A 56,073-nucleotide genomic window follows, 5' to 3' on the forward strand; every position below is an offset into this window, starting at 1 on the left:
ACAATCATTGATGGAGAAATTGTTGATATTGGGACAGCGAATTTTGATAATAGAAGTTTTTATTTAAATTGTGAGTCTAACTGTATCATATATGATAAAACAGTTGTTGATGAAGTATGGAGTCGATTAAAGGTAGACTTTCATAAATCAAAACGATTTTCTGAAGAAGATTTTGAGAAAATTAGTAGATGGGATTGGTTTTTAGCAAGAATAGCAAATGTTTTAGCATCATATTTATAACATATAGACCCTAGAGAAGGGAGGCACTTTCATGGATTGTATGAAAGAGTTAATGAGATATAGTTATATGCTAATATACAAGGTTGGAGAGTATGCTGGAAAGGTCAGAGACGAAGAATTAAAAAATCTATTACAGCACCATTTACCATATATGTTACAAGCATATAATGAACAAGTAAATTTTCAAGAAGGAGAGAATGTGCAACATATAACCTGTGAAACAACGGAGTTTGGTTTGCATGAAATGGAAAAGGAAACAGTTAGTAAATATACAGGGGATATTCATATTGCAACATGTTATATTGCGCACTTAAAACGATTAGCTCTAAAGTTTGCTCAAGTTGCAGTGGAAGTTGCTAATCCGGAGTTCCGCTCATTTTTGGAAAATTGTTTCCTGAAAATGAACCGTTACGCTTATAGTGTGTGGCAATATGTTATGAAGAAGGAATATAAGATTACACATCTATATGAAAATGAAAAGTTTGCATGAGAAACTAAGGCGGAATGGTATGCGCCTTAGTTTTTTTATGTCCATTTAGAGAAAAAATTAGTTTTATTGTGTATCGATTGGAAATGAAATATGTAAATTTAAATTAGTTTTTGTTATCAGAAGATTTACAAAAATTTACCGTATATTTACTGTTTTTCAATCTCTCCTTTAAAAATAGAGAGTAATATGAGGTTGTACATATTCTATCACAGGGAGGAAACGCAAATGAACAAATGGGTTAAATCATTAACTGCTATGGCACTTGCAAGTTCTTTATTAATGGTAGGTTGTAGTAAAGGTGAAGACAAGAAGAAAGAAGACGACACAACAACACAACAAGAGGATAAAAAGGATAAAGAAACAAGCGGAACCGAGAAGTCTACTGATTCTAAAGAGAAAAAATAAAGTAATAATAAAGCTTCCTCTCATATATGAGGAAGCTTTTTTGTTGTAAATTGATTGATATTATTGAAAAATAGAAAGAGAATGAAAGAGGGGGAAAACAAATGAAAGTATGTATATTGGGAGCAACAGGACGAGTAGGTTCAAACATAATTAATTTAGCATTAAAGGATTCAGCTGAAGTGACTGCATTAGCGCGTGATTTTAATAGAATAGAAATACAACATGAAAGGTTACGAGTGATAGAAGGTAATGTATTGAACGAAAATGATATAAAAAAAGCGATAGAAGGAAGCGATATAGTAATTAGTGCACTTGGAACGGATCAAAATGGAACATTAGCGAAGAGTATGCCGCAAATTATTAAGCAAATGGAAGAAGAAGGGGTTCATAAGATCATAACAATAGGAACGGCTGGTATTTTACAAGCAAGAACGGATCTAAATTTATATCGTTTTCAATCAACGGAATCAAAAAGGAAAACGACAACAGCAGCAGAAGATCATTTGGCTGCATATAAGGTACTAAGTAATAGTAATAATTTATGTTGGACAGTTGTTTGTCCGACACATTTAATAGACGGTGAGGCGACAGAGGTATATCGAACTGAAAAAGATATATTGCCAGAAGGTGGATCAAAAATTACAGTGGGTGATACAGCACACTTTGCATGGGATCTATGTAAGAAAAACATATATGAAAATAGTCGAGTAGGTATTGCATATTAAAAAACCATCCCGAAGTCGGGATGGTTAAAATATGATATAACACAAGAAGATGACAATCATAATGATTTGGAGAATTGCTTTCGCTACTGTACTGCTTAAAAAACCAACTACAGTAGCGACTCCAACTAGAAAGGCATCTTTTGGCGCTTTTTTATGCACTAGTTCTGTTATAAATACTGATAAAAACGGTATGATAATAAGTCCGAATGGTGGGAAGAAGAACGATCCGACAATGATAGAAATCATTCCGACACGTTCGCCCCATTTAGAACTACCGTATTTTTTTAAGAAATATCCATTTGCAATAAAATCAGCAACGAAAATGAAAAGAGTGAAAATGACTTGAATAATCCAAAAAGAAGTTGTTAATTCTCCTCCATTTATACCGAAATGGTAAATTAAATATCCAGCCCAGACAGCAAATATGCCAGGGATAATGGGATAAATAAAGGCGAGAAATGAAACAAGGAAACAGGCAATGATACAAATTGTTAATAAAACAGTCACTTTATAGCTCCTTTTTAATATCTAGTTTATGTACAGCAACTTTTTTGACTTGATGTCCATCAAGTTCTAATACTTTAAATTGAAAACCAGCATATTCAATGGAATAACCAGCTTCAATATTTAAGTCAACTGCTTGAGAGAGAAGCCATCCTCCAATTGTATCTAAATCACTATCATCAATATGTAGGCCAAACATATCATTTACTTCAGAAATGAGCACCTTTCCATCTAAAACAGTAAGCTTAGGTGTACGCTTTTCAATCATAGGTGATTCATCCGCATCGAATTCATCTTGAATTTCTCCAATGATTTCTTCAAGAATATCTTCCATCGTTAAAAGTCCGGCAGTGCCACCATATTCATCCATAACGATTGCCATCTGAACGCGATTTTTTTGAAGATGGACTAACGTTTTACGAATTGGAACTGTTTCAAATACTGTTAAAACAGGATGTATATAAGATTCAAGTGGTTTATAAATACCTTTCGTTTGATCATGGAATACTTCTTTCGTATTAATCATCCCGATGATATCATCTTTATCTTTTTCAATGATTGGATAGCGTGTATATTTTTCAGTTGCGACGATATCCATATTTTCTTCTAACGTATTTTCAGTAGATAAGCAAATCATTTCGGTACGAGGAACCATTATTTCTTTCGCAACTCGATCATCAAATTCAAAAATGTTATTTACATATTTATATTCGGTTTGGTTTATTTCACCGCTTTTAAAACTTTCACCTAAAATGAGTCGCAATTCCTCTTCAGAATGAGCAAGTTCATTTTCTTTGGCAGGTTCTAATCCGAGTAGTTTTGTGAAAAATATAGCTGCACTATTGAGTAACCAAATAAATGGATACATAATTTTATCAAATAAAATAAGAGGTCTTGCAAATTTGAGTGTGATTGCTTCTGCTTTTTGAATTGCGAAAGACTTTGGAACTAACTCACCTAATACAACGTGGAAAAATGTAATAACACTAAAAGCAATAACAAAAGATAAAGTGTTAGCCATTGTTCCAGTAATATTAATTTTTTCAAAGAGCGGTCGTAGTATATGTTCCACAGTCGGTTCACCAAGCCAACCAAGCCCTAAAGAAGTGATCGTAATCCCGAGCTGACAAGCTGATAAATAAACATCTAAATTAGATAGGACGCTTCTTGCAGCTAAAGCTTGTTTATTACCTTCATTTGCAAGTTGGTCAATTCGACTTTTTCGTACTTTTACAACAGCGAATTCTGATGCAACGAAAAAGCCAGAAATAAGAATAAGTACAAAGATGAGAAAAATATTTAATATGTCCAAGTGTGTTCTCCATTCCAAGGTTTGGAATAAAGATGTCACCTCCTGCAATTATGTTATACTTTTATAATAAATCCAAATGAAAAGAATAGTCAAAGGAAAAGGGCAAATATTGGTATGTTTCTGTAATAGTTTTTGAATTTGCTGTTATTTTGTCCGCTATACAAAAGGAATAACCCCCTACTTTTAGATTATAGAGGGTTATTTCAATTAAGGTTTTGGAACACTTCTCGTTAAAGTGTATGACTGTTGCTTGGAGTAGTTTGTGGTCCATAGTGTTTGAAGGAAAGAAAGTATGCTATATGGGATATAGAGTAGTAATAAGCCGATTGTAACAATTATGGGTGAATTTCCGCCAAATTGAACGATAAATTGTAACAGTCCACTTGCATGAAAAACGCATTCCATAAAAACGAATGAAAGAATGATGGAACCTAAAATTGATTTATGGTTCGAAGTAAGCGCCAAAAACAATGTATCCACAAGAAAAGAATCATGTTTTATTTCATATTCATTTGTGTTTTTCAAGAAAGGAATCCATTTTTTTACTGCTTGCATAACGATAATCATGGAAGAACTACATACGATGATAAAAGATGAGTAGTAAGGAAGGTTTATAAATTGTGCGACGTATAGAAGTAGTAATAAGACTGAACATTGTAATACTACAGTGCAAAAAGAGTAAGGTATCCAATTCAATACAGTAGTAAACTTTTTAAACGAGTTAGGTACTTTGAAAAATAAATGGCCGATACCCAAACTTATGAAAAATCCGATCGCAAGGGTAAAAGTAAAACGAACAATCGATATAAAATATATTTCCCATATGTAAGGGAATAATGGTGTTGAATGATTAGAAGTATGTATCATTTGATTTGCTGAGAAAAAGATAGATTCATGCATCCAATCAACCTTTGGAATTGATATAGAAGAAAGCTGTGCGAAGTTTTGAAAAATGCTAATAAATCCATTTTGATAAGAGTAATTGTGTGTAATAAAAAGAGCTGGAATAGGACTTATGGCAAAAATAACAATAACACCAATTATAAATTTACATATATGTGAGCGTAATAAGGACATATAAACCACCTACTCTTTGAATATTCAGAAAATTCTTATTCTTATTTTAGCCGTTTTTGGAGCAAGTTACAATATATTTTTCTTCATGTATGGGCATATGGATAATTTTAAATTGTATTTAGAAATCTATTTTATGTGTGGAATATAAAGCAGAAACTGGTATGTAACAGTACAAATACAAAAAGCGTGAACAGTTTTGCATTTTCACGCTTTTTGTGTGGAATGAAGAGAATGTAGGGAAATGTCGAAAGTATTAAATAGATTTTTAAAATTGGAAAGTGATACCATAAAATTAAACGATGTTTAAATCGTTGTTTAACTGATACATTCTAGAGGGGGAGATGAATTGGGGGGGAATGAAAACGTATCAACGAAAGAAAAGATTTTAAATACAACATTGGAATTAATTAAAAAAGAAGGTTTTGAAAAGGTAACGATAAGAAAAATTGCAGCATTGTCAGATGTAAATATAGCGCTAGTAAATTACCATTTTGGTTCAAAAGAAAAGTTAATTAGTGAGACGATTAGAGTTTTATTAATTAGCTTTCAAGGCACTTATTCTATTTTAGATAATATTACAGTGCCAGCAAAAGAAAGATTAAAAATATTTTTATTGGATTATGTACTAGTAATTCGGCAATATCCGGAGTTAGTTAGGAAGATTATTGCAATGGGAACTACGGTATTTACATCTCAATACGAATATGGGGATTTTTTGAAGAGGCTAGGTTTCAGTAAAGTGAAGAATATTTTGAGCGAGATAACAAATGAAACGGATCGGGAAATTTTAATGATGATGACGGTGCAAATATTTGGATCCATTTTTCTTCCCACATTAATGATGCCAATTCTCGAATCAGGGGCAGATATAAAAGTACCATCTGTAGAAAAACAGATTGATTTCCTATTTGAACGCTATTTTTATAAAAATTGAGATAGTGGGTGATAGAGGTGGCTAGTTTCTTTAGAAAGCATTGGTGTGATATAGGGTTAGTTGTCGCTATTATTGTCGTTGTTTCTTTAGTCGCGAATTTGGGAGAAATGAGTGAAATAAAAGTACTGTTAGGGTTAAGTTTTGTGGCCATTTTAGTGCATCAATTTGAAGAGTATCGTTGGCCAGGTTATTTTGCTGGTCTGTTTAATGTAGTTATATTTAAAAGTGATATACCAGACCGCTATCCATTAAATACGCAATCTGCTATGGTAATAAATATTTTGATTGCGTATGTTTTTTATTTACTCCCGGTTTTTTTTCAAAATATAATATGGCTTGGGTTGGCACCTATTTTAATGGGATTTTTTCAATTCATATGGCATGGTATTTTTGCGAATATAAAAGCTAAAACAATATATAATCCGGGATTAGGTGCGGTTGTATTACTACATGTTCCAATTGGTTATGTATATATGAGGTATATTCTTTTACACAATCTGGCTACAAATTTGGATTGGTTATTTGGGGTGATCTACTTTCTAATAGCTACCTATTTTTTAATTATAAAAGGAAATATGTTAATGAAAAGTAAGGAGACAAATTATTACTTTTCTAAAAAACAATTAGGTCCGTACAATGATACATTGAAGTGATTCAGAATTCAGAGGGAGGGTTTTGGATGCGGAAGAAAGTGCAAGTGAAGGATTCATGAATAAATTATGACAAGAAAATGAATAATTTTCAGAAAAATAAAATAAATTATTTATTTTTTTCTGAAAATATAATATAGTTATGGCACAGAAAGTATTTTAACATAAGGAGGCTTTTTATGAGGATTAAAGGGAATTACGTGCCAAAAAGGGAAGTTTTACTGTGCTCAAGTTCGATTACGATAGGGGAAGCGTTAGAGCATTTAAATAAAACGGGGTATCGTTGTGTACCAGTTTTAGATGAAAAAAAAGAGAAATTTTTAGGGAATATATATAAAGTAGATATTTTAGAATATAAAGGATCACTTGACGAGAGTGTAATGCAATTATTAAACGATAAAGAGGGATTTGTGAGAGAAGATTCTTCTTTCTTTAAAGTATTTTTTACAATAAAAAAATTGCCTTATTTATCAGTAGTTGACGAAAAAGGGGTTTTCCTTGGAATTTTAACGCATAAAAAAGTTTTTGAGTTATTAGAGGATGCATGGGGCGTTCACTCTAGTAAATACTCTGTCATGATTGGAACGCAAGACTATAATGGAGCAATCCAAAAGTTATCGACAGTTTTAAAGAAATACACTGGTATTCAAAGTTTGATGACTTTTGATAATGATGCCTTATTAGTTCGTAGAATTATGTTTACATTAGGAGAAGAGTTTAACGACGGTGAATTAGAGACATTATTGAAAGATTTAGAAGATCACGGATTTAGAGTTGTATATGTGGAAGAGATGAAAAATCCACGTGAAGTTGAAACGATAGAGTAACATACAAAAGCCATCTAATTATCTTGGATGGCTTTTGTTATGTTACGTGTGTAAAGTTATTTTAAAATAACGACAAGATAATAGGTGAGATTATAACAATATTTGTGTAAGAGAATAAAAAATGTAGATAATTTCGATTTTCAAAAAAATCAATTTGAAAATATGTTTTTATTTTGCAACTAAATATGTTACTATATGTGTGATAAAAACAAAGAGGTCTGACAACTATACTCCACGTAATAACACTCTAATGATTTAAAAATTCAAAAAACTCAAAATTCAAAAATAACAATTGTATTAATGATTAGAGTAAAAATAAGGGGAATGGAGAAATTATGGAGAAAGACACTGCTTTGTAAGGGGCATATTTTATCATCTTGAGCAGAGAGGAGGATGCATAGCATATTGTAAAATATAGAGATAAACAATGAAAAAATGCTATGCAAATGAAGAGCATGAAGGGACGTTTAAGGCCAGGTGATACGGTAGCAATTGGTTTGATGCTATTTGCATTATTTTTAGGAGCAGGAAATTTAATTTTCCCGCCAGTTTTAGGTCAACAAGCAGGAGAGAATGTTTGGATTGCTACAATAGGATTCCTTGTAACGGGAGTCGGATTACCCCTACTAGCTGTAACAGCTGTCGCGTTTGTAGAGGGGGACTTGAAAGCGCTATCTTCTAGAGTCCACCCTATATTTGCGTTTATTTTCCCATTGATTAGTTATTTAGCAATTGGACCATTTTTCGCGATTCCTCGTACTGGAGCTGTTTCGTTTGAAATGGGTATGAAGCCGTTTTTATCAGAGGCAATGGTTTCAGAGTGGTACATGCTATTTCTTTTCACGATAGTTTTCTTCGGAATAACGTGGTATTTATCATTAAATCCATCTAAATTAGTGGATTGGTTTGGGAAGTTTCTTACTCCATTATTAGTATTAATTGTTGCTGTTATTGTCGGAAAGGCAATTATTGATCCAATTGGAGAGCCGGCTGCGCCGTTAGCTGCTTACCAAGAGAATGCTTTCTTTGGTGGATTTATTCAAGGGTATTTAACGATGGATGCAATTAGTGCTCTCGTATTTGGAATTGTCGTTGTACAAGTTATCCGCTCTAAAGGGATAAAAGAGAGTAGTCAAATTGCAAAAATAACAGTCGTATCAGGTATTATTGCTGTACTTGGTTTAACGTTAATTTATTTATCACTTGCTTATCTTGGTTCAACAAGTACATCACTTGGTATTTCAGAAAACGGTGGTCTTATTTTAACGAATGTTGTAAATGAGCTATATGGGACGAGTGGTAAAATTTTATTAGGGCTTGTTATTATACTCGCTTGTTTAACAACTTCTGTTGGGTTAACATCTGCGTGTGCGGGTTTCTTTACAAACTTATTCCCAAAACTTTCGCATAAAACGATTGTAACAATGGTATGTGTATTTAGTTTAATTGTATCTAACCTAGGTTTAACACAATTAATCGCAGTAACATTACCTGTGTTAATGATCATTTATCCAGTTGCAATTGTATTAATCGTACTTTCGTATTTCCATAAGTGGATTGGGAAGCGTAATACAATTTATATTGGAGCTATTTTAGGTGCATTGTTAATTAGTTTCTTTAACGGTTTAGAAAGTGCGAAAATTAAAATTGACGCGATTTCTAATGTACTACAAATGTTACCGTTATATAACGAAGGAATCGGATGGTTAATTCCATCATGTATTGGCGGGATTCTCGGTTTCTTCTTCTATAAATCAAATGAATCAAGTGAATTACAAAAGAAAGGTGCTTAGGCACCTTTCTTTTTTTGAAGGGGATTTTTGAATTTTGTCTAAGTAATAATTGGGGGGAATGATAAATGGCTAATTTTGAAGATTTTTTAAATTTGGATTTGAGAATTGGAACTGTAATACATGCAGAGGAATTTAAAGAAGCGAGAGTACCAGCGATTAAACTAGCAATAGATTTTGGAGAAATCGGGATAAAGCAGTCAAGTGCCCAAATTACGAAAAGGTACAGTCCAGAAGATTTAGTCGGTCAACAAATCGTTGGGGTTGTAAACTTTCCACCGAAGCGTGTAGCTGGATTCAAATCAGAAGTGCTTGTGCTTGGTGGTGTTCCTGAAGCTGATGATGTCGTGTTACTTCAGCCTAATATGGAATTGCCAAATGGAACAAAAATTAGCTAGGGTGAAGGTAGGGGCTAATATGGATATCGGACGAGAATATTTGCAATGTGCGATTTCGAACTTTGAAGCAACAAAGAAACAAGGGGAACGGGCACTTTCTCAATTATCATATGAACAAATACAATGGTCTTCTCATGAAGAAACAAATAGTATAGCGATTATTATTAAGCATCTGCACGGTAATATGCGTTCTAGATGGACGGATTTTTTAACGTCTGATGGTGAAAAAACAGATCGTAATCGAGATGGTGAATTTGAGGGATGCTATCATTCAAAAGAAGAAGCCCTTATAGCTTGGCAAGAAGGATGGAAATATGTTTTTAATACGATGAATACTTTAGCGCCGGAGCACTTATTGAAGACGGTATACATTCGCGGTGAAGCACATACTGTCATGCAAGCAATTGAAAGGCAAATTTCTCATTATGCATTGCATATTGGTCAGATTATTTATATTGGGAAGATGTTAAAAGAAAATGAGTGGGAATGTTTAAGTATTCCGAGAGGTCAGTCTGCACGTTATGTAGAGAAAAAACGTTCCACATAATAATAAGAAAGAAACCGATAAAAAATGGGAAATAAGAAAATCAGCCAAATAATAGATGGTTCTGTAATCATAAGAATGCTGCCAAAAATAAGTCCATACATAATAAGAAAGAAATTGAAAAGTGTATTCACTGGGATAAATCGTGAGAGGAACACTTGCTGTCGTTTAAAACAATCACTGTGAAATAAATAAAAGCGGAAGTACCATGTGGCGGTAATAAGATCTTTCTTTCTCACAATTCTTTTTTTGCATGTATGACAGATAAATATTGGTTGCATTTCATTACGCTCCATTTTTTATTTTTATAATAATGTGAGACATAAGTAGGTACAACGTGTATGTTCCTATATACGCTCCTGCAATAAGGAAAAATGGATTCAGTAAAATCCCATGAATGCTCGTCATGAAAACTAAATCTTGTATTAAAACATCGTATATATTAATGGAAATAATTGTACCGAGTACATACAGTGCCAAGTACGCAGAAATATGTAGTACAATAGAGATTTTTGGATGCTTAGCGGACAAATAAAAAATGAATGATAGAGCGATTGGTAATATTCCTATTAATAGCTTCAATTCATTTCACCTCATTAACAATATAGCCGAAATTTTAACGGTCTATTCTCTAGGGCTTGTACATAACTTGAAATAGAGAGGTGATAGTATGAATCGAGGCTTTTTTTTTATGAAGTTTACAAGTATGCGTAAGTTAGTTTTATTTGTTATTACTACAGTGCTAGCGACTTTTTTTCTTATTAGTATGATGGTAACCTCTATGAAAGAGACGAAGTCAACGTATTTATATAATTGGTTAAATGAGTTATCGATGAATGGTTACATGTATGTACTTGGAAAAGAGAATCATTATTTTACACAGGAGTATCGAAATTTGAATCAAGATTTTTCAATTTCTTCTTTTCTCTTTTCTATGGCTACAAATATTCGCTTTAATGATGTACGCAGTTTTGTCGGGAAAGAGCTACCCGGGTTTGGTAAGTACGATACAGAAATTGTTATTGCGGGTGAGGGCACAAACTATTCTAACTTACCGATAGAGTCGAGTGTACCTCTTGAAGAAGTAGTGAAAGAACGGACTAGTGGAACTGGACAAGCACCTAAACAAGATACGAATAAAGAGAAGAAACAGCCGTCCCAAACGACCGGGAAAAGACAAGTTGCGTTTATTTATCATACACATAGCTGGGAATCTTATTTACCTTTACTTAACTTAACGAATGATCCGAATCCGAATAAAGCAACGAGTTCTGTATCGAATATTTCTATATTAGGAGATCGTTTCCGTGAACAACTAGAAGGTGAAGGGATTGGAGCTACTAACGATAAGAGTGATGTTGGTCAAAAGTTAATAAGTAAGGGTTTAAACAGTAATAGTTCGTATAAAATGTCACGAGAAATTGTGCAGCAAGCTATGGCTGGAAATAAAGATCTTCAATACTTTTTTGATTTGCATCGTGATAGTGCTCGAAAGAATGTAACGACAAAAACAATTGGAGATAAATCATATGCGAAGCTTGCATTTGTAGTAGGGAAAGGAAATAAAAATTATGAAAAAAACTTACAATTAGCGACAGCTTTACATGAGGCGATTAATAAGAAATATCCAGGAGTGAGTCGTGGGGTCATTCAAAAAGGTTTCCAAACAGGAAATGGAATCTATAATCAAGATTTATCAGGACAAGCGATATTAATAGAAGTTGGCGGTGTAGATAATACGGAGGAAGAATTGAATCGATCAATTGATGCACTTGCTAAAGCATTTGGTGAATATTTTTGGCAGGCAGAAAAAGTGAATGGATAAAGTGAAACTTGAATTAGCCAGGGTATCTATCGATAATTATTAGCTCACTTCAATCTTGGAAAAGCGTAAGTGTAATGCTTACGTTTTTTGTGTTGGTTTGAAATGTGGATAGCAAGATGTCACAAAATGGACATGATTAATAATTATTATAGCGATATCGAAATTTGTCTAATTATAATAGGAGAATTAGAAAGGGATTTTTGAAATGGCAGAGAAAATCTTTTTACAAGGAAAATTTTTATATTATGAAATTGATAGGGTGATTTAGGTGATTAGGGAGATCAAAGTAGAAGATGCAGCATCATTTTTGCAATTAAGTAAGCAATTAGATGAAGAAACGAAGTTTATGTTATATGAACCAGGAGAAAGGAAAACTACAGCTGAGCAACAAGAAAAAATGATCCAGCGATTTATAGAAAATGAATATGCAACAATATTTGTAGCAGTTGAAGATGAGAGAATAATAGGTTTTATATTAGTGAATGGAAATAACATTCAAAGAAAGAGGCATGTGGCAAGCATTGTAATTGGTATTTTGCAAGAGTATAACGGGCGAGGTATTGGGACGAGATTGTTTAAAGAGGTTGAGAAGTGGGCAAAATTACATGATGTATGGCGTTTAGAATTAACAGTAATGGCCCACAATACAAGAGCTCAGGCACTATATAAAAAAGCTGGATTTGAGAAAGAAGGTGTCAAAAAAGCTGCTCTTATTATCGATGGAAAGGACATCGATGAGTATGAAATGGCCAAATTATTAAAATAAGAGGTCGTTATATGAAAAAAAGATGGGCACTACTCGGTATCGTAGCTGCAATAATTATTGTTGGAGTAGCAGGAATCAATTATAAAATGTATAAGGATAAGCAGGCGCGGGAAGTAAGTGTAAATAGTATATTTCCAAAAGCGAAAGAAACGATTGCTAATATGGATGGGGATATTGCGGTAATTAATAATCCGAATTCAATGCTTGTACTTGTGAATAAAAGTAGGCGTTTACCAGATGGTTATAGACCGCCAGATTTAGTTATTCCGAAAGTGCGCTACTCTAGTGAAGGGGATCAAGAAAAGAAAAAGATGAGAAAAGAGGCAGCGAGGGCGCTTGAGGAAATGTTCCAGCAAGCTAACAACGAGCGTATTTTCCTTTTTGCAGTTTCTGGATTTAGATCCTTTGATCGACAAAAAGCATTAAATACGATGTATAAAAAACAAGATGGGGAAGCAAAAACAGCAATGTCTAGCGCGGTTCCTGGCACAAGTGAGCATCAAACTGGATTAGCTATGGATATTACGTCTCAATCTGCTAAATTTCAGTTAGAGACGGTTTTTGGGGAAACGAAAGAAGGTCAGTGGCTTTCTGAAAATGCCCATAAATTTGGTTTTGTGATTCGATACACAAAAGCGAAAGAAACGATTACGGGCTATCGGTATGAACCATGGCACGTAAGGTATGTGGGAAATCCACAAGCTACATATTTGTATGATAATCAACTGACGCTTGAAGAAGTAACAGAGTAAATGATTGAGGGGAGAGACGTATAATGACGATGTTATATAAGAAAAAAGTACATGCATATATTACAAGAGAAAAAGAGGGGGTTATGCAATTACTGGTTTTTAAACATCGTGATATACATGAAGCTGGTATTCAAGTGCCAGGGGGAACGGTTGATGAAGGTGAAACGTTAGAAGCGGCTATATTGCGTGAAGTACAGGAAGAATCCGGATTACGTCATTTATGTATAGAGCGTTTTTTAGCAGATTACATTATACATGTGAAGGAAAAACAGGAATATGAAAAACGTCACTTTTTTCATGTAACTTTACTAACTGATGTAAAAGATACATGGGAACATATAGTAAGTGCTGGTGAGAAAGATCAAGGTTTAGCGTTTAGCTACGAATGGGTTAATATTGCAAAATGCCCTGAATTAGCAGGGAAACAAGGAGAGTTTTTACACTTATTAGATGAGATATATGTAAAGTAATAAAAGAGTCTGAAGCGAAAGTTCATTCGTTTCAGACTATTTTTATTTTTCGGGAAATTAAAGGCTTTTTGAATAGATAAATTGAATTTCTTTAAAGGAATATTAGTTTGGAATAGTTGGGGTGAAAAGATGAAAAAGTAAGAGTTATACGCAAAAAAGTTGCTATAAGGGAGAATATAAATGGAGATTCAGTTTAATCCAGTATTAAAAAAAGAATTAACAATTCATGATATACAAACCGAAATGGAATCTGGGCAGTTAACTTCAAAGGAATTAGTGATGTATTATCTTCATAGAATCGCAAAGTATGACCAAGACGGACCGGAAATTAATTCTATTTTAGAAATCAATCCAGATGCTATTTTTATTGCAGAAGCGTTAGATTATGAAAGAAAGACAAAAGGTATAAGGGGTCCATTACATGGTATACCTGTTTTGCTTAAAGACAATATTGAAACGAATGACTCCATGCATACAAGTGCAGGTACGATTGCTCTAGAACAAAATATAAGCAGTGAAGATGCATTTCTCGTTACAAAATTACGAGAAGCCGGAGCAGTAATAATAGGAAAAACAAATATGACAGAATTAGCAAATGCAATGTCTTTTGAAATGTGGGCTGGATATAGTGCAAGAGGTGGTCAAACAATCAATCCATACGGAACGGGCAAGGACCATATGTTTGTTGGCGGATCTAGTACAGGATCTGCGATAGCAGTTGCCGCTAACTTTACAGTAGTATCTATTGGGACAGAAACCGATGCTTCTATTTTGAGCCCCGCTGTTCAAAATTCTGTAGTAGGTATTAAACCAACTGTCGGTTTAATTAGTCGTAGAGGAATTATTCCATTTACTTATTCGCAAGATACAGCTGGACCATTTGCTAGAACGGTAACAGATGCTGCTATTTTGCTAGGGAGTTTAATTGGAGTAGATGAGAAAGATGTTGCTACTCATAGAAGTGAAGGTAGGGCAGAGCAGGATTATACAAAATATCTTAATGTTAATGGCTTAAATGGAGCGAAGATTGGTGTGTTTAACGATGCACCAAAAGATTATTACGAAAATGGTGAGTATGATGAAATCTTGTTTAAGGAAACGATCCAAGTATTACGTAATGAAGGAGCGACAGTAGTAGAAAATATTAATATTCCTTCTTTTCATAGAGAATGGAGTTGGGGAGTGCCGCTTTATGAACTGAAGCATAGTTTAGATAACTATCTTTCTAAATTACCTTCTACTATTCCGGTACATTCTATTTCGGAGTTAATGGAGTTTAATAAAAACATAGCAGAAAGAGCTTTAAAATATGGACAAACTAAGTTAGAGGGAAGAAAAGATTTTCCTAATACGTTACGAAATCCAGAATATTTAAATGCAAGATTAGAAGATATATATTTTTCACAAGAACAAGGCATTGATTTTGCATTGGAAAAATATAATCTTGATGCGATACTGTTTCCTTCCTATATAGCTTCTACTATATGTGCGAAAGCGGGTTATCCGTCTATAGCAATACCTGCAGGGTATATGGAAAGCGGGAGACCTTTTGGAATTACGATTGCAAGTACTGCCTTTAGTGAAGGGATGTTAATTAAGCTAGCTTACGCTTTTGAACAGGCGACAAAACATAGAAAAATCCCAAACTTGTCATGAATAGAATAAATAAAAAGGACAGGGAATGCCTGTCCTTTTTGTTTTAGTGATTAAAGTGAAATATCGTTCTGCTCTGTTTTATGATATTTTAATAAACTAAAAGATAAACAAGCGGAACATAAAATAAGAATAGATGCGATGATATAAATTGTACGAACACCGAACATATCGGTAATAATGCCAACGCTAAGCATAGAAAGACCAGAAGCTGTTGAAAGAAGGGCGCCATGTGCTGTATACATTTTTGATAATAAAGAAGGGGTGACACTTGATTGTAAAACAGTCGTTTGAGAAATATCTCTAATTTGATAACATGGTCCCATTAGAACACATAGAAAAAGCGCAATAAATCCGCTGCTTGTCATACCATATAAAAATGTAAGAATGCTAAACATAAGAGAGCCTATTGACATGGAGCGTATTAAATTGTTTTGAATATAGGAACTGATTTTCCATGCCAATAGACCACCGATTAACGTGCCAACATAATAACTTGTATTAATATATCCCCACCATTCCTCGCCTTTATGAAGGATAGTCGTAACATATGCCATCGTAATAGCACCAATCCATATTGTCCCGGCGAAAGTTTCAATTAAGTCCATATATGTAACGGTACGGAGAGAAGGATTTTGAAATAAGAGTTTCCAACCTTCCGATAAAGCAGTACTTTTTGAAGAGGGAGGATCTGCTATTCGTTCAGTATGTATGGTACGTAATGAAAAGTGTAATGCAATACATCCAAAAATCATTAACATGTTATTAATCATGAGTGTAGATGTAGCGCCAATGAGAAGAACGATAACACTCGTAAATGAATAAGCGGCGGCTTGCGCAATTTGTGTTGAAAAGGAAAAGATACTATTTACTTTTACTAATTTTTCTTTCGGTGTAAGGCGCGGAAGAATGCTGTATAGTAATGGAGCGCTCCATCCACTACATAATGAAATGAAAAAAATAAAAGTTAATAGAGCTATAATGTTTGTGGATAAGACTGGAAACAAAATCATTAATAATAGTAAAAAGACTGTTTTTAGCCATTGTAGCGTATATAACAACGTATAAGATGGAAAACGATTTATTATTAGTGGTGCAGAGATGTTAGCAATTAGATTTGTGATAACTTGTAATAATGGAAAAAGAGCAGTAATAGTAGCTGATTTAGTTGCTATATAAATATGAGTTGTAATAATCATTACATATACGATGTCAGCGAGAGTAATGCATGTTTTGGAACCTAAGTAGTAGGTTAGTGACAGGTTTCTCAATAAGAATAACACCTCTATAAAAATAGTATTTAGTAATTAGAATAATTGTAATTTAAAAAATGAAATTTTTAAAGAATTTAATTTTTTGTCACTTTTTGAAAGGAATTTTCATGTATAATGAAGAATATATTGATATAGTATTATATTAATAATCATTGTAACAGTGAGTATGTACAATAGCTTGTAGCAAACGCCCAAGTGTAAGAAAGGGCGGATAAACCATTCTTTTCTTCATATACATATAGAAAATGAGAAAGAAAGTGAGGGTTGCATATGGCTGCTTGGGTAATTTGGTTTATAATAGCTGGTATTTTATTTATTGCAGAAATGTTGTCGATTACATTTTACATGCTTTGGCTTGGAATTGGAGCTGTTGTCGGAGGTCTTATTGCTTTGTTTGCTCCTGATGCACTACTGTTACAAGTTACTGTTGGCGCAATTGTAAGTTTAACTTTGACATTCTTTACGAAAAGAATTTCAAAAAACTTTCGAGAAGCAAAAGGTTTTACGGATACAGTAGATATGCTTGTTGGTAAAAAAGGGATTGTTATGCAAGCGATTACAAATGAAACGAATGGTATTGTGAAGGTGGATGGAGATACTTGGACAGCTATTGCAGATTCTTCAATTGATGCTGGAGAAAAAGTCGTTGTTATAAAGAGGCATAGTACTATATTACAAGTAAAAAAGGAGAGTGAATAAATATGGTAGCATTAACGTTAACGATTATATTCGCACTAATTGTAGTTACATTTATCGCATTAACAATTAAAATTATTCCTCAGCAAAAAGTTGGGGTTGTTGAAAGATTTGGTAAGTTTCAACGTATCATGCACCCAGGATTAAATATTTTAATCCCAATTGTAGATCGTGTTCGTGTATATCACGACTTACGTATTCAACAAACGAATGTACCACCGCAAAAAGTAATTACGAAAGATAATGTTCAAGTAGAAATAGATACAATTATTTTCTATCAAATTGTTGAACCAGAACTTGCGACATATGGTATTTCAAACTATGAATATGGTGTTCGTAATATTACTTCAGCAACGATGCGTCAAATTATCGGTAAAATGGAACTGGATGAAACGTTATCTGGTCGTGAAAAAATTTCAACAGAAATCCGCTTAGCGCTTGATGAAGCAACAGAAAAATGGGGCGTACGTATTGAACGTGTCGAAGTTGTTGATATTAACCCGCCAAAAGATGTGCAAGCATCAATGGAAAAACAAATGAAGGCTGAGCGTAATAAACGTGCAATTATTTTAGAAGCTGAAGCAGCAAAACAAGATAAAGTTCTTCGTGCTGAAGGGGAAAAGCAAAGTAAAATCTTGATGGCTGAAGGGGATAAAGAAGCGCGTATTCGCGAAGCTGAAGGTATAAGAGAAGCAAAAGAATTAGAGGCACAAGGGGAAGCGCGAGCAATTGAAGAAATCGCAAAAGCAGAACAAAACCGTATTGAATTGCTTCGTGAAGCGAATTTGGATGAGCGCATACTTGCTTACAAATCATTCGAATCATTAGCTGAAGTTGCAAAAGGACCAGCAAATAAAGTCTTTATTCCGTCTAATGCAATTGAAACACTTGGTACTCTTGGGGCAATTGGAGAAATATTTAAAGAAAAACAAGCGAAGAAACTACCTTCAAATGATACAGGAAAAGAACAATAAAAGTGAGGAAGAGAAATGGGATACCATTTCTCTTTTTTTGTGCGTATATTCCGAAAAGCTTGTACATATCCATGTATAAAGAAGGTGATGCAGTGAAAAAGTATGCAACTCGAATACATGGGAAGAAATTAATTTCGTTACTCCTTTTATATGCGCTAATAGTAATTATAATAGCGTCGATTTTGACGTCACTTTTACATACAATGAAATCGAATTATGCAAATCAATGGTTTGGAAAAGTATCGATGCAAGGTTTTGTTCAAATGATAGAAAGTGAGAATCACTATTACGGATTTGATTATTTTAAGCAGAATAAAAGAGAGTCAGTTGGGAATTTAATGTTCTCTATTGCGACAGATTTGAAAATTAAAGATTTAAGAACATTCGTTGGTAAAGAAGTACCTGGTATGTCAAAGTATTATTCTAATATTATCGTAGCTGGGGAAGGGACAAACTTGACGAATATCCCAAATGAATCTAGTGTACCGATTGAAGAAGTAACGAAAGAACGGGAAGTAGCAAAAGATAAAGTTACAGAAGCGGAAAAGAATAATCCGGTTCAGAAAAAGAACGGAGCGAAAAAAGGTGAAAGTGCAGTATATATTTATCATACACATAGCTGGGAATCCTTCTTTCCATTATTACCAGGGGCAACTGATCCATCTAGCCCAGATGTAAATGTGTCCTTACTAGGAAAACGTATGAAGGAACAACTTGAGGGGCAAGGAATTCCAGTAATTCACGATAAAACGAATATGGGTGATTTATTAGCGAGTAAAAAGTGGGTATGGTATCAGTCATATAAAGCATCTCATGAATATGTAAAAGGAGCATTAGCACAAAATAATAAAATTGCGTTTCCGATTGATATACATCGTGATGATCAGCGTAAGAAAGTAACAACAAAAGTAATTAATGGAAAATCGTATGCAAGATTATATTTTATTATTGGGATGGAAAATGAAGGCCGTGCTGAAAATGAAAAAATTGCAAGAGCGATCAATAGTTATTTAGATGAAAACTATTACGGATTAAGTAGAGGGATTTTTCCGAAGTATAAAAAAGATGGAAATGGCGTTTATAACCAAGATCTATCGAAAAATGCGATGTTAATTGAAGTTGGTGGTGTTGATAATACGTTAGATGAATTATATAACACAATTGATGTGTTAACAGAAGCGTTTAGTAAATATTATTGGAATGATGCGGAAAAAGTGAATGGATGAGGGACGGGAGACCGTTCCTTTTTATTTTGAAATCTTAAAATGTGATATAATAGAATTTTGTGAATGTTAAATAAAGGGGGAGAGAGAAACATGCAAATACTACTAATACGCCACGGAGAATCAGAAGCTGATATTTTACATGTGCATGAAGGACGAGCTGATTTTGAGTTGACTGACAAAGGGAGACGACAAGTACAAAGACTTGTACAGAAAGTGAAAAAAGATTTTGCACCAGATTTCATTTGGGCAAGCACATTAAAACGCGCTCGCGAAACGGGTGAAACATTAGCAGAAGCAATTGGTTGTCCAATTCAATTAGAAGAGGAATTAATGGAGTTTAATAATGGAATACAAGCTGGTTTATCATTTGAAGAAGCAAAGAAATATCCAGAGCCAAAGTTTCTTCATGACCGTTTTGAAAACGGAGAGTCATTTATTGAGTTCCGAATGAGAATAGAAGGGATTTTTTCTAAAATTATGACAGAGAATACATATGATCGAATTGCGATTGTTGCCCATGGAGGCGTAATTAATAGTCTATTACGTGCATTTTTCAATATGCCAATTTCAATGGACTACTATTTCAAAATGGGAGATACGGGAATAAGTTTAATTGAAATTGAGGGTGAACAAAAAACGGTGCATTTCATTAATGATACGAATCATTTGGACGGGATGTAAAGACTTATGTACAAAGTTGCATTTTTTGATGTTGACGGTACGCTTTTAAGCGAGATTGATAGAAGTATGCACGAAAGTACAAAAGAAGCGGTACAAAGATTAATAGATAAGGGGATTCACGTAGTTGTTACAACAGGGAGACCATATAGTTTATGCTCACAATTTAAGGGGCTAGGCATAAAAACGTATATTTCTGCAAATGGTGCACATATAAAATGTGGGGAAAAAGTTATACATAAATCAGTACTTTCAAGCGAAATCGTTCATGATATTTCAAATTTTGCTGAATTACATGGTCACAGTGTTTCTTACTTTACAGAAGAATTTGCAATGAATGATATTGCCTCCAAAGATGAACGTGTCATACGAGCGTTAAATGAAACTTTAAATTTAGAGCGGTATCCTGACAAAGTTAAAAACTTGTCAGATGAGATGTATTGCATATGTCTGTATGCTGATGAAGCAGAAGCTCAAAAATTCATTGAAAGATATCCAGCACTTACGTTTGACCGTTTTCATGGTTACGTTATGAATGTATTGGAAGATAGTAAAGTATCGAAGCTAACTGCAATTCAAAAAGTATTGGAACATTTAAATATTAGTAAATCAGAAGCCATTGCTTTTGGTGATGGTGGAAATGATATTGAGATGTTGCAGTATGTAGGATTAGGAGTTGCGATGGGAAATGGTGGAGAGGAGTTGAAGAGAAGGGCTGATTTCGTTACAACGAAGGCGAGTGAAGGCGGAATTTCTTATGCCTTAAAGAAGTTGCACATTATTTAAAACTGATAGCTAGTCAGTGTGAAAAATCCTGTTTTAATAATAGGATTTTTTTGTTCAACAATGTGCTTGCAATAAAAGGAAAAATATGAGTATAATGAGAAAGTAATTAGGTAAACTAATTATTTAATGAGAAAGGAGAGTGAAGATGAATGGATTCAAGAAAAGATTCTCTTCCTTTAGGGATTGAGCCGTACGCAGAGTTAATCAAAAAGACAGCATCAGCGGAAACGGATCCAATCGCAGCAAAACTTGGTTTGTTAATGTTATGGACGTCTGATAATGTTCTTGATGCGGTTGACGTAGATTTAGCTCCGCTTGGTATTTCAGAGAGTAAATTAGATTTTTTATTATTGTTTATTTTGCGTGAAATGGAAGCGAATGGGGAAGAGGTGAACATGAGTCCTTCGGATATTGCGAGTCGATTAGGGATTACACGTGCTTCTGTCACTGGCTTATTAGATTGGATGGAGAAACGAGAGTTAATCGTAAGATTCCACCATTCTGAAGATCGAAGAAGATTAAAGGTGAAAATTACTCCGAAAGGAAAAGAACTAGTTACACATTCTTTACCAACTTTTTGGTTATCTTGCGCTTCGTTAGTTGATGGCTTTAATCAAGAAGAGCGTCAAGTTTTAGAAAAGTTATTAAATAAAATGCAAACAACTATGCAGGTGAAATTAGGAGAAGGTAGGTAAATAAGTTGATTATGAAGATCAACTTATTTATTTGGACATATAATTAACTTACCTTATTATATGCTTAACTAACTTTATTAACGGTGATAATTTTTGCTATGTAATTAAAATAAATAAGAGTTAAAGGAATGCTATTTTAGTAATTTAGAGAGTTTAAACTATTAAAAACAAATCGTAATAAGGGAGAGAGTTTATGATGGAAATAGGAAAGGAAGTAAATAGTGAAAAGAATTATACAATAATGACAGCAGTATTATGTTGGTCGGGTATGGTAGTTATGTCTAGCCTATATGTAACAATACCTTTAATCTCTCTATTTTCAAACATTTTTAATACGTCATTAGCACAATCGGCAGCTACAGGAAGTATATTTTCTGTTGGCTTTGCTATAGGGTGTTTGTTATTTGGGGCAATTTCTGATAAATATGGACGAAAAAAAGTGATTTTTATTGGATTGCTTGCACTGTCGATTGTTTCTTTTTGCTTAGGGTTTGTAGATAGTTTATTTTGGCTTGTTATTTTTAGAGGTATACAAGGGATAGCGGCAGCTACATTTTCTCCAGTAGCGCTAGCCTACGTTGTAGAAATGTTCCCAGTAGAAAGAAGGGTTACAACAATAGGATTTGTTAGTACTGGTTTTTTAGTAGCTGGAATTGTAGGGCAGGTAATAAGTACTGCTGTTAGTCAGCATTTTGGATGGCATATGGTTTTCTTTCTTCTTAGCATTGTCTATATAAGTACTGCTATATGGGTTTATTATTCTCTTCCGAAAGGAGAGACGTCTCAATCCTATACTGATATTTTGGGGCCAATTAAACAGATGGGTAAAGTTTTTACAAATAAAAGCTTAGTATTAAGCTATATAATTGCATTTGTTTTATTAATGGCTTTTGTTAATATGTATACTGTTTTAGGGAATTATTTGAGCTCTCCTACTTACAATTTAACTGCAGAACAAATTCTTTATTTTCGCTTAGCGGGGCTATTTGGTATGTTGCTGTCACCGCTTGCAGGTCGTTTAACGAAGAGGTTTGAAGTAAGAAAAGTTCTTCAGGGAGGATTGTTGATCGCTATTTTTAGTCTAAGTTCAATGGGCTTTGTTTCGTATCTATCTCTACTTGTAATGATGAGTGTCTGTTTTGTAATAGGTATTGCTATATCCGTTCCGTCTTTAGTTTCTCTTGTAGGTCAATTAGGAGGGAAAGCGAGGGGAATAGCAGTATCTATTTATACTTTTATTTTATTTTTAGGTACTAGTATAGGACCTATCATTTCTATTTATCTAATGAAAATAGGAGGGTATGCTCAAACATTTATTTTATTAGGAATGCTACTTTTTATTGGTTTTGTAGCTTCTCTATTTATAATTAATGAATAAGTGGAAAATCACTCAAATAAAGGAATGCGAGGATCTTTCATATGCTCACATAATAAAAGATGAATTTGTCCACGATGATGATAAAAGTGTGCAACGATTTCAAGTAACCATTCAAAGCGCGAATAAGAAATACCCCAATAGGCAGTCATAACTTCTGCTAATTCTATTTGGGAGTAGGAAAGAAATGTTTTGGAGAGAAGGTTGTATCCTTCAATCATCGTTTGTTGCATTTGAGCAACTGTTACGGGCGTATGTTCTATATAAAAGGTATGTAATTCTTTTTCTGGAATACCATTTAAAATGAGCAAATCAGCATGACAAATAAGAGAAAGATGTGTACACATTTCAAATAATGATCGTTTTGAGTGAATCGGTTGTATTTTTAAATCGTTTTCACTATATTGGTTAAGCATATAAATAGAAGTATCAATAGCAACTTTTAGTTGATGTAATGCAGATTGAACAAACATTGTAATTCTCCTCGTCTCCGTATATAATAGTTTCTTGAGGATATTATATCATACTCAAAATTCCGAAAATTCTAGTAGTTTGACTAGCATAATGAAAAGTATTATATTGTAAAAGGTCATATGAAACGTGAAATAGAATGGAATGCAATTATTGAGTTAGGAGTTAGACCAATGAGTTTGAAATATGGAAGAGATACAATTGTAGAAATTGACTTAAATGCTGTAAAACATAATGTAAAAGAATTTAAAAAACATGTAAATGATGAAGAAATTAAGATGATGGCTGCTGTAAAAGCGAATGGGTATGGCCATGGGGCAGTTGAAGTTGCCAAAGCTGCAATTGAAGCTGGAATAAATCAACTTGCAGTTGCATTTGTAGATGAAGCAATAGAATTAAGAGAAGCAGGAATTACTGTGCCGATTTTAATTTTAGGATACACACCAGTAGCGGCTGTAGAAGATGTAATTCAATATGACGTTATGATGACTGTTTATAGAGTAGAAGATTTACATGGTATAAATGAAATTGCAAACCGTCTTCAAAAGAAAGTACAAATTCAAGTGAAAATTGATACGGGAATGAGTCGTATCGGTTTACAAGAAGAAGAAGTTAAACCATTTTTAGAAGAATTAAACCGTATGGAGTATATAGAAGTAGTAGGGATATTTACGCATTACTCTACGGCAGATGAAATCGATAAATCATATACGAATATGCAAACAAGTTTATTTGAAAAAGCTGTTAATACAGCGAAAGAATTAGGAATTCAAATACCATATATTCATAGTTCAAATAGTGCAGGATCAATGGAATTAAGTAACACATTTCAAAATATGGTGCGCGTTGGAATAGGAGTGTACGGTATGTATCCATCAAAAGAGGTGGATCATTCAGTCGTTTCTTTACAGCCTGCGTTGTCGTTAAAATCAAAAGTGGCTCATATTAAACATGCGAAGAAAAATCGTGGTGTAAGTTATGGGAATACGTATGTAACAACTGGTGAAGAATGGATTGCGACTGTACCAATTGGTTATGCTGATGGTTATAATCGTCAATTATCTAATAAAGGCTATGCGTTAATTAACGGGGTTCGAGTACCTGTAATTGGCCGTGTTTGTATGGATCAGTTAATGTTGGATGTTTCAAAAGCGATGCCAGTACAAGTAGGAGACGAAGTAGTATTCTACGGTAAACAAGGTGAAGAAAATATCACAGTAGAAGAAATAGCGGATATGTTAAGTACAATAAACTATGAAGTTACATGTATGCTAGATAGAAGAATTCCGCGTGTTTATAAAGAAAATGACGAAACAACTGCAGTTGTAAATATATTAAGAAAAAACTGAATCATTTAGATTCAGTTTTTTTATTTTTGGCAAGTGAAAAATGCTCTATTTGTTGTACCGTACGATTGAATATTTTTAAAACCTACAGATTGTAATGCATGAGTAATTTCGTCTTTAGTGTAACATGTTTCTTTAAAAGAAAAGTCACTTCTTTTCCAAATATCATTTGTATCACGTGTAAATAATATGAAATTCATTTCTGCTTTTTTGTTTTTATTATCAAATGTAGAGTCAATCGTACAAACATATTCTTTCTCTGAAATATGAAACGAAGCAATCCAGTTTTCAAGAAATCCTTTTTCCATATTCATATCAAATGCGAATATACCCTCGTTATGTAATACGGAGTAAACGTTGTGAAACACACTTTTTAGTTCATCTAAATTCATAATATGGTTTAAACTATCACCGGCAGAGATGACGTAGTGGAATTGCTCATTTATATTGAAATAGCGAGCGTCATCGACGAAAAAGGTTGCATCTGGCGCATTTTCACGTGCATATTCAATCATTTGAGTAGAACCATCTATACCAGTTACTACAAAATTGTTATCAAGTAGTTTCCTAGTAAGATGACCAGTCCCGCAACAAAGATCTAAAATATGAGAATGTGGTTGTGCATATTGTAAAACGAGTTTTTCAAAAGCAAGATAGGAGTGTTCGGCAAAATGTCCCCAATGTTTATTATAAATAGATGCGAAAATATCGTAATCAGAATAAATAAGTTTTTTAGACATAAATATTCTCCGTGCTATTCATTAAATTATAATAGTCATGCTTCGTTTTAATTTTAAAACCACATTGTGTATATAGTTTTAAAGCATGGTTATTTTTCGTTTCGACGTCTAATTCAATTGTTGAAGTTCCTTCTGTAATAAGGGTATGTACCATATAACTAAGAATATCTTTTCCATATCCTTTACCTTGATAAGAAGGATGAACGGCGAATCCTGATAGTGTAGTAGATTGTTCTTGCTCAGTAACTGTAATTGTTCCAATAGCTTTTTCGTTAATAAGAGCACTGTAAACTTTATGAGAAGGTGAAGTCATCATTTTTTGTAACCATGTAGCCGTATTGTCTACTGAATCACCAAAAGCTTTACTAGAAATTTCAATAAGGTCAAGAAGTGATTCTGAAGCTGCAAGAGTAAGCTGTATATTACTTTCTGTTGTTTTTTGAATTTCGTTTATTTTGAACTCCATACTATATTCACTATATAAATACGGTAACTTCATATGTTTTACAAATTCATTCCCAGAAATAGAATCCCCATTGATAATAAGAAGAGCTTCATCTGCCTCTCTATTTTGTATTTCTTTCATTGCAGTTTGTAAAAGGGTAGTTCCGAAACGTTGTTTTCTAAAATGAGGATGTACAAAGCCTATTAGTTCAAGCTTTGTTGGTCTTTCGAAATCATACATATTTAAAGTGCCAATTAATTGAGTACCGTTATAAAGAAGAAAATCGTTTATATGATCTTCATTTCGATTTTTTAAAAAGTTGATATGTAAATCTGAAGAGTAATCAAGATTGTCTTGTTGCCCGCAAATATAAGCCAAATCCTTCATTTGCTGTATTTCACTTTCTGTTACAGAACGCTTTTTCTGAATATCCATTGTATACTCCCTCTCAATTGTATTTAAAAATAGGATGGGTGACTTAACCATTCCTTTAATTCCACACTACCTTGCACAGATAACAGTCGGTATAAATAACGATATGGTCGTCTACATTCTTCAAGATGAGGAATAGGCATAATTGTTTCGTAACCACTTTTAAAGGCATGTGCTTCTTTTTCGGTAAGTACATATTCTAGTCCGATAAAATCAAACTCTCGCGGGGCAACCGCGTAAGCTTCAGTATCTACTAAACCCGTAATAGTTGTACCGTCATATAAAAATTGGGTAGGGTCCATATCAAGTAAGACGAGTGTAGCTTCTTTTGGTACGGACAGGGAAGAAAGCTGTGATTCAAAGGTAGGAAAAGCGTTTTGTATGCTTTCATCATCGGAATAAAACATATTCACAAGCTCTTTACTCACGTTTAAAATATGTGATTGGAATTCATCTAGTGGAACTTGGAACGTGCCTGACGGATTTCCTATAAAATCGGCTTTAAACTTATGTATTTCTGCAAGTCCTTTTCCTAGGCTAAATAAAATAGAATCTGGTTGCTCGATAAAAGATTGAACTGTGTTACCTACTAACTTTTCGACCACCACAAATTCACGGCCATTTAAAACATGTTTTTCTAATATTGTTGGGATAGGAAGATTCGTATGTTCTTGTAGCAATGTATGTACAGTTTCTAAATGATGGACGTTCCTTGGATCAATTCCAAATAGATTTTTACATCCCCACCAAAAATTATTATTTGGTTCTTCATTCATTTTAGAAGTACGAACGATAACTTCTGTATCTTCTGTTTGAACGAGAAAAACATCACTTGCATGATCTTCATAACCTGGGTGCAAGGCCTGAACGGATAGAATAGTTGAATTGAATAGTTGTTGTAGCATGAAAAGACTCCCTTTTCTGTAAATTCTATAAATTTATTATATAACAGATGATGTGTTATGAGGATAAAGATAAAAAGATTGAAAGCATAGTTACATTTATAGCGAAAATTCATTAAAAACATTATATTTCTACATTTTTGTGTGAATTGTCTAAAAAATATAGTAGTAAGACTTGAATGTAAGACTCATATCTTTAAATCTATGAAGAGTAAAAGTAAAATTAAGCATTCATTTATAAGATTGTGAATCACAATAATGTAGACTATAGAAAATATTTCTCAATAATAAAATGAAGAGAAAAGCATGAAGAAGTAGAATGCATTCATTTATAATAGACTTAAATTAATTAATATAATTAATTGTTAACTTTATAAGATTGACTGGATAGGAGAGAATATTATGGCAAATGTACTCGTAATAAATTTCCCTGGGGAAGGTCATATTAATCCGACTTTAGCTATTGTAAGTGAGTTAATCCAACGAGGAGAAACAGTTGTTTCGTATTGTATTGAAGATTATAGAAAGAAGATTGAAGCAACAGGTGCAGAATTCCGAGTGTTTGAGAATTTTCTCTCTCAAATTAATATTATGGAACGAGTAAATGAAGGTGGGAGCCCTTTGACGATGCTATCTCATATGATTGAAGCATCAGAGCGTATTGTTACTCAAATTGTAGAAGAAACAAAAGAGGAAAAATATGATTATTTAATATATGATAATCATTTTCCAGTAGGACGTATTATAGCGAATATTTTACAATTACCAAGCGTTTCATCTTGTACAACGTTTGCTGTTAATCAGTACATTAATTTTCATGATGGGCAAGAATCGAGACAAGTAGACGAAATGAATCCATTATATCAATCTTGTTTAGCGGGAATGGAAAGATGGAATAAGCAGTATGGAATGAAATGTAATAGTATGTATGATATTATGAACCATCCTGGTGATATTACGATTGTATATACTTCAAAAGAATATCAGCCGCGTTCAGATTTATTTGATGAATCGTATAAATTTGTAGGTCCATCAGTTGCTACTCGAAAAGAAGTGGGGAGTTTTCCTACCGAAGATTTAAAAAATGAAAAAGTGATTTTCATTTCTATGGGAACAGTTTTTAATGAACAACCTGCTTTGTATGAAAAATGTTTTGAAGCGTTTAAAGATGTAGATGCGACAGTCGTATTAGTCGTTGGTAAGAAGATAAATATAAGTCAATTTGAAAATATCCCGAAAAACTTTAAGTTGTATAATTATGTCCCGCAATTAGAAGTTTTACAGCATGCTGATGTATTCGTGACACATGGTGGTATGAATAGTTCGAGTGAAGCGTTATATTACGGTGTTCCATTAGTTGTAATTCCGGTAACAGGAGATCAGCCATTCGTTGCAAAACGATTGATTGAAGTAGGGGCAGGCATAACACTTAATCGTAACGAGTTAACTTCTGAATTGTTACGTGAGACTGTAAAGAAAGTAATGGATGATGTGACGTTTAAGGAAAATAGTCGTAAAGTGGGAGAGTCGCTTAGAAATGCTGGTGGATATCAAAGGGCAGTTGAGGAAATATTTGAATTAAAAATGAAGCCGTACGTAAAGATTAAATAGATGTTAGAAACACACTTACTTTTAATTTGTAAGTGTGTTTCTAGTATTACGTGTTACATAAAAATAGCGATAAAGGTGAAACTTTTTTGTATATAAATCGATACCTTTGAATTAGTAGTAAAATTACGTTAAAATAATACTAAGAAAATATATAAGTTTTGGGGGTAATGAATGAAGAAAGTATTTGAATACGTATTATTAACAATTGGCTCAATTATAGTAGCAGGTTCATTAGAGCTTATTTTAGCACCTAATGGATTAGTAGATGGCGGGGTAACGGCTATTGCTATTATGGCAAATAAAGTCGCAGGATTGCCGCTTTATGGTGTGTTCTTAGGAATTAATATCCCAATTTTATTATTTACTGCAAAAGTAATGGGAAAGAAATTTTTTATCCGTACATCTTATGCGAATGTAGTTACAACACTCGGATTAATTTATTTAAAACCATTTCCAGCAATTACGACTTCTGAGTTATTAATTGTACTTTATGGTGGAGTGCTGTTCGGAATTGGTGTTGGGATTGTTGTTAAAATGGGTGGAGCAATTGACGGTTCGGAAATGTTAGCAGTTTGGATGAATAAACACTTTAATGTACCGATTAGTACATTTTTACTTGCAGTAAATGCAGTTATTTTCATCTTTGTTGCCATTTTATTTTCAATCGAACAAGCGATGTTCTCATTAGCCATTTTCTATATTGTTACGAAAATGATTGATTTTATATTAGATGGTATAAATCAAGGTAAGAGCGTTATGATTATTTCTGGTAAGAATAAAGAAATAGGCGATTTACTTATGAAAGAATTGCAACTATCTGTTACGTATCTACATGGAGAAGGTGGTTTTTTAGGGGAGCATAAGAGAATCATTTATTGTATTACAAACCGATTCATTTATCCGAAAATGAAAGATCTCGTTCTCTCTGTAGATCCAACCGCTATAATTGAAGCTTCTTATTCAACAGAAACGACTGGTGTGAAACGTCCGGGAAGGAAAGCTAGGTCAGGTGAATAACTAGCAGAAGGCTGTCCAAAAAGTTATTTTGGAACAGCCTTCTTTTTTATTTTGTTGAATTGTTAGTATGTTACAAGTTAAACCCACTGTTAACAAGTTTCCTTGCAACTAGGGAACCAAGCGTTTTTCAATAATATAGCCAACGTTTCAATTTTATTTTCTGGAATGCTACCAAAACCGAGTAATACGTATGATTCCTTACGTAAATCATTCACGAAATCATATGGAGAAAGCGGATATAATTTAACGCTTTGTTTTTTAGCGGATTCAATCAGTTCGTTTTCATTCATACTGTTATGGACACATAAAACAATATGAAGTCCGGACTGTTCGCCAAGAATTTGAACATTAGCCCCCATTTCTTTCATAATGGATTTTACTAACGCATGATGTTTTCTTTTATATAGTGTACGACTCCGGTTAAGATGACGTTCCCAATTCCCGCTTTGTATAAAGTTAGCAAAAGCAAGTTGTTGTATTGTAGCGACTGTTTGTTTAAAAATTCCATGCAGTTCTTGATATGTTTTTAAAAGATGTGGTGGTAAAACAACATATCCCATTCGTAAAGAAGGTAAAAAAGATTTTGAGAAAGTCCCCATATAAATAACGCGTTCATTTGAATCAAGACTTTGCAAAGAAGGAATCGGCTTGCCAGCGTAGCGAAACTCACCGTCATAGTCATCTTCAATAATGTATCCGCTGCAATCATTAGCCCACTTTAACAATTCTGTTCTTCTAGATAAAGGCATAATAATCCCGAGTGGAAATTGGTGTGATGGTGTAACATATGCGACATTGGCATTTGTATTATATAAGCTAGAAATATCAATACCTTTTTCATCCAATGGTATGGGATGAATTTGTCTATCACAGCTTTTAATGATTGCGTGTATACGGTGAAATCCAGGGTTTTCAATGCCGTATTCTTTTGTAGGGCCAAGCAGTTGAAGTAGTAGCCAGAGAAGTGGCTGCGTTCCGGCACCGATCACAATTTGATCAGGTGAAGAATGTACACCGCGAGAATGATATAAATATGTTGATATATGCTCTCGAAGAGCGAATTCACCTTGAGGATCTTCTTTGGCAAATAGTGCATTTTCGTATGTAAGTATGGATTCTTGTAATGCTCGTTTCCAATTTGTAATCGGAAATGCATTTTGATCAATAAGCCCTTGGCTACAATCATATTCAAATTTTTCGTCTATCAAATTGTTCGTCTTCTTTGCTGCATTTCGTTTTTTATTTGGGATAACGTCAATATCGAAATTTGCTACAAAAATACCACGTTTCGGTTTACTTTCTACATAACCTTCAGCTAATAATTGTTGATAAGCTGATTCAACAGTGATGCGGCTAATATTAAGTTGTGATGCTAAATTTCTGTGTGAGGGTAGACGTGTGCCAACAGAAATACTCCCTTGTATAATTTCAGCTTTTATATAGTCGTAAATTTGCAAGTAAATAGGTGTGTTACTTTGTAATTGCAATGGGATAGTAAAATCCATATAAAGCTCTCCTTTAAAACTGGCCTTATAAAAAATACTTAAACTGTCACTTAAGTAAAGGGCAGTTACTTTCTATAATAATGATATAACATTTAGAAAATTAAATAAATAGTTAGAGGAGAGTTAAAAATGAATGTTAAAGAAGTAGTAACAGAAGAGCAATTACATGAAGTATTACCTGTTTTACAGCAATTAAGAACGAAACTTTCAAAAGAGGAAACAAGCTCTTTATTTCGAAATATGAAAGAAGAAAATTATAAACTATTTTCGCTGCGTAATGAGGAGGATGAAGTTGTTAGCCTTGCAGGTGTAGCGATTTGTACGAACTTTTATAATAAGAAGCACGTTTTCGTATATGACCTTGTAACGGCAGACGCACATCGTTCAAAAGGACATGGAAATGTATTACTTTCGTATATAGAGAACTGGGGAAAGGAAAACAGATGTGAATCTATCGTCCTCACATCAGCATTTGCAAGAATTGATGCGCATCGTTTTTATGAAAGAGAAGGGTATGATAAAGTGAGTTATTCTTTTCATAAAGAATTATAAACAATAAGAAGAAGTTGTCCCGCAAAAGTTGGGAACAGCTTCTTCTTATTGTTTAAGTTATTATTAAACCGTAAATAGGTTGTAAGTTATGGTATATGTATTTGAAAAGGTTATATAGTGTATTTTGTCGAATTATTTTAATTTAATAAAGAGAATGATTGGAGCGCTTATACTTGAAGAAAATAAAGAAACTATCAATCCCTAATGATGCTAGAGTTATCGTCATATCTGATATTCATGGAGAATTAAATCTTTTAAAAGAAGCACTACATAAAGTTAACTTTAAAGATGAAGATTATTTAATTATTAATGGAGATCTTTGCGAGAAAGGACGAGATAGCGTAGGCGTAGTAAACTATGTTATGAATCTTGTAAAGAACAATTCAAAGGTTCACGTTGTTGAAGGAAATTGTGAAGTTTTAGTTGATGCTCTTCTAAATGAAAATCCTCGTCTTATTAATTATTTATGTACGAGAAAGCATTCGATTTTTAATGAATGGCTAGAGCAATTGGATTTTTCAGTTCATGAAGGCACTTCAATTCGTGAAGTGAGAGAAGCATTGCAAAGTGAATTTTCACAAGAAATACATTGGCTAACGGAGTTACCGACAGCGATTGAAACAGAAGATTATATTTTTGTGCATGCCGGGCTAGAAGATAGAGTAGATTGGAAAGAAACAGAGCGCAAAAATGCGATAGCAATGCCAGAGTTTTTTAATAAATCACATAAAGCAAATAAGTATGTAATAGTTGGTCATTGGCCTGTCGTGAACTATTCTGAAGAAGCACCGTCTAACAATCCAGTTATTGATGAGGAGAAAAAAATTATTGCAATAGATGGAGGAAATGCAATTAAAGAAGCAGGACAATTAAATGCATTTATCATTCAGAGGAAACAAACGGGCGATACGTTTTCTTATACATATGTAGACTATTTTCCAGGGTACGAAGTAATAGCGGATTTTAATGCGAATTCAGAAATGCAGGGCGGAGTGACATATCCGTATTATTACATAGAGCCTATCGAGAAGATGCAAGATTACACAATATGTAAGCAAAAGGAAACAAATAAATTACTCACTGTAAAAAATGAATACATGAAACAACTTGAGTCAGGTGAATATACAGTGAAAACTGATATTTCTTGTGCGCAAATAAGCGTTAGAAAAGGAAATATCGTTTCTCTCATTGATGGTAGTTGTTCAGGATATGATTTAATTAAAAAAGATGGTGTAGAGGGGTGGATAGAGAAAGGCATTTTGCTTGAGCTGAAATAGGAGGGATGTAACCTCCTATTTTTTATTGCCTATTTTGCGCCTTCGTACTTCAATTAACCTTTTAAATTAGTGGACTGCCTGCTGTCTTTAATAAGTAAATAAATCGTACTCGGTAGAATGATAAGCGTCATTCCTAAAATAATCGCTAGTATACCATAACCTCTATACGGAGCAGAAACGATAAACGGAAGTATCGAAAAAAAAATACCTGCTATCATCATTGAAATACTACTAATATTTGAAGCTCTTTTTTCGAGGTACTTATCATTCCATTCTAATGAAACGGTTGATTTAGTCGTATCAATTTTGGAACTGAAATAACCTATTAATATAAATAAAAGCCCTAATGCTAAAAATATGAAATGATCAAGAGGAAGTGAAAAGCCAAGAGCGATGAGGGCAATGACAATATCGACAAAAAATAAGAATAGTAACATTGTGTTGCCGATCCAATGGAGAAATTTCTGGTTACTCGCTGCTTTAGATAAAGCTAAAAATACAAAGAATAAGAAGGAACATATAATTATATTTACGATTACAAAAGTGCTTTTATCCATTGTTGATGTAGGCGTTCCATTGAAGTCCCATTTCGTAACAATATTTGATGGTAAGAAGAAATATAGAATAATATTTGTCGTAATAATAGTGAGAAATAAAGCAATACTAAATTGATTATTCATTGAATCACCAGCTTTCTAAATCAATAATTGGTATCTTATAACAAAATTATACAATATAATATATGATATTGGTTTTGATTTTTCTGAAAAAACATTATAATTATATATGAAATAAAGGTGAATGCAGGAGGGAATTATGCAAAACGTTGTATTAAAGGGGAAGAAAGTTACAATTCGTACAATAGAAGAATCGGATATAGAAACATTATGGAATATCATATTTAAAGAAGAAAGCTCAGAATGGAAGAAATGGGATGCGCCATATTTCCCGTTCTCAATGCAAGAATACTCTTCCTATAAAGAGAAGATGCAAACTCGTTTGAAAGAAGAACCACTGTCAAATTTAATTATAGAAAATAACGGTCAAATCATTGGGACAGTCGGGTTTTATTGGGAATATAAACCGACGCGTTGGTTAGAGATGGGGCTTGTGATTTATGATCCAACATACTGGAATGGTGGATACGGTACAGAAACATTGATATTATATAGAGATTTGCTATTTGAAAAAATGGAGATTGGTAGAGTAGGAATCACGACTTGGTCTGGCAATGAACGAATGATGAAAGTAGCGGAGAAAATAGGAATGAGCTTAGAAGGTAGAATGCGAAAGTGTCGTTATTATAAAGGAACATACTATGATTCTATTCGAATGGGAATGATTCGTGAAGAATGGGAAGCACTATGTGTAACGAAGGGGTGAGAAAGATTGTACGCTATTATTGCTACATTTGATCGTGTATTTACTAATAAAATTACAGAACTGCAAAATGAATTAACGAATATGATGGGAACAAATCAATTAGCTGGAGTAGAACCTCATATTACGATTGCGGATTATAATGAGTTAGATGTTCATTTGTATACGGAGAAACTAGGGGAGTTTGTAGCTATTCAAGAAAATATGGACGCAGTAACTTTTCCTTCTGTTGGAATTTTTCCTACTAATGGAACGGTCTTTCTAGCACCGATTGTTACCGATGAATTGTTAAAACTTCATCATTCTTATCATGATTATTTTAAAAATTTTCATGACAATCCAAATTCATATTACGTACCGGGAAAATGGGTTCCGCATTGTACGATTGCAAATAGATTACATACAAAGCATTTTTTAAGTGTAATGGAATATATTTATGAAAAATTTGATTTTGCAACAGCTTCAATTGAGAAATTAAAATTAATTAAGGTGAATTATAAAAATGGTTCTGCCATTTCTTCTAGTATATTAGCAGAATATAATTTAAAGAGAATGGAGACATCGAGATGACATATATAATTAGAGAAATGAAGCAAGAAGATATTCAGGCTGTACAATCAGTAGCGAAAATAGCTTGGCATGATACATATGAAGGCATTATTCCAAGAGAAATTCAAGACAGTTTTTTAGACGAGGCATATTCTGATGAAAAAATGAAATATCGTCTTAAAAATACACATTTATTCGTTGCGGAAGAAGAGGGAGAAGTAATAGGATTTGCTAACTTTTCACCTGTTAGACTACAAAATGAAGCGGAATTAGGTGCGATTTATTTGTTACCAGATCAGCAAGGAAAAGGGATCGGAAGTGCTTTATTACAAAGAGGGATTAAGGAATTAAATGGGATACGTAAATTGTACATACATGTAGAAGCAGCAAATGAAAAAGGAAAACGCTTTTATGAAGCGAAAGGTTTTGCTGAATTAGAGCAATTTGAAGAAGACTTTGAAGGACATATGATGCAGACAGTAAGGATGGTTTTATACGTATAAGGAGGACTAGCAATGAAAATTTTTGATTTTAGTGAAAAAGTAGGAAAGCACATATCAGTATTTCAATCTAATTTCATAATGTCGAAAATAGTAAACCATCAAGGAAATGTACATATCGGTGCTATGCATTTACACGAGAATGGAATCATCGGTAATCATGAAGCAGTTGTATCTCAACTGCTTCTTATTGTGGACGGAGCAGGATATGTATGTGGGGCAAATAAAAAAAAGATAAAGGTAGAGGCGGGACAAGCTGTGTTTTGGGAGAAGGGAGAGCTCCATGAAACAAGTACAGAACAAGGATTAACGGCAATTGTTATGGAAGCGGAGAATCTTGAACAAGGGATAGTAATGCCTATTATTCAAGGGGAGTTGTGAAAAATGATAATTAAGGCGAATCAAGAAGATACCAATGAAATATTAAAATATGCGGCGCAATCGCTTTTTGAAGGGACGAGAGGGAATTGTCAATTAAGTACCGAGAAAGCGATTGAAATTACAAAGCCGATTGTAGAAAAAGGAGCATATTATTTAATCGTTAAAGAAGCAAATAAAGTAATGGGATGGATATTAATAGGGGAAAATACAGACTATTTTTCTCGTGAAAAACTTGGATTTATATATGAATTGTACGTTTTCCCAGAATATCGCGGGAGAGGATTATCGCGAGAACTGATGGAAGCTGGTATTAAGGAATTAAAGGAGAAATATTCAGAAATTAGGCTGAATGTATTTACTGGGAATTTTGCAAAAGAGATGTACGAAGAGTTTGGGTTTGTTGAAAGGCAGGTAATTATGACTTTGAAGTGAGTATAATAGTCTGAATGAGGGAAGCGAGAAAGCATGAGAAAAGAAAATGAGTATGTAGCGTATTTACAAAGTGTGTATCCTGAACTACAAATAAAATCGGCACATGTAAATGAAATTGGCCAAAATAATGATGTTTTAATTATAAATGTTAATATAGTATTTCGTTTTCCGAAATATGAAAAAGGTATTCAAAAACTTCGAGTAGAAACAAAGTTACTGGAGAAAATACGACCATTTATTACGATCCAAATTCCTGATCCAAGTTATCAAAGATTGCAAGATGAAGTGCTAGGAAAAGTATTTGCAGGATATGAAATGATTGAAGGGGAACCGTTTTGGAAAAATACTTTTACGGGAATAAATGATGAAAAGCAATTACAGAAACTTGCGTGCACATTGGCGGGATTTTTAAAAGAATTGCATGAAATTCCGTTATCCACATTTGAAGGTATTATGCAAAATGATAGTGCTGATATATATGCAGAAACAAATAGTTTATATAGTCAATTAAAAGATTATGTTTATCCATACATGAGAGAAGAGGCAAAAAGAGAAGTTTCACTATCTTTTGAAACGTATTTAAATGAAGAGAGCCATTTTAATTTTACACCGAGTCTTGTTCATGGGGATTTTGGCATGACAAACATCTTATATAGTGCAACAAAAAAGGATATTTCAGGGGTCATAGATTTTGGTGGTGCGAGCATTGGAGATCCTGCTTATGATTTTGCAGGTATATTAGCTAGTTATGGAGGAGAGTTTTTACAACTATTTGCAGCACATTCTCCTAATTTAGAAGCAGTAAGGGAACGAATGTATTTTTACAAAAGTACATTTGCTCTTCAAGAAGCATTATTTGGTGTACTAAATAATGATAAGAAAGCCTTTGAAGCTGGAATAGCACAGTATGTATAAAAGCCGATTTTAAATCGGCTTTTAATTATCGATACATCGTCCACATCCCAATATCTTTAAACCCTAATCGTTTGTAAATACGTCCAGCAGCTGGATTGTTATAAAACAAACAAAGCGTTCGGCCTTCATTCGTAAAGTCTTGAATCATTTTTTGTAATATGAGCGAAGCGTATCCGCTTCCGCGATAATTCGGATGTGTACATACGCCAACTACCATAGCGGATAATGAATTTTCAGCGGAAGTAGAGGCGGATGCAATAATAGCACCGTCTTTTTCAATATAATATGTGCGTCCTGTATTTGTTTTGAGAGCTTGTCTTAATATTTTCTCTGATTCATTAGCAACTGGAAATTCAGCAATGTTACCTCGCAATTGCATAATTCGCTCTACATCATCTAGTGTGGCAAGTTTAATTGTTTCTTGGATAGGCGTGCTAGGTAAGTTGTTGTCATTTAGACATTCGCAAAAATACATTTCATTTTTGGCGCCTAATTGTAGACTTGGAGAAGTTTCAAACCTTTCTACAATAGTTGACTTGCCAGAGAGTTTAAGCGGTTTATATGCGGAAAGAAGTGCCTCATAATCAAGGGTAACAAAGTCTTCTTTACTATATGGTATAAATGAATCGTGGAATCGGAGTAGAATTGATTTTAATGTCCCATTCTCTTTAAATACTCCCCATAATTCTTGGAAATCTGTGTCATAACCGAAAGCTTCAATATCTCCAATAATAAACAAGTTAATGGCTGCTTCTTCTTTTAGATAAGCGAATACTTGTTCATGATCTTTCTTTGTTAATTTTCGCATCATAAAGAATCGACCTCTTTTTTATTTTTCTAAATATTACAACTTAAGTTTTTTGAAATCAATATAAAATTTTATGTTTAGTTCACAAACTTTCGGAAAAACTAGGAAAGATATGACAAAGGAGGTTATGAACGGTGGATCATCCAATTCAAGGGTTAATGAAAGCAGCAATGGAAAATTTAAAAGAAATGGTTGATGTAAATACGATTGTTGGAGAGCCTGTTCAAACGGCTGACGGTGGTGTGGTGTTAACGGTTTCTAAAGTAGCGTTCGGTTTTGGAGCAGGAGGTTCTGATTTCCAAACGAATGATGGACAAAGAGCGAACGGTAACCCTGCATTTGGTGGCGGTAGCGCGGGTGGTGTTTCGATTACACCAGTAGCATTTCTTGTGGTGAATAAAGATGGAGTAAATATTCTTCATTTACAAAATGCGACACATTTAGCAGAAAAAATGATTGAATTAGCTCCACAAACAATTGATAAAATTCAATCGATGTTCCAAAAAGAAGAAAAGAAAGAGGGAAATCATCATCCTCAAAACCCTGATGAAATCCTTTAAAAACGCCTGCTTATGAGCAGGCGTTTTTTCTTGTAATCACTATGTAATAAAACACATGAAATTGTAAATAGTTTTTGAAGTTTTTTCTATGTTTCTAAAATTTTTCATGTTAAAATATGCTATAGAATTGAAACATATAAAACGAAGGTGGCTAGGTGCTTTGTCTGGAGGATCTGACCAAGTAAAGAATATGATATATATTAATGGTAATCGTCGAGGTCATTGTTTTATTACATCAGGAATTACGTTTAAAGAGTTTGCGAGTAACATCCCTTCACCGCTTCATCAAGTGTTGCTTTTGAAGCACAACTTTGAATGGACGGATTTTCATTATCATACTTTATTTGAATATGTTGAGGAAGAAAATATACATAAGTTAATTCAAGCAGAGATTGATGAATTTGATGAATTTTGTTGGGTAGATTTTGATGATGCAAGCGATTTAGATGAATTAGAGCCGAAAGAAATTGCAGAATTATTATATTTGGCTCACAAAAAAGAACCACTTGCAAGAACATTCTTTCCGTTACTGAAAAATAGATTTGTTTATTTTTCACATGATGACGGATGGTACAACAAAGTGTATTATCGTAGAATTGCCGATTTTGTAGGAATGTTAAGTAAAGTCATTCCGTATAAACTCGGTGCTTTCGGTAAGAAACGTTTTTCTTTCTTCCAAAAATCAAAAATTTTCCCAGCAATTTCAAAAGAATTGATTATGGGACTTATTCCACTAATGGAAGATGGTCTTTACATAGATCTAGCAGGGAAGATTGAGTCAAGAAGAGGTCTTGAAATTCCGGTATATGTAGTTGGTTCGTATGAAAGTACGGATGAGGTGCTAGATAATATCGATGAATTGAAAGAGGAAGCAACAGAAACAGGTTGGCTCATTTTTGATAAGAAAGAACAAGAGTGGCAATGGGTTGTTGACTAAGAAAACTTGGCGCATGAAGTCAAGTTTTCTTGTCATTTGAAAGGAGTACAAATGAAGAAATATTATACAATTGTGGGTATTGTAAGTATTATTCTCGTGGCAATATTACTTATAACTTGTCCGAAAGAATCAGATTTTAAAGTGTATGTAGAGGATAAGTATGCGTTGAATTGTAATGAGAGTAGTTTTGAATGCACGCAAAATGTAGATGGTAAAAAAGAAAAACTACAATTTGAAAGTACAGATGCACGAAATGGTGTATTCTTTATGACTGTAAAGCAAACATTTAAAACAGAAGCTGGTGTTTCAAAAGAATATAGCGGAGTAGGAATGTTTGGTACATTTCTTTTTGTTTCAGAGAAGACTTTCTAGTAATAGAAGGTCTTTTTTTTATGCTTATGTTCATATAGATGAAGTAAGACAAGCATAGGAGGGATAGCGATGAAGAACACATGTATCGTTTGCGGTGGTGAGGAGTTTTTTTCCTCAACATTATATGCACGTACGAAACAAGATTGGGCATATGCACCAAACATGTATCGGTTTGAAAAAGTATTTATTGAGCATAGGGATGAAGAAAATTATCCAGTGTTTCAAGAAATTACAGCGAAACATTGTTGTGGATGCGGTCATATTATGTTGTATCATGAATGAACACACCAAGTATAACTTGGTGTGTTTTTTTAAAACGCTGACAAAGCAAGCGGATAAAGTAAAGTAAATAAAACAGAAAAACTACCAAAACCAATTGCTGTATATCCAAGTGTTCTTGCTCCGAAATTGACAGCTAATAGGCCAACTAAAATTGCTAGGGAGCCGAGCGTAACTGGATAAAAAGCAATGGAGAATAACGAAAGAAATAAAGCGACATAGCCTACCATTGCGCCGGTATTTGTACCTTCTATCTCATTTGCAATTTCTTTACGCTTATGTCTAATTGGAATGCCAGCTGGTGATATTTCAGCAGCATACTCTTCGTTTTTTTCACCACTTTTAAAATGATGATTTCTCTTTCTTCGCATGTACATCCCTCTCTTTCAATTGGGTGTATCTATAGTATCTTTCAAAATGAGAAGAGCATGAGTATGAGTTAAACCCAAGTAAAGCAAAAAATGGAGAATACGTATTCCATCGTTAACATATCCATTTCCTATTGAAGATAAAGTGCGGGATTTTTTCCATCACGACTGATTATCAGCCAGCAACAATTGGATTTTTATGAGCAGTTCTCTCCCATTAACTGGTCCGCATCCATTGAATTTTGAGGTAGGTGTCTTACTGCAAGCAGGATAAAACAGGAATTTTGGAAAATGATGTAGAATGAAATGAATGATAATACGTGAAGGTAGGGGAATGTATGACAACATTTAATTGGCATGAATCAGCAGAGAAGAAATGGGATAGTAGTGCGGAGTTTTGGAATAAAAATAGTCAGGAAATGTGGGATAGCGGGAGTAGGAGCACAATTATTCCGTTTTTTGAACAATACGTAAAGAAAGAAGCACAAGTGCTCGATGTTGGTTGTGGTGATGGGTACGGTACATATAAATTAAGTAGCGCAGGCTATAAAGCAGTGGGAGTAGATTTATCGGAAGTGATGATTCAAAAAGGTAAGGAGCGCGGAGAAGGACCAAATTTATCTTTTATAAAAGGAGATCTTTCTGCATTACCATTTGAAAATGAGCAATTTGAATCAATTATGGCAATTAATTCTTTAGAATGGACGGAAGAGCCATTACGAGCGTTAAATGAAATAAAGCGTGTGTTAAAGAAAGATGGATATGCATGTATTGCAATTTTAGGACCGACAGCAAAGCCACGAGAGAACAGTTATCCTCGCTTGTATGGAAAAGACGTTGTTTGTAATACGATGATGCCTTGGGAATTTGAACAGTTAGCGAAAGAACAAGGTTTTAAAGTTATAGATGGCATCGGCGTATATAAGCGCGGAGTAAATGAGAAGATGTTAGGTCAACTACCTACAGAGTTACAACAATCGTTAACATTCTTATGGGTATTTATGTTAAAAAACGTATAAAGAAATGAAAGAATTTTTAGGAGGTAAATAAGTGCAGAAAATACAAAAAACTGATACAATATCATCAGAACCAATTAAAGGGGGACTAGGGTATATGACAACTACTACAACAGTGAAATCCGATATTGAAATCGCACAAGAAGCGAGTATGAAGAAGATTCAAGAAATTGCAGCTGATTTAAATATTTTAGAAGATGAATTAGAGCCATACGGGCATTATAAAGGTAAGTTATCTCTTGATATTTTTAAGCGCTTACAAGATGAGAAAGACGGTAAGGTTGTTTTAGTAACAGCAATTAACCCAACTCCAGCTGGAGAAGGTAAATCAACAGTAACAGTTGGTTTAGGTCAAGCTTTTAACAAAATTGGTGAGAAAACAGTAATTGCACTTCGTGAACCATCTCTTGGACCGACGATGGGATTAAAAGGTGGAGCAGCAGGTGGCGGTTTTTCACAAGTCGTACCAATGGAAGACATTAACCTTCACTTTACTGGAGATATCCATGCGATCACAACTGCCAATAACGCATTAGCAGCGTTTATTGATAATCATATCCAACAAGGAAACACACTTGGAATTGATACGCGTAAAATTGTTTGGAAACGCTGTGTTGACTTAAATGATCGTGCCCTTCGTAACGTAGTAATTGGTCTTGGTGGACCTGTACAAGGTGTACCACGTGAAGACGGTTTTGACATTACAGTCGCATCTGAAATTATGGCCGTATTCTGCCTTGCAACAGATATTCAAGACTTAAAAGCGCGTCTATCTCGCATCGTAGTTGCTTATAACTTTGCAAATCAACCTGTAACGGTTAAAGATTTAGGTGTAGAAGGTGCGTTAACGCTATTATTAAAAGACGCATTAAAACCAAACTTAGTACAAACATTAGAAAATACACCAGCTATTATTCATGGCGGACCATTTGCGAATATTGCTCACGGTTGTAACAGTGTTATCGCTACGACAATGGCAGCAAAATTAGGTGATTATGTTATTACAGAAGCTGGATTTGGTGCTGATTTAGGCGCTGAGAAGTTTTTAGATATTAAAGCTCGTGCAGCTGGCATTAAACCAGAAGCAGTTGTTATTGTTGCGACGATTCGTGCGCTTAAAATGCATGGTGGCGTAGCAAAAGATCAATTAAAAGAAGAAAATGTAGATGCATTAGCAAAAGGTATGGAAAACTTACAGAAGCATGTTGAAACAATTCAAAGCTTTGGTGTGCCTTTCGTAATTGCAATTAATAAATTCATTACAGATACAGATGCAGAAGTTACATACTTACAAGAGTGGTGTAATGAGCGTGGCTATGCAGTATCCTTAACAGAAGTTTGGGAGAAGGGTGGCCAAGGCGGAGTTGACCTTGCTGAAAAAGTACTAAAAGAAATCGAAAAAGGTGAAAACAACTATGCACCACTTTATGAATTAGAATTACCATTAGAAGAAAAAATTCGTACAATTGCTCAAAAAGTGTATGGCGCAAAAGATATTGAATTTGCTCCGAAAGCACGTAAGCAATTAGCTCAATATGAAGGAGAAGGTTGGAGTAACCTACCAGTTTGTATGGCGAAAACACAATACTCTCTTTCTGACGATGCAACAAAATTAGGTCGTCCATCTGACTTTATCGTTACAATTCGTGAGTTAAAACCATCTATCGGTGCAGGCTTTATCGTTGCGTTAACAGGTACAATGTTAACAATGCCAGGTCTTCCAAAACAACCAGCAGCACTTCAAATGGATGTAAATGAAGATGGAAAAGCAGTAGGTTTATTCTAAAAGGTTGTAATTCATCTCGTTTATCTGTAAACTATATATACATCAAGTGGCGCCTTTCCATCGAAAGGCGCCTGTTTTTTGGAGGAAATTATGTTTGATCCAACTGCTTTTGACAATTTAAAAGTAATCGTAGAAGGTGCTGTGTATGATTTTGATCTACATGGAGATATTCTTGTAACAGATCGAAAAGATATGATGGACCTTGCCTCATTAAGTCGTATATATCATATCTCATTTCAATTAACAGAACCGTTCGAACCATTAGTAGAAGCAACATTTTCATTATCTGTGGATGCAAAGAACTTGTCTGGTGAAATACTAGAAGTGCCTCAGTTTACACCAGGTTGTGAAATGAAGCTAGCATTTTCATTCCCGTTAGAACAACCAGAAGTAGGATGCGAAGAAATTGAAACTTTAATGCGTTCTATATGGGGAAAAGAAAGAATGATTATGCAGAAAGTTTCATACGAATATAATAAGCAAGCGATTTCATATCATAATAAGGTAGAGGTTCTATTTCAAAAAGCGATTACAGAAGACCATGTTGATGATTTAATAGCTGTTATTTCACACATGCTAGAAACGGTGCGAACAATACAGCATTTTCTTCAAAAATAGAGATAAAGGAGAAAAACAAATGATAAAAGATATGCAACCATTTTTACAAGAAGCTTGGGAGAAGGCTGGTTTTAAAGAATTAACTGAAATTCAAAAACAAGCGATTCCAACTATTTTAGAAGGACAAGACGTTATAGCTGAATCTCCAACTGGAACAGGAAAAACATTAGCGTACTTATTACCCCTTTTACATAAAATTAATCCTGAAGTAAAACAGCCACAAGTTGTTATTTTAGCTCCAACGCGTGAACTTGTAATGCAAATTCATGAAGAGGTTCAAAAATTTACAGCAGGAACTGAAATTTCAGGTGCATCTTTAATTGGTGGTGCAGATATTAAGCGCCAAGTTGAAAAATTAAAGAAACACCCAAGAGTAATTGTCGGTTCACCAGGCCGTATCTTAGAATTAATTCGTATGAAAAAGCTAAAAATGCATGAAGTAAAAACAATTGTATTTGATGAGTTTGATCAAATTGTAAAGCAAAAAATGATGGGTGCAGTGCAAGATGTAATTAAATCAACGATGCGCGATCGTCAATTAGTATTCTTCTCGGCGACAATGACAAAAGCGGCAGAAGATGCGGCACGTGATTTAGCAGTTGAACCACAATTAGTACGTGTAACACGTGCAGAATCAAAAAGCTTAGTTGAGCATACGTATATCATTTGTGAGCGACGCGAAAAAAATGATTACGTAAGAAGAATTATGCATATGGGCGATGTAAAAGCAGTTGCTTTCTTAAACGATCCATTCCGTTTAGATGAAATTACTCAGAAATTGAAATTCCGTAAAATGAAAGCAGCGGCTCTTCATGCAGAAGCAAGTAAACAAGAGCGTGAAGCAACGATGCGTGCTTTCCGCGGTGGAAAATTAGAAATCCTACTTGCTACTGATATTGCAGCACGCGGTATTGATATTGATGATTTAACACATGTAATTCACTTAGAATTACCAGACACAGTAGACCAATACATTCACCGCTCAGGACGTACTGGACGTATGGGTAAAGAAGGAACTGTCGTATCTCTTGTAACTCCACAAGAAGAGCGCAAATTACTACAATTTGCGAAAAAACTAGGCATCGTATTTACGAAGCAAGAAATGTTCAAAGGAACATTTGTAGAATCGAAGCCACCAGCACCTAAGAAAAAGAAACCAGCATTTACTGGGAAGAAAAAGCCTAGATAAATAATGGGGAAGGCGTAACTATTTGTAGTTACGTCTTTTTTATTTGCAATTGAATAATACAAGGAGTTTGATTAATGATTATTGAAATGTATCTATTATCACTTTTTTAATCAACATATGTACAAGGAAGTAATATAAAAAAAGTCGAATATTAAACTGATGCGAAATGATAAAAAGAAGGTTCATATATGGATAGGAAATTAGGAATGTTTTTGAATACGAAACATATTGAAGTAAACGAAGGAATACAAAAAGCAAGGGAATGGGATTTAGAATATATTCAATTATATGCTATGAATAAAAACTTCAACTTAGCTAATATTCCAGTGGTAGAATGGACTGCTTTAAAGAAAAGCTTATCTTTTAATGGAATAAAGATTCCATCATTAGCAATTAGTTTTGGAGAAAATGGAATTACAGGAACAGAAGTTGACAGTACAATAAATCAGATTAAATATATTACTGACAGAGGTTTGGAGCTGGGAGCAAAGATCATAACAGCTCATATTGGGAAAGTTCCAGATGATGAAAAAAGTGAGTGCTATGATAAAATGATACGGGTTTGTTATGAGATAGGAGAATTAGCATTCAAATTTGGGGGAGTCTTTGCTATTGAGACAGGATCTGAAAAAGCAATAGTATTAAAACGATTTTTAGAAAATGCAAACTCGAAAGGACTAGCTGTTAACTTTGACCCAGCAAATTTAATAAGTGATGTAAATGAAAATCCGTTAGAAGGTTTATTACTATTAAAAGATTATATAGTACAAACTCATATTAAAGATTGTAAAGAAGTGAAAAGTAATAGTTCAAGTAAGTATATAGAAGTAGCAGTAGGAAATGGTGAAGTGGATTTCGATATATTCTTCAAAGTATTAGATGAAATTGGATTCGACGGATATAACATGATTGAAAGAAACAATTATTTTGACGAACTGGATGGGATGAGTCAGTCGATAAATTTTGCAAAGAAGTACATACCAACTCAAAAGGAATAATGATACCAGCTGTAGAAAGCTACATAGAATGTAAAAAAACAATAGGAGGAATACAAATGATTCATAAAGTAGGACAAATTATGTTATATGTAAATAATCAAGATGAGGCAGTAAATTTTTGGACGGAAAAGGTAGGGTTTCATGTAGTTGCAGAGGAAGATAACAAGCAAGGAATGAGATGGATTGAAATTGCTCCAACTAACGGTGTTGAAACGAGCATTATATTACATAATAAAGAAGTTATTTCGAAAATGAGCCCAGAATTAAATCTTGGTACACCGTCCTTAATGTTCTTCTCAGAAAATCTGGATCAATTATATGCAGGTTTAAAAAATAAAAATGTTACTGTTGGAGAAATGGTAACTATGCCTTCTGGTAAAGTGTTTAACTTTGCTGATAGTGAAGGGAATTATTTTGCGGTTATGGAGAAGAATCAATAATAATATTGCTATGTGAAAATCCCCCTCAAATATATTGAGGGGGATTAAATCTTTGAAGTGGATTTTTCATGAGAGAGTTGTGTAATAAAAAATACACCTTTTTCAATAGCGGTTTCAATGTAACCGACAATTTGATTAAACGTAAACACCTGTAAGTCTTCATGCAAATGTTGCTCAGGATACAACATATCTTCAAAAAGATACTTTCGAAAAGCTAAAACGTTTTCTTTAGAAACCTCTTCAATATCCACAATGTGAGCCTCTTGATTGAGAAGAGAGAAGAGCTGTTGTTCTTGATCGTAATGATGAAGCAACTTTGCATTTAACAGTTTAAAATCGTTATAGTACAGGGGTGCGATGGTTTCGTCATTCTCTATTCTATTTTTTAGCCATGGTAGAAAAAAGCCACTTAGCCAATTATCATCGGCAATGAGGTGGGTATAATAGCCTAAAATAAAGGGGGAATCTATATGTGCTTCGTATTTATGAAAGAATGAATCATAATCTATTCTTCTCGTATAGTTCTTCGTTGTACCAGCGTAAAAGTGTGAAGTTCCTTTTTCTTCTGCTGAATGAACCGCATCAGGGGCTACCCCTCCAAGTAAGAAAGAAGTTTTATCTTGAATACATAGTTTCTCAGCAATACCGTTAGCGATAATAACATGCATAATTCGTGATCCCATGAATGCCACCTCTGTTTCAAGTATTCATTTCAGGAAGAAGACTGAACAGTTAGTATTACTTTCCCTGTACTTTTTCTACTTTCGACCCATTCATGTGCTTTCCCTGCATCTTGAAGGGGAAAAGATTTTGTAGCTTTCATTTGCAAACTTCCGTCACGCAAATAACGGAAAACTTCATTTGCCGTTTCTTGGAGTAGTTCAGGACGTTTTTTCCGTGTAGTGCCAAAGCTAAAGCCTAGTATAGAGCGGCAACTTGCGTGTAAATCTTTCGTTTTGAAATTGCCAATTTTACCGCTTGCATTACCGAAATGAACGAGGCGACCGTAATAAGCTAGGCAGTTTAAACTTCTTTCAGAGACAGTTCCAGAAATAGAGTCCAAAATTATATTCACTCCTTCTCCGTTTGTCAGCTCATTGACTTTCTCTACAAAATCTTCATCTTGATGACAAATAACATAATCAGCTCCAGCATCTAAAGCGATTTCTTTTTTCGTTTCACTTCCGACAGTACCGATAACTGTTCCAGCCCCTAATCGTTTTGCAAGTTGAATCGCGGTAGTACCAATTCCGCCAGCAGCTGCATGAATCAGCACGGATTCATTTTGTTGAAGCCTTGCAACATTCACGAGTAAATTATAGCTTGTGAAAGATACGATCGGACAAGCAGCTGCGGTTTGAAAGTCGACTTCATGGGGTAAAACGAAAGTGAGATTTTCATTTGAAACAACGTACTCTGCGTAAGATCCATTTTGAGGAAAAGCAATGACACGCTGTCCAGGTTGAATATTTTTCACATGAGAACCGACGCGTCCTACAATACCAGTGGCATCTATACCTGGAATAAAAGGTAGTGCTTTATTTCCTTTTTTGCCATAACGTGATTTAATATCAGCGAAATTTACACTAGTAGCAACAACACGAATTAAAACTTGATCTTCTGAAATAGCCGGTATATCCAAATCTGTATATTTCATCACTTCAGGACCACCGAACGACGTTACAACGATAGCTTTCATCATATATCCTCCTAAATTTGACTATATAAATCATTTTAAATCTTTATCAGAAATTGGAAAATTATATAATAGTTATGCGTGGTTATAAGTGAAGCTTATGAACTCATTGAATCATAATATTAATTTATATAAAAATTTTTTTCGGAAAAATCGAACGAAATATGAATTACTTGCCAATATATAGTGTAAGACAAAGGAGGGCTGGAATATGAAGGCTGAAATAGATTACGCACATTTAATTCGATTAACTTTATCAGGAAATAAAGAAGCGTATAGCGAATTGTATGATGTAACGATTCAAGAAGTATATAAAACAGCACATTTTTTAATTGAAGATAAAACGGATGTAGATGATGTCGTTCAAGAAGTATACATACAGCTATATGAATCGCTTCGTAAATATGATAGCGAGAAGCCATTTCGCCCTTGGCTAATTGGGCTTGCGATTAAACAAATTCATTCTTATAGAAGAAAGAGGTGGATGCGACTACGAATTATGAAAAAAGCAGAAGAGCAAAGAAAGCCAGTGCAAATTGATTTTTCTAACGATGTTGTAAGTAAAATATCAAACCAAAAACTAATCGAACTCATTCATAAATTACCGTATAAATTGAAACAAGTTATTATCTTAAGATACTTATACGAATATTCACAAGAAGAAGTAGCACAAATATTACATATTCCAATTGGTACAGTGAAGTCTAGAATTCATGCGGCATTAAAGAAAATACGTCAAAAAGAGCAAGTAGAAGAAATCTTTTTAGGAGAGGTAGGGAATGTGAAATGAGTTTAGATTGTAGAGTTAGAGAATCTATACGAGAAGAAGCGAAGGGGATTGTTGCCCCGCCGGAGTTAAAAGAAAAAGTAATTGTTCAAATCAAAATGAATCGCGGGGGAAATAAGGTGAAGAAACGTCTTATCGCCGGAGTGCTTGCAGCAGCATTTTTAATCCCTACGACCGGTTTTACATATCAATCTATTATGGCGGATGGTATATACGGATCATTTGAGAATTTAAAAAAACACGCCGGAGCGATGACGTTAGAAGCGTATATGCGTTTTAATGCAAAGTTATCAGAAGCGAAAGATGAAATGGGCACGAAGGAATATGAGGAGTTTACAAAAGAACTAAAAAAATTAACAAATGCAAAGCTTGCGTACGGAGATTCGAATGGTAATATAGATTATGATCAATTATCACCAGCTAAAAAAGAGGAATTGAAAAAGGTAGTAATGGAGCTTCATCCGTATTTTGATAAATTAAATGGCCATAAATCTAGTAAAGAAGTATTAACGCAAGAAGAGTTTGATCGCTATATGGAAGCTTTAATGACACATGAAATAGTACGAGTGAAGACAAAATCAACTGGTGCAATAAAAATAGAAGAAGTACCTGAGGCGTACAAAGAAAGATTTATTAAAGCGGAGCAGTTTATGGAGTATGTAGATGAAAAGGTGAGATAAGTAAAAAAGCTCAAAGCTTTAGTTTTGAGCTTTCTTTATTAAAAGAAAATAGAGCATTTAATTATATTTTTTCATCGTTGCATTGTCCTTTTGTATAAAACAATCTAAAAGGGAATAACCAGCTATTAAACTAATAATCGTAACAAAAGTTGTATTTATTAGAATAATATTAACTAAATAAGGTAGGTATTCGGCAAGTGGTGAAAAGAGTAGTGCTGGGGAAAAGGAAATGAATAGTGTAGGCACTGTAATAGCAATAAATTTATCCGGTTGAAAGCTCCAGTTTTGTTTACTCGTTTCGCGATTAATAGATTGAAGGAATCGTAATAAAATGCCAACTATAAGAGGGAAGAGTGTAAAGTAGAATAATCTTGGATAAACGTTAAAGTTCACTTGTGCATCTGTATCTAAATAAAATTGAATTTTTACTCCTACAAATAATAATAAGACGATAAATAATGTGAAGCAGAGGTATAGCATCACTTTTTGCATTATATTCCACCATCCTTTACTCAAAATATATTCAAAAAAAGAAGAGATATACAATAACTACTGTTGTATATCTCTTCTTTTACTGTTAGTTAATAGTGGAGTTTGCTTTATCTTGCTTCGTGAAATAATCAATAATGCCCATTGCGCTAATTTCTATATCTAAATGTAAAATATTATAAACGGAATGATCTGATGGAACGTTTAACTTTGTAAGATGAGAAGAGATTTTATCCATTAACAAAGTTTGTAAAGCTTTAGTTGCTTCATCGAAATCATTATACTTTTCAAAGACTTCCTTACCAGTATGAACGAAAATAGGTAGCCAATATTCCAGTTGATTATATACTTCTGTAACATGAGAGGATGCGCCGTAATGACCGAAATAAATAGTATCTACATTTATACTTTGAATGTGATTTTTAGAAGTAATCATCGCATCTGGTTGGAATTGTGAAGGGGACGTTGATGGTAGATATAACTCTACATCAACGTCTGCGAGTTCTCTATAATAAATTCCAATTGTATCGCCAGTAAAAATCCCGTTTGTTAATGAATCGTGAATGCTAATATGGTGCTTCGCATGTCCTGGTGTATCATAAAATGTAAGGGTGCGGTCTTTTGCAATTTTTAACGTATCACCATGTTGTACAATATGAACACGTTCTTCTTCAATTGGAAGAATTGGATCAAAGAGTTTATCGAAATCTTCTTTGTAGACAGCTTTTGCACCTAAAATAAGTTTTGTTGGATCAATCATATGACGAGCACCACGAGAATGCACATATAACGTAGCATTTGGGCACTTTTCCATCATTAAACCAGCTGCGCCAGCGTGATCTAAATGCACATGTGTAACGATAATGTTTTTAACATCGTTTAAATCAATATGTAATTGTTGTAAGCCGTCTAAAATATACGGAAGAGAAGGGGCTGCACAAGTTTCAATTAAAGTAATATCGTCACCTAATAAAACGTACGTACCTGTTCGTTCATTATGCTGTAAATCGAAATCATCAATAAGATATAGGTGAGAAGATAATTGCTCTACTTTTTTCATAGTTACCACTCCTTATATACTGCATGTTTTTATTATACGCTAAAATAGAAAAAAGGCAGAAAACGAAGCTCGTCTTCTGCCTTTTTGTAATATTATTATTTCGTTTGTTGTTTATTAATAGACATAATGAACAGTCCAACAATCCCGCCTACTAATGGAAGCATAATCTCTCCTGCTAAATTAAAGTAGGAGCTTAAGAATAAACCATTTACATCGATTACCCAGCCAGTAACAAACAATAACATCATATATAGTACGAAATAAAACTCGCGATTTGAAATCGTTTCATGTTGTGCAGTTTTCATAATGAACACCATCCTTTTCTTTTATAATGGAATATAAACTGTCACATTTTGTTCACATTTCAATTGTAAAACTTTCCATCATAAAAGTCTAGTAGTTTGTGTCGAATTTTCGAACAGAAATAAAGCGCTATCATTACAACTTATAAGTACGTAATAAGAGCTGTATATTCACGAATGTAGTATAGTATAAACATAGAATGATAGTGAAGAGAGGGGCAAAGACAATGACAGTTTATGATTTTTCAGCTAAAACAATTACAGGTGAAGAAAAATCGTTAAAAGATTACGAAGGAAAAGCACTTCTTATTGTCAATGTAGCTAGCAAATGTGGTTTCACACCACAATATAAAGGATTACAAGAGGTATATGATAAATATAAAGACCAAGGACTCGAAATACTTGGATTTCCTTGTAACCAATTCGGGGGACAAGAACCAGGTACAGAAGCGGACATTACTAGCTTTTGTGAATTAAACTACGGTGTAAACTTCCCGATGTTTGCAAAGGTTGATGTGAAAGGTGATAAGGCTCACCCTCTATATACATACATGACAGAACAAGCACCAGGTTTACTTGGTATGAAAGCAGTGAAATGGAATTTTACGAAGTTTTTAATCGGAAAAGACGGGAAAGTAGTAGGGCGTTTTGCTCCGCAGACGAAGCCGGTAGATTTAGAGGTTGAGATTGAGAAGGTGCTTGGGGAATAAGCAGGAGTTTCACTTTATTAAAAAACGTCTCAAAGAACAATGTAGTTCTTTGAGACGTTTTCTTTAAACTCAAATTTTCAAGATTAAATAACTGTATCAAAGCCATCTGATTTAGGTGGAGAAGCTGCTTTTTTCATAAGCACTTCCCATAAGTGTACGGATTTCTTCCATTCTACCGTAGCCTGCCCCTGTTGATACATAGCGTTCTCATAACTGGCAGTAAGTTGTTGCATATCGGCCGAGTTGTAAAGTGTATCGATATGGAGAGCGTATTCTCGGAATGTTTGACTTTCACCCCGTGGTATGCCAATTCTCGCAAATTGTTTTAAAAGTGCACCGTAAGCTTTTTGATAAACAGCATCATCTTTTCGGTATTTATAGAAATGAATAATAAGAAATGTCATCCATTTCATTCTAGTGGTGAAGAGAATGTATCCTATAATACTAATTAGTGCCGTAGAGAGGAATACATACCACCAAGAAAAACTAGTTTTAGAATTTGTGACCTTTTTAGTAGAAGCTTCTTCTGTATTTTCAATTAAACTTTTAAGTTTTGCTTCATTATTTCGTTGTTGTATTTGCTCGTTATTAGAATTATTTGCTTCGCTATTTTGTGAAATAGGAGCAGGCGTATTATTTATAAAATTATAGGGATTAGTAAATCCTTTTGTCGGTTCGAATGGAATCCATCCGTATTCTGGGAAATATACTTCGACCCAAGAGTGTGCGTTATCGTTCGTGATTGTATAAACATCCTCACCTTCTGCAGAGGCAAGTGTATTGTCAAGAGTTCCTTCTGTATAGCCTTTCACCCAGCGAGCTGGAATCCCGGCAGAACGAAGTAGTACAATCATAGACGTCGAAAAATTATTACAGTAGCCGCTTTTGGTATCGAAAAGGAATTGATCTACATAATCTTGGCTTTTGGCAGGGAATGAGACATTCGTTGATTCGTATGTAAAAGAGTTGTCTGTGAAGTAATTTTCAATAGCTAATACTTTATCATATCGGTTGTCTTTATCATTTGTAAGATTGATAGCCAAGTCTTTTACGCGCTGTGGTAATGACTCGGGAAGTTGTGTGTACTTTGTCATAAAATAAGGATTTGTTTCTTGACCTTCATTTGTTTTTACAGCTTTCAAGTTTTTTATGGAAAACTCAGGGATCTCATATGTTACTTTATACGAATGTAAAGTAGTAGAAGAGTCTCCATTCATTGTATAAATTTTTTCTGAAAACGGGTCAACACTGTATGATACATCAGAAGAAGCTTCAACTGTTACTAATCCTGCTGGATAGGTAAGGTGAGGGTAACTTTTTTGCATGGTAATTGTTGCCTCAGTAGTTTCTGTTTTTGTATTTTGTTCGTACCAGCTTACGACGTCGTTTTTATTTTTAAAAGAAACCTTTTTCGGATTTTCAGAAACCTCCCAGCCTTTTCCGGTATAAAAATCTTTCGTTTCGACTCTCCAATATTGTTTGTTTTGCGTTCGTGCTGTGAAAACAATTGTAGGATCCGCCTTAAAAGGACCACCTAATCGTGAGTCATCTAAACCATACCCAATTGTAGAAACTTTTTTTTCTTTACTTGCTTCAGATGTGTTGAATTTTAAAAAATCCATTGGGTTTGGCCATTGAGAGCCAAATTTTGGAGCAAAGTATGCGATGGTTGCTAATAATACAATAAATATTGTAAGTGGTCTAAGTAATTTTGAGATTTCCCTAGCATAATTTTGTAAGTGTTCACGTTCTTTTATTCGTTCTACTTGAAGAAGACTAAGCATAAAAAAGCTGATGACAACAGTACGAATAATAGCGTAGTTTGCATTGTATAAATGTAAGTTATGAAAAGTTGCGATATAAATAATAGTCAATACAAGAAATAGAAACCCACGTTTTTTATGAATAATCCAAAATGAAGTAAAAGAACTCAAAAACCAAAATGAGAGAAAAAATAAAACCGTCGGAAAAACTGGAGAAATATCTAGTAAATTCCCTTGGAAAAACAGGGAGGAATTTCGAAACATATCAGAAAAGAATGCTGTTAGCCAAGATGGATTTATAAAAGCATTTTTATAATATAGGGAATGAATGATAAATAGGACTGTGACAATTTTTATTGGAATCTGCCACCTCGTTTGAAAAAAAGAGAGAGCGAAGCAAATTCCTATAAATGTTACGAAAATATCTAATCTACCTACATTTGTAATACCTATAAGAGGTCTTAGCCATTCTAGTAAAAGAAGAAATACACATGCATGCATAAAGAATCTGTTCGTATCCCACTTGTATTTTGTTTGTAATGTTATCATTTGCTCACCTCAAAAAACACGTTTGTATACCGGTTTTCATAAACCGTGTTTACAAATATTTGTCGTTTTTTTAGAGTTTCTATTATACTGATTTCTCGGTGTGAAAGTTGATTCGCTTTTTCTTTCACGACAAAAACCATACATTTTCTATTTCTTATAGCAGCACAATCAGCCGCCTTTTGAATATCGGGAGAAAGATTACTGGTCACGAGTATAACCGTGACGGGCTCATAAATTTTTCTTAGTTCCATGTCTACATTCTGGGAGAGCGGGAATACACTGTCTGCTTGCACTTTTGCTAAATGACAAAGGATTTGTTGTAACTGCGTATCTCCATTGTCTAAAGGGAAAATAGTTTGTTCTTTTCCGATAGACACGAATGATGCTGGTGAATTTTGTTTCAAGACAGCCCTTACGATAGAGGCAGTAAATGTGACGACTGATTCGAATAGAGGGGACTTGGTTCTGTCTATGAATATCATGACATTATGGCTGCGCTGTTGTTCAAACTCTTTTGTCATAATAGTGTTTGTTCGTGCAGTTGCTTTCCAATCAATCCATGAAAAGCGATCACCAGGTTTATAGTCTCTGACACCGACAGAGATTGTAGAATCTTTTGCTGAATTTATATTTGCTGAAAGCGCTCCTTGTTCGAAATGATTTTCCAATTGTCGATACGCTATATCTACATATTGGGGATAGACTAAAAATGTATCTGGAACTGAAAAAGTTACTTCTTTCTCCATCATGCCGAATAAATCGCCAGTTTTGACACGAACGCTTGAAAAAGTGTGCTCGCCTCTAGGGATTGTGTCAATAACATATTGAAACGAAATATTTCGTTTCAATCCTGGGAAGAGTACTACCTTATTCATCTTTGTTTGTTTACAACTTATAAATTGTGGTGGCAGTTCATCTTCTATAACTAAATAAAGTAAGGGAAAAGGAAATTTTCTTTTTATTGTAATCGTGCTTACAAATTGTTCTCCTACTACATATCCATTTTGGTTTGTTATTCGTCTTACTTCAGCGTCCCGTAAAGCGTAGAAGGGGAGTAGTAGCGAATAAAGAGCAATGGGAATTATGCTGTAAAACAAAAACCAACTGACAAACCCTCCTTGAAGCATAGCGTACACAAATGTTAA

Annotated in this window: 67 protein-coding genes (2 of these 67 only partly in view); 46 read left to right on the forward strand and 21 right to left on the reverse strand. The window is 34.1% G+C overall.

Annotated features, from left to right (window positions below; translation table 11 throughout):
- The 4 genes from cls to ACUXVC_RS10080 form a co-directional block, all read left to right on the forward strand.
- A protein-coding gene (gene cls / locus ACUXVC_RS10065) for a cardiolipin synthase (RefSeq protein ID WP_142947183.1) crosses the window boundary here: on the forward strand, window positions 1–240 show its final stretch. 945 nt of this gene lie to the left of the window's left edge; only the last 240 of its 1,185 coding nucleotides appear in the window; its start codon lies beyond the left edge, outside the window; the stop codon is at window positions 238–240.
- Between the two features lie 31 nt (window positions 241–271).
- Window positions 272–730 (forward strand): spore coat protein, encoded by a 459-nt coding sequence (locus ACUXVC_RS10070; RefSeq protein ID WP_000340543.1) that lies wholly within the window; start codon window positions 272–274, stop codon window positions 728–730.
- A 225-nt stretch (window positions 731–955) separates the two neighbouring features.
- Window positions 956–1,135 carry a hypothetical protein gene (locus tag ACUXVC_RS10075; protein WP_001045960.1) on the forward strand — a complete coding sequence of 60 codons (180 nt, stop codon included), beginning with the start codon at window positions 956–958 and terminating at the stop codon, window positions 1,133–1,135.
- Window positions 1,136–1,236: 101 nt separating this feature from the next.
- A complete protein-coding gene (locus ACUXVC_RS10080; protein ID WP_053564686.1) occupies window positions 1,237–1,860 on the forward strand; it encodes an NAD(P)-dependent oxidoreductase in 624 nt (207 codons plus the stop codon).
- Window positions 1,861–1,884: 24 nt separating this feature from the next.
- Here ACUXVC_RS10080 and ACUXVC_RS10085 read toward each other — a convergent pair whose 3' ends face one another.
- From ACUXVC_RS10085 to ACUXVC_RS10095, 3 genes are all read right to left on the reverse strand, one after another.
- The gene (locus ACUXVC_RS10085) at window positions 1,885–2,367 is read right to left on the reverse strand and encodes a DUF456 domain-containing protein (protein ID WP_053564685.1); all 483 of its coding nucleotides are present in this window, start codon (window positions 2,365–2,367) and stop codon (window positions 1,885–1,887) included.
- Between the two features lies 1 nt (window position 2,368).
- Window positions 2,369–3,676, reverse strand: a complete 1,308-nt coding sequence (locus tag ACUXVC_RS10090; protein WP_000353735.1) for a hemolysin family protein — start codon at window positions 3,674–3,676, stop codon at window positions 2,369–2,371.
- Between the two features lie 207 nt (window positions 3,677–3,883).
- The gene (locus ACUXVC_RS10095) at window positions 3,884–4,753 is read right to left on the reverse strand and encodes a hypothetical protein (RefSeq protein WP_144465427.1); all 870 of its coding nucleotides are present in this window, start codon (window positions 4,751–4,753) and stop codon (window positions 3,884–3,886) included.
- Window positions 4,754–5,099: 346 nt separating this feature from the next.
- On the opposite strand from ACUXVC_RS10095, the gene ACUXVC_RS10100 reads away from it, so the two are divergent.
- The 6 genes from ACUXVC_RS10100 (at window position 5,100) to ACUXVC_RS10125 (ending at window position 9,899) form a co-directional block, all read left to right on the forward strand.
- A complete protein-coding gene (locus ACUXVC_RS10100) occupies window positions 5,100–5,687 on the forward strand; it encodes a TetR/AcrR family transcriptional regulator (protein ID WP_053564684.1) in 588 nt (195 codons plus the stop codon).
- Between the two features lie 8 nt (window positions 5,688–5,695).
- The gene (locus ACUXVC_RS10105; protein ID WP_003270331.1) at window positions 5,696–6,340 is read left to right on the forward strand and encodes an HXXEE domain-containing protein; all 645 of its coding nucleotides are present in this window, start codon (window positions 5,696–5,698) and stop codon (window positions 6,338–6,340) included.
- 176 nt (window positions 6,341–6,516) lie between these two features.
- On the forward strand, window positions 6,517–7,164 hold the full coding sequence (cbpA, locus tag ACUXVC_RS10110) for a cyclic di-AMP binding protein CbpA (RefSeq protein ID WP_001220528.1): 648 nt from the start codon (window positions 6,517–6,519) through the stop codon (window positions 7,162–7,164).
- Window positions 7,165–7,619: 455 nt separating this feature from the next.
- Window positions 7,620–8,957 (forward strand): branched-chain amino acid transport system II carrier protein BrnQ4, encoded by a 1,338-nt coding sequence (gene brnQ4 / locus ACUXVC_RS10115; RefSeq protein ID WP_423249942.1) that lies wholly within the window; start codon window positions 7,620–7,622, stop codon window positions 8,955–8,957.
- Between the two features lie 65 nt (window positions 8,958–9,022).
- On the forward strand, window positions 9,023–9,352 hold the full coding sequence (gene csaA, locus ACUXVC_RS10120; protein WP_075719638.1) for a chaperone CsaA: 330 nt from the start codon (window positions 9,023–9,025) through the stop codon (window positions 9,350–9,352).
- Window positions 9,333–9,899, forward strand: coding sequence for a DUF1572 domain-containing protein (locus tag ACUXVC_RS10125; RefSeq protein ID WP_071730034.1), 567 nt, complete (start codon window positions 9,333–9,335; stop codon window positions 9,897–9,899). Before csaA ends, ACUXVC_RS10125 begins: the two co-directional genes overlap by 20 nt.
- On the opposite strand, the gene ACUXVC_RS10130 is transcribed toward ACUXVC_RS10125, so the two are convergent.
- Together ACUXVC_RS10130 and ACUXVC_RS10135 are read right to left on the reverse strand one after the other, a co-directional pair.
- Window positions 9,872–10,177, reverse strand: coding sequence for a permease (locus ACUXVC_RS10130; RefSeq protein ID WP_446026026.1), 306 nt, complete (start codon window positions 10,175–10,177; stop codon window positions 9,872–9,874). The two genes, ACUXVC_RS10125 and ACUXVC_RS10130, sit on opposite strands and share 28 nt — an antisense overlap.
- Before the next feature lie 4 nt (window positions 10,178–10,181).
- A complete protein-coding gene (locus tag ACUXVC_RS10135; RefSeq protein WP_000770728.1) occupies window positions 10,182–10,478 on the reverse strand; it encodes a hypothetical protein in 297 nt (98 codons plus the stop codon).
- 88 nt (window positions 10,479–10,566) lie between these two features.
- On the opposite strand from ACUXVC_RS10135, the gene spoIIP (ACUXVC_RS10140) reads away from it, so the two are divergent.
- From spoIIP (ACUXVC_RS10140) to ACUXVC_RS10160, 5 genes are all read left to right on the forward strand, one after another.
- The gene (gene spoIIP, locus ACUXVC_RS10140) at window positions 10,567–11,721 is read left to right on the forward strand and encodes a stage II sporulation protein P (protein ID WP_001079283.1); all 1,155 of its coding nucleotides are present in this window, start codon (window positions 10,567–10,569) and stop codon (window positions 11,719–11,721) included.
- 268 nt (window positions 11,722–11,989) lie between these two features.
- Entirely contained in the window at window positions 11,990–12,487 is a 498-nt protein-coding gene (locus ACUXVC_RS10145; protein ID WP_002093964.1) for a GNAT family N-acetyltransferase, read from the forward strand.
- A gap of 11 nt (window positions 12,488–12,498) precedes the next feature.
- The gene (locus ACUXVC_RS10150) at window positions 12,499–13,239 is read left to right on the forward strand and encodes a M15 family metallopeptidase (RefSeq protein ID WP_000747650.1); all 741 of its coding nucleotides are present in this window, start codon (window positions 12,499–12,501) and stop codon (window positions 13,237–13,239) included.
- 23 nt (window positions 13,240–13,262) lie between these two features.
- Window positions 13,263–13,709 (forward strand): NUDIX hydrolase, encoded by a 447-nt coding sequence (locus tag ACUXVC_RS10155; protein WP_016512975.1) that lies wholly within the window; start codon window positions 13,263–13,265, stop codon window positions 13,707–13,709.
- A gap of 180 nt (window positions 13,710–13,889) precedes the next feature.
- The gene (locus tag ACUXVC_RS10160; protein ID WP_088023984.1) at window positions 13,890–15,365 is read left to right on the forward strand and encodes an amidase family protein; all 1,476 of its coding nucleotides are present in this window, start codon (window positions 13,890–13,892) and stop codon (window positions 15,363–15,365) included.
- A gap of 50 nt (window positions 15,366–15,415) precedes the next feature.
- Here the strand turns inward: ACUXVC_RS10160 and ACUXVC_RS10165 are convergent, their stop codons facing one another.
- A complete protein-coding gene (locus ACUXVC_RS10165) occupies window positions 15,416–16,633 on the reverse strand; it encodes an MFS transporter (protein ID WP_141241082.1) in 1,218 nt (405 codons plus the stop codon).
- Between the two features lie 273 nt (window positions 16,634–16,906).
- Between ACUXVC_RS10165 and ACUXVC_RS10170 the strand changes: the two genes are divergently transcribed.
- The 7 genes from ACUXVC_RS10170 (at window position 16,907) to ACUXVC_RS10200 (ending at window position 23,069) form a co-directional block, all read left to right on the forward strand.
- Entirely contained in the window at window positions 16,907–17,335 is a 429-nt protein-coding gene (locus tag ACUXVC_RS10170) for an NfeD family protein (RefSeq protein WP_095691035.1), read from the forward strand.
- A gap of 2 nt (window positions 17,336–17,337) precedes the next feature.
- On the forward strand, window positions 17,338–18,306 hold the full coding sequence (locus tag ACUXVC_RS10175; RefSeq protein WP_000226254.1) for an SPFH domain-containing protein: 969 nt from the start codon (window positions 17,338–17,340) through the stop codon (window positions 18,304–18,306).
- Window positions 18,307–18,326: 20 nt separating this feature from the next.
- Window positions 18,327–19,532, forward strand: a complete 1,206-nt coding sequence (gene spoIIP, locus ACUXVC_RS10180; protein WP_307838012.1) for a stage II sporulation protein P — start codon at window positions 18,327–18,329, stop codon at window positions 19,530–19,532.
- 90 nt (window positions 19,533–19,622) lie between these two features.
- Complete coding sequence (locus ACUXVC_RS10185) at window positions 19,623–20,213, forward strand: histidine phosphatase family protein (RefSeq protein ID WP_098355783.1); 591 nt, start codon at window positions 19,623–19,625, stop codon at window positions 20,211–20,213.
- Window positions 20,214–20,219: 6 nt separating this feature from the next.
- Window positions 20,220–20,996: a Cof-type HAD-IIB family hydrolase gene (locus ACUXVC_RS10190; RefSeq protein WP_144465428.1), complete on the forward strand. Its 777-nt coding sequence runs from the start codon at window positions 20,220–20,222 to the stop codon at window positions 20,994–20,996.
- Between the two features lie 149 nt (window positions 20,997–21,145).
- Window positions 21,146–21,691, forward strand: coding sequence for a MarR family winged helix-turn-helix transcriptional regulator (locus ACUXVC_RS10195; RefSeq protein ID WP_000378333.1), 546 nt, complete (start codon window positions 21,146–21,148; stop codon window positions 21,689–21,691).
- A gap of 196 nt (window positions 21,692–21,887) precedes the next feature.
- Complete coding sequence (locus ACUXVC_RS10200) at window positions 21,888–23,069, forward strand: MFS transporter (RefSeq protein WP_023521758.1); 1,182 nt, start codon at window positions 21,888–21,890, stop codon at window positions 23,067–23,069.
- Window positions 23,070–23,077: 8 nt separating this feature from the next.
- Here ACUXVC_RS10200 and ACUXVC_RS10205 read toward each other — a convergent pair whose 3' ends face one another.
- On the reverse strand, window positions 23,078–23,539 hold the full coding sequence (locus tag ACUXVC_RS10205; protein ID WP_000498006.1) for a DinB family protein: 462 nt from the start codon (window positions 23,537–23,539) through the stop codon (window positions 23,078–23,080).
- Window positions 23,540–23,710: 171 nt separating this feature from the next.
- On the opposite strand from ACUXVC_RS10205, the gene alr reads away from it, so the two are divergent.
- Complete coding sequence (alr, locus tag ACUXVC_RS10210; protein WP_002093966.1) at window positions 23,711–24,886, forward strand: alanine racemase; 1,176 nt, start codon at window positions 23,711–23,713, stop codon at window positions 24,884–24,886.
- Window positions 24,887–24,906: 20 nt separating this feature from the next.
- On the opposite strand, the gene ACUXVC_RS10215 is transcribed toward alr, so the two are convergent.
- From ACUXVC_RS10215 to ACUXVC_RS10225, 3 genes are read right to left on the reverse strand one after another with little or no spacing between them, the layout of a single operon-like run.
- Window positions 24,907–25,623 (reverse strand): class I SAM-dependent methyltransferase, encoded by a 717-nt coding sequence (locus tag ACUXVC_RS10215; protein ID WP_144465429.1) that lies wholly within the window; start codon window positions 25,621–25,623, stop codon window positions 24,907–24,909.
- Window positions 25,616–26,503, reverse strand: a complete 888-nt coding sequence (locus ACUXVC_RS10220; RefSeq protein WP_043935483.1) for a GNAT family N-acetyltransferase — start codon at window positions 26,501–26,503, stop codon at window positions 25,616–25,618. The genes ACUXVC_RS10215 and ACUXVC_RS10220 overlap by 8 nt, the downstream gene beginning before the upstream one ends.
- Window positions 26,504–26,526: 23 nt before the next feature.
- Window positions 26,527–27,405 (reverse strand): nitrate reductase, encoded by an 879-nt coding sequence (locus tag ACUXVC_RS10225; RefSeq protein WP_144465430.1) that lies wholly within the window; start codon window positions 27,403–27,405, stop codon window positions 26,527–26,529.
- 399 nt (window positions 27,406–27,804) lie between these two features.
- Between ACUXVC_RS10225 and ACUXVC_RS10230 the strand changes: the two genes are divergently transcribed.
- Complete coding sequence (locus tag ACUXVC_RS10230; RefSeq protein WP_053564676.1) at window positions 27,805–29,013, forward strand: macrolide family glycosyltransferase; 1,209 nt, start codon at window positions 27,805–27,807, stop codon at window positions 29,011–29,013.
- 171 nt (window positions 29,014–29,184) lie between these two features.
- Complete coding sequence (locus ACUXVC_RS10235) at window positions 29,185–30,030, forward strand: YitT family protein (protein WP_000755126.1); 846 nt, start codon at window positions 29,185–29,187, stop codon at window positions 30,028–30,030.
- 89 nt (window positions 30,031–30,119) lie between these two features.
- On the opposite strand, the gene pdxR is transcribed toward ACUXVC_RS10235, so the two are convergent.
- Complete coding sequence (gene pdxR, locus ACUXVC_RS10240; RefSeq protein WP_144465431.1) at window positions 30,120–31,535, reverse strand: MocR-like pyridoxine biosynthesis transcription factor PdxR; 1,416 nt, start codon at window positions 31,533–31,535, stop codon at window positions 30,120–30,122.
- Window positions 31,536–31,664: 129 nt separating this feature from the next.
- Here pdxR and ACUXVC_RS10245 point away from each other — a divergent pair, with 129 nt between their 5' ends.
- Both ACUXVC_RS10245 and ACUXVC_RS10250 read left to right on the forward strand, forming a co-directional pair.
- Window positions 31,665–32,087 (forward strand): GNAT family N-acetyltransferase, encoded by a 423-nt coding sequence (locus ACUXVC_RS10245; RefSeq protein ID WP_144465432.1) that lies wholly within the window; start codon window positions 31,665–31,667, stop codon window positions 32,085–32,087.
- A gap of 173 nt (window positions 32,088–32,260) precedes the next feature.
- A complete protein-coding gene (locus tag ACUXVC_RS10250) occupies window positions 32,261–33,364 on the forward strand; it encodes a metallophosphoesterase (protein WP_141241081.1) in 1,104 nt (367 codons plus the stop codon).
- A 53-nt stretch (window positions 33,365–33,417) separates the two neighbouring features.
- Here the strand turns inward: ACUXVC_RS10250 and ACUXVC_RS10255 are convergent, their stop codons facing one another.
- The gene (locus tag ACUXVC_RS10255) at window positions 33,418–34,044 is read right to left on the reverse strand and encodes a DUF1648 domain-containing protein (protein ID WP_144465433.1); all 627 of its coding nucleotides are present in this window, start codon (window positions 34,042–34,044) and stop codon (window positions 33,418–33,420) included.
- 136 nt (window positions 34,045–34,180) lie between these two features.
- On the opposite strand from ACUXVC_RS10255, the gene ACUXVC_RS10260 reads away from it, so the two are divergent.
- The 6 genes from ACUXVC_RS10260 to ACUXVC_RS10285 are packed head-to-tail and all read left to right on the forward strand — an operon-like array spanning window position 34,181 to window position 37,521.
- Window positions 34,181–34,747, forward strand: a complete 567-nt coding sequence (locus ACUXVC_RS10260) for a GNAT family N-acetyltransferase (protein WP_144465434.1) — start codon at window positions 34,181–34,183, stop codon at window positions 34,745–34,747.
- A gap of 6 nt (window positions 34,748–34,753) precedes the next feature.
- Window positions 34,754–35,314: a 2'-5' RNA ligase family protein gene (locus ACUXVC_RS10265; protein ID WP_098127111.1), complete on the forward strand. Its 561-nt coding sequence runs from the start codon at window positions 34,754–34,756 to the stop codon at window positions 35,312–35,314.
- Window positions 35,311–35,796: a GNAT family N-acetyltransferase gene (locus ACUXVC_RS10270; protein ID WP_053564671.1), complete on the forward strand. Its 486-nt coding sequence runs from the start codon at window positions 35,311–35,313 to the stop codon at window positions 35,794–35,796. The genes ACUXVC_RS10265 and ACUXVC_RS10270 overlap by 4 nt, the downstream gene beginning before the upstream one ends.
- A 12-nt stretch (window positions 35,797–35,808) precedes the next feature.
- Complete coding sequence (locus ACUXVC_RS10275) at window positions 35,809–36,174, forward strand: cupin (protein ID WP_053564670.1); 366 nt, start codon at window positions 35,809–35,811, stop codon at window positions 36,172–36,174.
- Window positions 36,175–36,177: 3 nt separating this feature from the next.
- Window positions 36,178–36,606: a GNAT family N-acetyltransferase gene (locus ACUXVC_RS10280; protein WP_053564669.1), complete on the forward strand. Its 429-nt coding sequence runs from the start codon at window positions 36,178–36,180 to the stop codon at window positions 36,604–36,606.
- A gap of 33 nt (window positions 36,607–36,639) precedes the next feature.
- Window positions 36,640–37,521 (forward strand): phosphotransferase family protein, encoded by an 882-nt coding sequence (locus ACUXVC_RS10285; protein ID WP_144465435.1) that lies wholly within the window; start codon window positions 36,640–36,642, stop codon window positions 37,519–37,521.
- A 25-nt stretch (window positions 37,522–37,546) separates the two neighbouring features.
- Here ACUXVC_RS10285 and ACUXVC_RS10290 read toward each other — a convergent pair whose 3' ends face one another.
- A complete protein-coding gene (locus ACUXVC_RS10290) occupies window positions 37,547–38,332 on the reverse strand; it encodes a GNAT family N-acetyltransferase (RefSeq protein ID WP_000984746.1) in 786 nt (261 codons plus the stop codon).
- 131 nt (window positions 38,333–38,463) lie between these two features.
- On the opposite strand from ACUXVC_RS10290, the gene ytfJ reads away from it, so the two are divergent.
- From ytfJ to ACUXVC_RS10310, 4 genes are all read left to right on the forward strand, one after another.
- The gene (gene ytfJ, locus ACUXVC_RS10295) at window positions 38,464–38,889 is read left to right on the forward strand and encodes a GerW family sporulation protein (protein WP_000349991.1); all 426 of its coding nucleotides are present in this window, start codon (window positions 38,464–38,466) and stop codon (window positions 38,887–38,889) included.
- A 160-nt stretch (window positions 38,890–39,049) separates the two neighbouring features.
- Window positions 39,050–39,826, forward strand: a complete 777-nt coding sequence (locus ACUXVC_RS10300) for an oxalate:formate antiporter (RefSeq protein ID WP_000014087.1) — start codon at window positions 39,050–39,052, stop codon at window positions 39,824–39,826.
- Between the two features lie 51 nt (window positions 39,827–39,877).
- On the forward strand, window positions 39,878–40,198 hold the full coding sequence (locus ACUXVC_RS10305; RefSeq protein WP_000761184.1) for a hypothetical protein: 321 nt from the start codon (window positions 39,878–39,880) through the stop codon (window positions 40,196–40,198).
- 69 nt (window positions 40,199–40,267) lie between these two features.
- A complete protein-coding gene (locus ACUXVC_RS10310) occupies window positions 40,268–40,480 on the forward strand; it encodes a hypothetical protein (RefSeq protein ID WP_000798747.1) in 213 nt (70 codons plus the stop codon).
- A 29-nt stretch (window positions 40,481–40,509) separates the two neighbouring features.
- Here the strand turns inward: ACUXVC_RS10310 and ACUXVC_RS10315 are convergent, their stop codons facing one another.
- The gene (locus ACUXVC_RS10315; protein ID WP_001253201.1) at window positions 40,510–40,848 is read right to left on the reverse strand and encodes a hypothetical protein; all 339 of its coding nucleotides are present in this window, start codon (window positions 40,846–40,848) and stop codon (window positions 40,510–40,512) included.
- Between the two features lie 335 nt (window positions 40,849–41,183).
- On the opposite strand from ACUXVC_RS10315, the gene ACUXVC_RS10320 reads away from it, so the two are divergent.
- The 6 genes from ACUXVC_RS10320 (at window position 41,184) to ACUXVC_RS10345 (ending at window position 46,892) form a co-directional block, all read left to right on the forward strand.
- Complete coding sequence (locus tag ACUXVC_RS10320) at window positions 41,184–41,864, forward strand: class I SAM-dependent methyltransferase (protein WP_000206577.1); 681 nt, start codon at window positions 41,184–41,186, stop codon at window positions 41,862–41,864.
- 94 nt (window positions 41,865–41,958) lie between these two features.
- Window positions 41,959–43,647, forward strand: a complete 1,689-nt coding sequence (locus ACUXVC_RS10325; protein ID WP_446026151.1) for a formate--tetrahydrofolate ligase — start codon at window positions 41,959–41,961, stop codon at window positions 43,645–43,647.
- A gap of 90 nt (window positions 43,648–43,737) precedes the next feature.
- On the forward strand, window positions 43,738–44,265 hold the full coding sequence (locus tag ACUXVC_RS10330; RefSeq protein ID WP_142947095.1) for a hypothetical protein: 528 nt from the start codon (window positions 43,738–43,740) through the stop codon (window positions 44,263–44,265).
- A gap of 19 nt (window positions 44,266–44,284) precedes the next feature.
- A complete protein-coding gene (locus ACUXVC_RS10335) occupies window positions 44,285–45,454 on the forward strand; it encodes a DEAD/DEAH box helicase (protein WP_000588597.1) in 1,170 nt (389 codons plus the stop codon).
- A gap of 188 nt (window positions 45,455–45,642) precedes the next feature.
- On the forward strand, window positions 45,643–46,452 hold the full coding sequence (locus tag ACUXVC_RS10340; RefSeq protein ID WP_069355476.1) for a sugar phosphate isomerase/epimerase family protein: 810 nt from the start codon (window positions 45,643–45,645) through the stop codon (window positions 46,450–46,452).
- A 56-nt stretch (window positions 46,453–46,508) separates the two neighbouring features.
- A complete protein-coding gene (locus tag ACUXVC_RS10345) occupies window positions 46,509–46,892 on the forward strand; it encodes a VOC family protein (protein ID WP_098852613.1) in 384 nt (127 codons plus the stop codon).
- 44 nt (window positions 46,893–46,936) lie between these two features.
- Here the strand turns inward: ACUXVC_RS10345 and ACUXVC_RS10350 are convergent, their stop codons facing one another.
- Both ACUXVC_RS10350 and ACUXVC_RS10355 read right to left on the reverse strand, forming a co-directional pair.
- Complete coding sequence (locus ACUXVC_RS10350) at window positions 46,937–47,575, reverse strand: hypothetical protein (protein WP_053564665.1); 639 nt, start codon at window positions 47,573–47,575, stop codon at window positions 46,937–46,939.
- A 29-nt stretch (window positions 47,576–47,604) separates the two neighbouring features.
- A complete protein-coding gene (locus tag ACUXVC_RS10355; protein WP_446026027.1) occupies window positions 47,605–48,591 on the reverse strand; it encodes a quinone oxidoreductase family protein in 987 nt (328 codons plus the stop codon).
- A gap of 208 nt (window positions 48,592–48,799) precedes the next feature.
- Here ACUXVC_RS10355 and ACUXVC_RS10360 point away from each other — a divergent pair, with 208 nt between their 5' ends.
- Both ACUXVC_RS10360 and ACUXVC_RS10365 read left to right on the forward strand, forming a co-directional pair.
- Window positions 48,800–49,378: a sigma-70 family RNA polymerase sigma factor gene (locus ACUXVC_RS10360; RefSeq protein ID WP_144465436.1), complete on the forward strand. Its 579-nt coding sequence runs from the start codon at window positions 48,800–48,802 to the stop codon at window positions 49,376–49,378.
- A complete protein-coding gene (locus ACUXVC_RS10365; RefSeq protein ID WP_075717269.1) occupies window positions 49,375–50,055 on the forward strand; it encodes a DUF3600 domain-containing protein in 681 nt (226 codons plus the stop codon). The genes ACUXVC_RS10360 and ACUXVC_RS10365 overlap by 4 nt, the downstream gene beginning before the upstream one ends.
- A 57-nt stretch (window positions 50,056–50,112) precedes the next feature.
- On the opposite strand, the gene ACUXVC_RS10370 is transcribed toward ACUXVC_RS10365, so the two are convergent.
- The 3 genes from ACUXVC_RS10370 to ACUXVC_RS10380 all read right to left on the reverse strand — a co-directional run bounded on the left by ACUXVC_RS10370 (window position 50,113) and on the right by ACUXVC_RS10380 (window position 51,909).
- Window positions 50,113–50,547, reverse strand: coding sequence for a hypothetical protein (locus tag ACUXVC_RS10370; RefSeq protein ID WP_001174535.1), 435 nt, complete (start codon window positions 50,545–50,547; stop codon window positions 50,113–50,115).
- An 85-nt stretch (window positions 50,548–50,632) separates the two neighbouring features.
- Window positions 50,633–51,604, reverse strand: coding sequence for an MBL fold metallo-hydrolase (locus tag ACUXVC_RS10375; RefSeq protein WP_053564662.1), 972 nt, complete (start codon window positions 51,602–51,604; stop codon window positions 50,633–50,635).
- A gap of 95 nt (window positions 51,605–51,699) precedes the next feature.
- Entirely contained in the window at window positions 51,700–51,909 is a 210-nt protein-coding gene (locus ACUXVC_RS10380; protein ID WP_043938462.1) for a DUF3925 domain-containing protein, read from the reverse strand.
- Window positions 51,910–52,133: 224 nt separating this feature from the next.
- Here ACUXVC_RS10380 and bsaA point away from each other — a divergent pair, with 224 nt between their 5' ends.
- Window positions 52,134–52,616, forward strand: coding sequence for a glutathione peroxidase (gene bsaA / locus ACUXVC_RS10385; protein WP_000219434.1), 483 nt, complete (start codon window positions 52,134–52,136; stop codon window positions 52,614–52,616).
- A gap of 83 nt (window positions 52,617–52,699) precedes the next feature.
- On the opposite strand, the gene ACUXVC_RS10390 is transcribed toward bsaA, so the two are convergent.
- The gene (locus ACUXVC_RS10390) at window positions 52,700–54,928 is read right to left on the reverse strand and encodes a transglutaminase TgpA family protein (RefSeq protein ID WP_144465437.1); all 2,229 of its coding nucleotides are present in this window, start codon (window positions 54,926–54,928) and stop codon (window positions 52,700–52,702) included.
- Window positions 54,925–56,073: the 3' portion of a DUF58 domain-containing protein gene (locus tag ACUXVC_RS10395; protein WP_144465438.1), read on the reverse strand. The gene runs 66 nt beyond the window's last position; only the last 1,149 of its 1,215 coding nucleotides appear in the window; its start codon lies beyond the right edge, outside the window; the stop codon is at window positions 54,925–54,927. The genes ACUXVC_RS10390 and ACUXVC_RS10395 overlap by 4 nt, the downstream gene beginning before the upstream one ends.

It is taken from the genome of Bacillus sp. N6 (genome assembly GCF_052805735.1).

What these genes read in the sequence shown, in the direction of transcription:
- ACUXVC_RS10190 (WP_144465428.1), top strand. Translation starts at nt 20,220, where the DNA reads ATGTACAAAGTTGCATTTTTTGATGTTGACGGTACGCTTTTAAGCGAG.
- ACUXVC_RS10315 (WP_001253201.1), bottom strand. Translation starts at nt 40,848, where the DNA reads ATGCGAAGAAAGAGAAATCATCATTTTAAAAGTGGTGAAAAAAACGAA.
- ACUXVC_RS10155 (WP_016512975.1), top strand. Translation starts at nt 13,263, where the DNA reads ATGACGATGTTATATAAGAAAAAAGTACATGCATATATTACAAGAGAA.
- ACUXVC_RS10225 (WP_144465430.1), bottom strand. Translation starts at nt 27,405, where the DNA reads ATGCTACAACAACTATTCAATTCAACTATTCTATCCGTTCAGGCCTTG.
- ACUXVC_RS10160 (WP_088023984.1), top strand. Translation starts at nt 13,890, where the DNA reads ATGGAGATTCAGTTTAATCCAGTATTAAAAAAAGAATTAACAATTCAT.
- ACUXVC_RS10205 (WP_000498006.1), bottom strand. Translation starts at nt 23,539, where the DNA reads ATGTTTGTTCAATCTGCATTACATCAACTAAAAGTTGCTATTGATACT.
- ACUXVC_RS10235 (WP_000755126.1), top strand. Translation starts at nt 29,185, where the DNA reads ATGAAGAAAGTATTTGAATACGTATTATTAACAATTGGCTCAATTATA.
- ACUXVC_RS10220 (WP_043935483.1), bottom strand. Translation starts at nt 26,503, where the DNA reads ATGGATATTCAGAAAAAGCGTTCTGTAACAGAAAGTGAAATACAGCAA.
- ACUXVC_RS10195 (WP_000378333.1), top strand. Translation starts at nt 21,146, where the DNA reads ATGGATTCAAGAAAAGATTCTCTTCCTTTAGGGATTGAGCCGTACGCA.
- ACUXVC_RS10355 (WP_446026027.1), bottom strand. Translation starts at nt 48,591, where the DNA reads ATGAAAGCTATCGTTGTAACGTCGTTCGGTGGTCCTGAAGTGATGAAA.
- ACUXVC_RS10275 (WP_053564670.1), top strand. Translation starts at nt 35,809, where the DNA reads ATGAAAATTTTTGATTTTAGTGAAAAAGTAGGAAAGCACATATCAGTA.
- ACUXVC_RS10215 (WP_144465429.1), bottom strand. Translation starts at nt 25,623, where the DNA reads ATGTCTAAAAAACTTATTTATTCTGATTACGATATTTTCGCATCTATT.
- ACUXVC_RS10370 (WP_001174535.1), bottom strand. Translation starts at nt 50,547, where the DNA reads ATGCAAAAAGTGATGCTATACCTCTGCTTCACATTATTTATCGTCTTA.
- ACUXVC_RS10245 (WP_144465432.1), top strand. Translation starts at nt 31,665, where the DNA reads ATGAATGTTAAAGAAGTAGTAACAGAAGAGCAATTACATGAAGTATTA.
- ACUXVC_RS10125 (WP_071730034.1), top strand. Translation starts at nt 9,333, where the DNA reads ATGGAACAAAAATTAGCTAGGGTGAAGGTAGGGGCTAATATGGATATC.
- ACUXVC_RS10380 (WP_043938462.1), bottom strand. Translation starts at nt 51,909, where the DNA reads ATGAAAACTGCACAACATGAAACGATTTCAAATCGCGAGTTTTATTTC.
- ACUXVC_RS10335 (WP_000588597.1), top strand. Translation starts at nt 44,285, where the DNA reads ATGATAAAAGATATGCAACCATTTTTACAAGAAGCTTGGGAGAAGGCT.
- ACUXVC_RS10390 (WP_144465437.1), bottom strand. Translation starts at nt 54,928, where the DNA reads ATGATAACATTACAAACAAAATACAAGTGGGATACGAACAGATTCTTT.
- ACUXVC_RS10070 (WP_000340543.1), top strand. Translation starts at nt 272, where the DNA reads ATGGATTGTATGAAAGAGTTAATGAGATATAGTTATATGCTAATATAC.
- ACUXVC_RS10170 (WP_095691035.1), top strand. Translation starts at nt 16,907, where the DNA reads ATGGCTGCTTGGGTAATTTGGTTTATAATAGCTGGTATTTTATTTATT.
- ACUXVC_RS10310 (WP_000798747.1), top strand. Translation starts at nt 40,268, where the DNA reads ATGAAGAACACATGTATCGTTTGCGGTGGTGAGGAGTTTTTTTCCTCA.
- bsaA (WP_000219434.1), top strand. Translation starts at nt 52,134, where the DNA reads ATGACAGTTTATGATTTTTCAGCTAAAACAATTACAGGTGAAGAAAAA.
- ACUXVC_RS10230 (WP_053564676.1), top strand. Translation starts at nt 27,805, where the DNA reads ATGGCAAATGTACTCGTAATAAATTTCCCTGGGGAAGGTCATATTAAT.
- ACUXVC_RS10330 (WP_142947095.1), top strand. Translation starts at nt 43,738, where the DNA reads ATGTTTGATCCAACTGCTTTTGACAATTTAAAAGTAATCGTAGAAGGT.
- ACUXVC_RS10290 (WP_000984746.1), bottom strand. Translation starts at nt 38,332, where the DNA reads ATGATGCGAAAATTAACAAAGAAAGATCATGAACAAGTATTCGCTTAT.
- spoIIP (WP_001079283.1), top strand. Translation starts at nt 10,567, where the DNA reads ATGAATCGAGGCTTTTTTTTTATGAAGTTTACAAGTATGCGTAAGTTA.
- pdxR (WP_144465431.1), bottom strand. Translation starts at nt 31,535, where the DNA reads ATGGATTTTACTATCCCATTGCAATTACAAAGTAACACACCTATTTAC.
- ACUXVC_RS10320 (WP_000206577.1), top strand. Translation starts at nt 41,184, where the DNA reads ATGACAACATTTAATTGGCATGAATCAGCAGAGAAGAAATGGGATAGT.
- ACUXVC_RS10150 (WP_000747650.1), top strand. Translation starts at nt 12,499, where the DNA reads ATGAAAAAAAGATGGGCACTACTCGGTATCGTAGCTGCAATAATTATT.
- ACUXVC_RS10365 (WP_075717269.1), top strand. Translation starts at nt 49,375, where the DNA reads ATGAGTTTAGATTGTAGAGTTAGAGAATCTATACGAGAAGAAGCGAAG.
- brnQ4 (WP_423249942.1), top strand. Translation starts at nt 7,620, where the DNA reads ATGAAGGGACGTTTAAGGCCAGGTGATACGGTAGCAATTGGTTTGATG.
- ACUXVC_RS10175 (WP_000226254.1), top strand. Translation starts at nt 17,338, where the DNA reads ATGGTAGCATTAACGTTAACGATTATATTCGCACTAATTGTAGTTACA.
- cbpA (WP_001220528.1), top strand. Translation starts at nt 6,517, where the DNA reads ATGAGGATTAAAGGGAATTACGTGCCAAAAAGGGAAGTTTTACTGTGC.
- ACUXVC_RS10095 (WP_144465427.1), bottom strand. Translation starts at nt 4,753, where the DNA reads ATGTCCTTATTACGCTCACATATATGTAAATTTATAATTGGTGTTATT.
- ACUXVC_RS10285 (WP_144465435.1), top strand. Translation starts at nt 36,640, where the DNA reads ATGAGAAAAGAAAATGAGTATGTAGCGTATTTACAAAGTGTGTATCCT.
- ACUXVC_RS10080 (WP_053564686.1), top strand. Translation starts at nt 1,237, where the DNA reads ATGAAAGTATGTATATTGGGAGCAACAGGACGAGTAGGTTCAAACATA.
- ACUXVC_RS10375 (WP_053564662.1), bottom strand. Translation starts at nt 51,604, where the DNA reads ATGAAAAAAGTAGAGCAATTATCTTCTCACCTATATCTTATTGATGAT.
- ACUXVC_RS10075 (WP_001045960.1), top strand. Translation starts at nt 956, where the DNA reads ATGAACAAATGGGTTAAATCATTAACTGCTATGGCACTTGCAAGTTCT.
- ACUXVC_RS10270 (WP_053564671.1), top strand. Translation starts at nt 35,311, where the DNA reads ATGACATATATAATTAGAGAAATGAAGCAAGAAGATATTCAGGCTGTA.
- ACUXVC_RS10280 (WP_053564669.1), top strand. Translation starts at nt 36,178, where the DNA reads ATGATAATTAAGGCGAATCAAGAAGATACCAATGAAATATTAAAATAT.
- alr (WP_002093966.1), top strand. Translation starts at nt 23,711, where the DNA reads ATGAGTTTGAAATATGGAAGAGATACAATTGTAGAAATTGACTTAAAT.
- csaA (WP_075719638.1), top strand. Translation starts at nt 9,023, where the DNA reads ATGGCTAATTTTGAAGATTTTTTAAATTTGGATTTGAGAATTGGAACT.
- ACUXVC_RS10345 (WP_098852613.1), top strand. Translation starts at nt 46,509, where the DNA reads ATGATTCATAAAGTAGGACAAATTATGTTATATGTAAATAATCAAGAT.
- ACUXVC_RS10200 (WP_023521758.1), top strand. Translation starts at nt 21,888, where the DNA reads ATGGAAATAGGAAAGGAAGTAAATAGTGAAAAGAATTATACAATAATG.
- ACUXVC_RS10360 (WP_144465436.1), top strand. Translation starts at nt 48,800, where the DNA reads ATGAAGGCTGAAATAGATTACGCACATTTAATTCGATTAACTTTATCA.
- ACUXVC_RS10350 (WP_053564665.1), bottom strand. Translation starts at nt 47,575, where the DNA reads ATGGGATCACGAATTATGCATGTTATTATCGCTAACGGTATTGCTGAG.
- ACUXVC_RS10255 (WP_144465433.1), bottom strand. Translation starts at nt 34,044, where the DNA reads ATGAATAATCAATTTAGTATTGCTTTATTTCTCACTATTATTACGACA.
- ACUXVC_RS10130 (WP_446026026.1), bottom strand. Translation starts at nt 10,177, where the DNA reads ATGCAACCAATATTTATCTGTCATACATGCAAAAAAAGAATTGTGAGA.
- ACUXVC_RS10260 (WP_144465434.1), top strand. Translation starts at nt 34,181, where the DNA reads ATGCAAAACGTTGTATTAAAGGGGAAGAAAGTTACAATTCGTACAATA.
- ACUXVC_RS10325 (WP_446026151.1), top strand. Translation starts at nt 41,959, where the DNA reads ATGACAACTACTACAACAGTGAAATCCGATATTGAAATCGCACAAGAA.
- ACUXVC_RS10340 (WP_069355476.1), top strand. Translation starts at nt 45,643, where the DNA reads ATGGATAGGAAATTAGGAATGTTTTTGAATACGAAACATATTGAAGTA.
- ACUXVC_RS10305 (WP_000761184.1), top strand. Translation starts at nt 39,878, where the DNA reads ATGAAGAAATATTATACAATTGTGGGTATTGTAAGTATTATTCTCGTG.
- ACUXVC_RS10185 (WP_098355783.1), top strand. Translation starts at nt 19,623, where the DNA reads ATGCAAATACTACTAATACGCCACGGAGAATCAGAAGCTGATATTTTA.